We start from the raw sequence: 56,077 nt of genomic DNA on the forward strand, positions 1-56,077 counted from the left end.
TGCCCGGCAACTCAACGAACGGCCAAGGAAAACGCTCGAATACCAAACACCCGCAGAGCGCTTTCAAGCCTGTGTTGCCGCCACCCGTTGAACCCACCCTGTAAACCCGACACTCTCGACCTTCTTTATTCGCATCCTTGCAGGGGATTCGCCCCATTACGCCGCAAGCCGTTTCACGGCTTCTCCACTTCGTTTCGACCTCACGGTGCGTCACAGGCGAACGCCCTGCTTCTGTCTGCTTATGAAGGCCGCGATGGTCGCGGTTCAGACAGGGAGAAAAATCATGTCACAATTCATCGCCCCCAACGAGCTGCACGGCATGAACGAACAGGAACTGCGCGCGCTGCGTGGCCGCATCATGGCCGATCTGCGCAGCATGGGTCAGTCGGTCTTTCTCAACCCGCATATCTACGCTTCACTGCAAAATATCGACGCTGCTATCCAGCGTCTGCAACAGCAGCCCAAGCCGCGTGGGCCAAAGCCGCCGGGGTGCTAAGGGCTGCGTTCGTCATCGCAGGCTTTGCCTGCTCGTATAAGATCGACGGCGAAAAGCTAACTCACGAGCTGCCAAACTGCGCCCAGTCGATGCGCAACCTGTTGCCCCGCAGTTTACCCTTCGGAAGAGCCTTGCGGTCAATAAGCTTGCCGCGCACTTCAAAATCGGCGTTGATCTTGACGATCAGCACTTGGCTGAAATTTCGGTCAAGGTTGATTTCGACCGTATCGCAATTCTTGAACGGGGTGATGGTCTTGACCTCGACAAAGTGATTGCCAAGCCGCCCGTCCGATCCCTTGGCGTAGTTGCGGTGCAGTTTGATCCCGTGGGTGATCGCCCCGTAGAGTTCGCCGATGTCGCCATAGACCTGCAAATGGCTACCGGTAAGTTGGTGGTATTCCTCCGCAACGCCGATCAAGGATTCAAAGATCGGCACCAATGACAGGTCGGCATTGGGATAGCGCGCACGCCATTCTTTGTATTGGATTTGCTGGTTAATCTCGTCCCAGCTTATCCATTCGCCGTCATCCCATATCGCGTTGTCCGGCCCCAATCCTTCGCCGGTCACGATAACGCTCCCGCAGGAATCCGCAGCTTGGCGTCCGCCCCCTCGGCAAAAGCGTTGGTTTCATCGAGCATGGTGCGTGCGCGCTCAAAATCACTCCAGTCAATCATGCCGGTGTAGCTTTGAGCAACGTCCAACATACGGATAAGCGGCGCGGTCTGGCCGTTCTTGGAGAAGGCTTTGAGTGCGCCCAGATAGTCGGTGCGATAGGCTGTCGGGATAATGATGCGTTCCTGTCCGCCCGCGACCAGTTCGGCGTTCATCATGATGCGGGCGGTGCGCCCATTGCCATCGGCGAAGGGATGCACCTCGCTGACCAGCATCATCATGAACACGGCACGCTGGAAGGGTTCTTCAAGCGCACGGTAAAATTCAAACCCGCGCTCAAGTGTTCCGTTGACCAGTTCCGGCGCGACGAAAACGGTGCTGCCCGCCTGATTGACCTTGGTTTTGTAGCTGCCGGGGTGTTTGTCCGGCCTTGCCTGCATCAGCGTAGCGTGGCGGCGGCGCAAGAGCGCGTCCAGTTCTTCGGCGTTAGCGGGAAGGATGCTCATGTCCTGCATGTCGGAGACGATGCGGAACGTGCCAAGCACGTCATGGGCATCTTCGGGGCGCTCGGCGGGGATTGCCCCTTCAAAGACGATCTCGCGGGCTTCGCCGACGCTGAACTCGGTGCCCTCGATGAAGTTGGAGAAATAGGCTTCAAAAAAGGCTAGATTGGCAATGGCCGTGCCGGTTTGCGCCGACGCTATGCGCGGCGCGGGAATGGCCTCGCGCAGCGCGCCAAACAGGTTCTCGAACAACACAATGCGGTCGGGGTCAAAGGGCTGACCTGCGGCGCGTGCTCTGCCCACGGCGCTTTCGGTCTTAGCCTCGCGGGTCCCCAGATATGCGCCGATCAGGTCGTTCAATTCGTCAAACTCGGTCTCAAGTCCGAGCGATGGCGCGATGGCGCGCGCATCGTCGCGCAGCTTATTGAGCGCACCTTCGCCCTGGGTGCGCAACAGCGCGTCAAGGCGTTGCTCTAATTCTTCGCGGGTTAGGGTGCGGGGAACACGCCCACCCCGCGCGCGCGAAGTGCGCATATTTTCAAGGTAGGCGCGCGGGGTTGAGGCCAGCAACGCGCCGCCTGCAAATGGCTTGTCGCTGTCGATGGCGGCTGCCCCCTTGCGCGGTCTAAGGGTCAATCCGGGGAGCGCGGTTTCGGAGCCTTTTTCCGAGATGAGAAAAACCGATCCGTCTGCGGCGGGCTTGTTCTCAAGCGCGGTGCGATCTGTAATCAGCGCATCGGGGTAGTAGCTGGTGATGAGGTGATACCAGTTCCGGCGGACAAGCCGTTCGGGATCTTCGGTGAGATTGCGGGTATAGAGGCGCGAGCCGATTTTGCGCAGCTCTCCGCGCCCCACGGCGGCATAGACGGCATCGGAGATGGCGGTATGCGAGACGAATACCTCGGGACAAGTGGCGGGGGAAAATTCGGACATTAAGCGCGCCTTTCGATACCAGTTTACCGAATTTTTCCAGTTTAAGAAAGATAAATTCCGAAAAAGTTGCCATTAAGTATCAGGTGGCCGGGCAGAAGCGGTGGGATAAGCTACCCTCCAATCGCGAAAATTCCGAATTTATATGAGATAATATGGTGAATTGACGAAAATATCAGACTTAAGGGGCATTCGCCGCACATGATGCGGCGAATAAGACCGCTATTCGCCGCATGGCTCGCTCGCCCCTCAGGGGGCGGCGCAGCAACTCGCAACCAAATTATCCGGCTTTCATGTTCCAATAGAGAAAGGAACAGCTCGGTCGGGGTGTCAGCGGATGGATCAATGGGTTCCCGCTACGGACTTCATAGCTGCGGATGTCGTCCGTTGGACAGAGGGCATCTATGATCGACGCAGGCGCGGCAAGGCGCTGCGTATCGGGGAGAGGCTTATTGCCGCCGAGGTCATCGAGCGCGGCAAGGATGGCTGGGTCAAACTCTTAGTGCGCGCCTGCACCATTACCAAAGACGAATATGCCGGACGGCCTATCATCCTGCTCAAGGCAGGTGAAAGCATCAAGCGCGGAGAGAAAACAATCCTGCGGGGAAAGCCGCAGCGCCTGTTGTGGAACGATGAAACCGCACGGACTGCGGTGGCCAATGGAAGCTCACGCGGCTCGCGGTATATCAGCAAAGAAGATGATAAGAGCTGACGCATGGACATCCTTCGGATGGTGCAGCTTGCAAGTGCTGCCCTCAAGATTGCCAGCGGCAACGGGCAGGAAGAAGGCGGCACGGGGGCCGTGTCGAACTCGACACAGCTTGATTCCCCAAACCGCCAGCCGGTTCACAATCGAGAAGCGCCAGCGGCGCATTGTGAATCCGGCAGAACGCAAGGCTTGAAGCATCGGCAACCGGACCCGGTTGCTGGCTCGATGCCCGCCTAGCGTTTGGGTCGCGACGGCTTATCCGTCTGCTTGGCCTTGATGGACTCAACAGCTTTCGCCTTAGCTTCCAGCTTGTCGATCTCCTCGTTCATTTCATTGTGCATGGCGTCCCATCCGCCAATGCCCATCAACACGCGGTCGGCGTGCTTGATGGTGTTCACATGCCCATAGTGCTGTTCGATCATTTTGACTGATGTGCCCATCTGCTGGGCGAGGATATAAACATCGACACCTGCGGACAGTCGCAGGGTGGCGTAGGTATGACGGAAACAATAGGTCGTGCGGGGAATGCCGCTCGGCCCCTCTCGAAGGTCGGTATATTTTAGCAGTTCTTCGACAGTATCACGGTAGAGCCATTTGGCGGGTTTGCCGTTGATGATCGTGAATACGTGATCGTCCTGTTTGGTCGCCTTGGACAACTCCCGCACGCGATCAAGATATTTTCCGACGCTGATTGGAGCGATCAGTTTGCGGGTTTTGCCTTTACCCTGAACATAGAGGACAAGAATTTCCTGCCCGTCCTTGTCCTTGGCAGTTGTGATGTCCCGCCAGCGCAGGTTCTTCGCCTCGGGCGGGCGCATCCCTGTGTTGCACATGATGAGAATGAAATTGTAGCAAATCTGGCGATACCAGACGCCCTGCGGCGTGGTCGCCTCCTTCATCCATTTGCGCCCCTTCGTGTGCAGCTTGCGGTATTCCTCAAGCGTGAACTCGTCGCGGCGGTTGGATTTCAGCTTTGGCATACCTTCAAAGCGGTGGTGCGCGGGCACATACCGCTTGCTGATAGCGAAATTCATAATCGCAGCGAAAATGGTCATCTCAATACGGATGGTTGAATCGCTGATGACGCCTTTGCGACGGCCTTCGCCGTTTTCCCGTCGCCACAGCGGATAGTCGGCCCAGCGCTCCTGCGTCACCAGATGAATCTGTGTGCTGCCGACATAAGCCTTGAGCGGGCCGTCGATCTTGCTTCTGATATTTCGTGAGCGGGCTTTGCTGACTTCGCCTGCGTTGGCGCGGCGCTGCTGGGCGTCGGCATATTCCTCCGCCACCTGTGAAAAGGGACGGTTGAATACCGGAACGTCGTGTTTCACCCGAAAACGGATATCGGCATATTCGTCCAGCGCCCGGTCGCGCGCTGCCTGCCTGTCTGCTGTGCGGAGCGAAATTGTCTTATATCTGTCCTCGTTCTGGATTCTGACGCGGCAATAGTAGTTGTCGTGCCCGACATCGCCGCGCCGGAAGATAATGAGGCCCGGCTTGACCTGCTCTTTATCGAGGATGAAACTCATTTCCCTGCTTCCTACTGTGCAGAAACTGTGCAGAATAGCAGGGTAAGTGATTGATTCCCCGTGCCTGTGCAGGTTCTGTGTAGGCTATTATAACAAAAAATAGTGAACAATTGTAGTGGTTTATTGTAATACCTTCACCCGCTCCATCTCCCATCGCCGGACCATCCCCTCCCGCTCCGATCAGGCGCGTCTTTCCGTGAGCGTGTGCTGGGCGACGAGAATTTGGGTCTGGTCGGAATCGACTGGATGATGCCTGCTGTGTAGAGCGAGAACGCCGCAGCCGATCATGATCCACAGCGCTGCATCCAGGACGAGGATCAGTTTAAGGTTCAATCTGCGAATGTGCGCGCGAGGTTTCATTCGAAATCCAGTGTCGTGCCGCCTCGCTTGCCTTTCGGGCCAATAGGCCGGCGGCGATGAATGCGGGCTGACGCGCAAGGCACGGCGACTGGCCGAGAGGGCAATGAAAAGGGCGGGATCTTGCGACCCCGCCCTTCATTTTTCCGCACGGATGTGCGGGCTATCAGTTCGCTCCGCCGAAGAGATCGGCCAACTGAACCTTCGCACCCATGAAGAAGTAGCGACCGACCGCGCTGATCGGCGTGTTCAGGGATCCGATCGCCGGCTTCTGGTTGAACAGGTTGTTCACGCCGCCATAGATCGTGAACTGCTTGCCCACATCGTAGGAGAAGCTCACGTCATGCGAGAAGCGCTCCTTGAGCTTCAGATATTCCGGGGCAACGATGTCCGGGTTGCTGGCCACGGTCTGGCGATCGTAGCGGTACATCTTGGACATGTAGTTGATCTGCCAGTCGAGGCTGAACGGACCCTTTGCCCAGGTCAGATCGGTGGTGATCTGGAACTTGGGAGCGATGTTGGCGGCGACATAGGCGTCGTTCACCTTGTCAGCGCCCGGGATCGGCACCGAGGTGAGGCGGTGCAGGTAGTTCCCGACGACGCGCGTGCCGAAAGTGCCAAGCTGGTCGGTGGGAATGGTGTAGTTCACCTGGAAGTCCAGCCCGGCAGTGCGGATATTCGCGACGTTCAGCGGTCCGACCAGGAAGCTGATGATGTTGCCGGGATCGGCGATCCCGTTGGTACCATTCTGGCGCGTGATCGCATCGCAGTATTGGTTGTCGAGCGTGGCCTGATCGACGCACAGTTCGGCAACGGTCTGCGGATCGACAGTGCGGATCGCGTTCTTGATGCGGATGTCATACCAGTCCGCCGTGATCGTCAGGCGCGGCACGAATGAGGGCTGCAGCACGATGCCGGCGGTCCAGGTCTTGGCGGTTTCTTCCCGAAGGTTGGGGTTGCCGCCCTGGAAGCCGGAGATGTTCGAGCTGCGGGTGTCGTCGTAATTCGAGGGATTCGCGACGCCAAGCGACGACAGCAGCGTCTGACAGTTGTCGACACGATACTGCGTCCCATTCTGCAGGAAGTCGGAGCCGCAGGGATCGTCGATGAATTCGAAGGTCTGGGACTGCTGGCTGAAGAGTTCGCTGATGTTCGGCGCGCGAACTGCGGTCGAGTAGGTGCCGCGAATAGTCACGTCACGGACAGGAGCCCATTCACCACCGACCTTCCAGGCATTGGTCGAGCCGATGCTGGAGTAATCCGAATAGCGGAATGCGCCGTTGACGCCGAGGCGCTTGGCAAACGGCATGTCGGCCAGGATCGGCACGTCGACTTCGGCAAAGGCTTCCCAGACGTCGAACGAACCCTTGGTGTTGCCCAGCGAGTTGGTGAACGTCAGGCCCTGCGCTGCCAGTTCGTCGGCAACGAAGCTGCTCTTTTCCTTGCGATATTCGCCGCCGATGGCGAAGCCGATGGCGCCGCCGGGAAGTTCGAAGAGACCCTTGGTATTGCCGGTGATCGCGCCGCTGACGACGTGCTGCGTCAGCTTGGTACGGTCGACGGTGTCGGCCATGATCCAATCCAGCGCCGCCCGGTTTCCGGCCGCATTTTCACCGAACAGGTTCAGCGGGAGGCAATCGCCGGGAGCGAACGTCGTCGGCGGAATTTCGCTGCGGGTGTAGTTGGAGGGCTGGTTGGGCGTCCAGGTGGGATCGACGTTCACCCGGCAGGTCACGCCGCCATTGCCATCGCTCACCGCATCGATCGCCGCATAGTAGCGATCGGTGATCATGTTGTTGGTATAGTGCGATTTGATCTTCGACTGACCATAGACGTAGGACAGGTCGTACGACAGGTTCGAACTGATATCGCCGCGCGCACCAATCACGCCGCGCAGGGTTTCGCGGGTGATGTCCTCGCCGCGACGGCCGAAGTCGAAGTTGTCGCGGTTGACGAGAACGCCGCCGTTCTCGGGGTCCATGAACGGACGCACCGCAGCCGGGATATAGGGGTTGTCCTCGGGGATGAGGAGGTAATAGTCGAACGTCGGCTGACCGACCGAGTAGGAACGCGTGCGGGCGTACTTGCCTTCGGCATAGAGCTTGAACGCGTCGCTGAAGTCGAAGTGGGCGACTGCGCTGACGATGTCGCGCTTGATCTCGGGCAGGAGATCGTTGCCGTAGTCGGAAACGAGCGTGCCCGAACCACCCTGCTGGAAGTAGAGCGGGACATAGGAGCCAGGATCGTAGGGCAGACCCTGCGAGCCGTAGAAGTCCGGAATGCCATCGAAGTCGACGTCGATACCACCTTCGCGCGAGGTGTCGTTGTAACGGACGTTGCGCAGCGGAATATAGTCGGGAATACCGTCGTTGTTGTTGCCGCCGGTTTCGGTGTCGTCGGGGTTCAGATAGAAGCCGACACGGTTTTCACCGTCGAGATATTTGCGCGAATGGACGCTGAGGCGGTCTTCCTCGCCGTGCTCCCAGGCAACGGCGAAATTGCCGCGGCCCCCTGCGAAGTTGTGACCGGCGGTGAGGGCGATGAGGCGCTGGCCGGCGTCGCCCTTTTCCGAAAGGCCGGTCTGGACGCGGGCGTTGAAGCCTTCGAAGTCCTTCTTCTGGATGAAGTTCACGACGCCCGAGACGCCGTCGGCACCGTAGATGGCCGAGGCGCCGCCGGTTAGGACTTCGACACGTTCGATCAGGTCGGTGGGGATCGTGTTGATGTCGACCGACTGCGTGCCGTCGACCGAGGCGACTTGGCGGCGACCATCGATAAGAACGAGCGTACGCTGGGTGCCGAGATTGCGAAGGTCCAGCAGGTTGAGGCCGGTGGCGCCGATACCCGCACGATCGCCGGCATTCTGGTAAGAGCCCTGCGAGCCCTGGAGCGCGGGAATCGTTTTCAGATAATCGGTGAGGTTGGTCGTGCCGGAGTCGGTGATGTCCTTCGATGTCACCACGGTCACGGGATTGGGGGCATCGAGCTCGGGGCGAGCGATGCGCGAGCCGGTGACGATGATGGCTTCACCGGGGCCTTCATCGGCGGCTTGCGAGGAGTCCTGCGCCATGGCGTGCTGCGGCAGGAGGAGGGCCAAGGCCGGAATGGCAGCCATGCCGAGGAGCTTGTCCTTGCGATTTTTCATTTTTGCGTTCCTTCGATTTCCCTGGGCGGCTCTGCCTGCCGCTCTACGAGGGCCCGCCGGACATTGCCCGGGCGAAGGTAGGTAATCGTGGCTATACGCCGAGGAACTGCAATCGAAATGTTGCTGAAGCAGAAATATACATGTTACGCGTTGTAACATTGCAACAATTTAATGGCCGATGTGGTAGATCCTGATCGACGGAAAATACCACACCGGCCGTCACGTTCAGGCCGGGTTCCAGCCCACAACCGACTTTACTTCGAGATATTCGGCGAAGCCGTGCTCGCCCCATTCGCGGCCGTTGCCGGAGCGCTTGTAGCCGCCGAAGGGTGCGTGGAAGTCGAAACCGCCGTTGACCCAGATCGCACCCGTGCGCATCCGGCGCGAGACGGCGCGGGCGGTGTCGAGGTCTTCGCCCGAGACATAGCCGCCCAGGCCGAAGCTGGAATCGTTGGCGATCGCCACCGCATGATCCACATCGTCGTAGCCGATGATGACGAGGACGGGGCCGAAGATTTCCTCCCGCGCGATCACCATGTCATTGGTGCCGACGAACACGGTGGGCTTGACGTAGTAGCCCTTGTCGAGCCCATCCGGCTTGCCGGGGCCGCCGGCGATGAGCTTGGCGCCTTCCTCGATGCCCTTCTCGATATAGCCCTGGATGATCTCGTACTGGCTCTTCGAGACGACCGGGCCCATCGCGAAATTGCCCTTGGGATCGCCCACGGTCACGCCGTTCGCAGCCTCGGTAGCGGCGGCGATGGCGTCATCCATGCGCGCGTTGGGCACCAAAAGACGCGAGCCGGCCGAGCAGGTCTGGCCGGAATTGCCCATCATGCCGCCGGTGGCGGCGGCGACATTGGCGGCGAGCGAGGCATCGTCGAGCACGATCCAGGCGCTCTTGCCGCCCAGTTCAAGGCCGACGCGCTTGACGGTATCGGCCGCGTCCTTCTGGATCTGTACGCCCACCGGCTCGGAGCCGGTGAAGGAGATCATGTCCACGTCCTCATGGGTGGAAAGTGCGGTGCCGATCTCGCTGCCCTTGCCCTGCACCATGTTGAAAACGCCGGCCGGGACGCCCGCGTCGTGCAGGATTTCGGCAAGGATCTGGGCGGAGTACGGCGCGAGTTGCGGCGGCTTGAGGATCATCGTGCAACCGGCGGCAAGTGCCGGGAAGATCTTCACGCAGGTCTGGTTCATCGGCCAGTTCCACGGCGTGATCATGCCGCAGACGCCGATCGGCTCCTTGCGGATCAGCGTGACGCCGCGCTGTTCCTCGAACTTGAACTCGTTCAGCACCTCGATCGCTGTGGAGAGGTGGCCCTTGCCCAGCAGCGTGTGGAAACCGCAGGCGAGCGACATCGGGGCGCCCATTTCTTCGCTGACGGCCTCGCCCAGCTCGGCTTCGCGCTTCAGGTATTCGGCCAGGATTGCTTCGAGCAGGTCGAGGCGTTCCTTCGCGCTGGTCTCACCGAACGTGGCGAAGGCGCGGCGCGCGGCGGCGACGGCCTTGTCGACATCGGCGGCGGTGCCGAGCGAGATCGTGCCGGAAACTTCCTCGGTCGCCGGGTTGACGACTTGTGCGGTGCGCGGCGCGATGGGATCGACCCACCGACCGTCGATATAGAACTGGGTGTAATTGCGCATCGTTCTCTCCCGTTCCCAAGCCAAAACCGCCCCGCTCTCGGGTTGAGAGGGGGCGGTTTCGCTCAGGTCTGCATGTGTTTTCCGGCGTTTCGGAATTACTGCGTGCCCTCAGCGTACCAGGTGCGGAATTCCGAATAGTTCGGCATTTCCTCCGAGTTCGCGGCCGGGTCGATCGGTACGTGGATCACGGTGCAACCGCCACGCTCGTAAGCGCGCTGGATGGCTGGGCCGATGTCCGCCGCCTTCTCGACATATTCGCCCGCCGCGCCGAAGCCTTCGGCGATCTTGTCGAAGCGGACCTTGTCGGACCAGTGCACGCCGGTTTCCTTGGTGCCCTTGCCGAAGGTGCGCTTGTAGACGCCCACTTCGAGGCCCCACTGGAAGTCGACGCCGACCACGATCACCAGCGGCAGGTTCTTGCGCACGGCGACTTCGAGTTCGCCGACGTGGAACAGGAACGAAGAGTCCGAGGTGAGCAGCATGCCCGGGCGGACCTTGCCGGTTTCGGCCTGGTCGGCGAGCATGGCGCCGGTGGCATAGGGCAGGCCGGTGCCGATGTGGCCGTAGTTCTGGTTCCAGATCACGTCATGCGGCTTGGCCTGCGAGTAGGTCCACTGGAAGATCACCGTGGCGCCGCCGTCGCGGATCAGGATGCCGTCCTTCGGGAACGCTTTGGTCGCTTCGGTGACGAACTGGCTGGTGTGCATCTTCGCGGTCGAGCCGTCGGGCTTCGTCGCGGCTTCTTCTGCCAGTTCGACAAGCTGATCGACATCGCGCTGGATATATTCGGCCAGCGACGGTGCAGCCTTGCGCGGAGTGTCCTTCAGCGCGCGGACGAGCTGCGGCACCACGGCGCGGACGTCGCCCACCAGCGGCACGTCGATCGGGCGGTTGACGCCGATCGCGGTCGGGTCCTGCTGGACATAGATCCACTTGCGATTGGCTTCGTTGTCCACCCAGTGGCGCCAGCGGCCGTAGTGGCTCGGTTCGCCCAGTTCGGTGGCGAGCGCCACGCAGCAGTCGCTTTCGACAACGGCGTCGATCGAGGCTTCCGAGAAGCCGTAGGGGAAAGTGCGATCCTCGATCCCGTCGATGAACGAGGTGCCGCCCGAGGTCTGGATCACCGGGCACTGCATCAGTTCGGCCAGTTCCTTGACCGAAGCGCCTGCCTTGGCGGTGTAGACGCCGTGGCCGACCAGAAGCACCGGGTTCTTGGCATTGCGGATGATCTCGGCCGCTTCGGCGATGCGGTCACCATCGGCGCCCTGCATGGTCAGGCGGTAGCGATGCGGTGGCAGCACTGGCGGCAGGTCGAGTTCTTCGAGAATGACGTGCGCGGGATATTCGATATAGGCCGGCCCCGGCGTGCCCGACATGGCGACGCGGATCGCCTCGCGGATGATTTCGTCGGTCTGGTCGGCATATTCGATGGAGCTGGAGAACTTCACCGAATCCTCGATCATCGGCTCCTGACGGACGAACTGGATACGGCCGCGACGCACGCGGCGCTCGGTGATGCGGGCGCGCTGGCCGCCCATGAAGATCACCGGATCGTTCTCTACCTTGGCGCACTGCACGGCCGGCATCATGTTCGCCATGCCCGGCCCGAGCGTGCCGATGCAGAGTGCCGGCTTGCCGGTGATGCGGGCAGCGGCGGCGGCCATGTGGCCGGCAGATGCTTCGTGGTGCGGCGAAACGACGGTCCAGCCGCGCGATTCCGCTTCCAGGAACAAGTGGACGAAGTTGGGATCGGGAATGCCGAACAGGGTCTTGATGCCCTCAGCCTCGAACAGGTCGAGAATGCGCTTGTAAACCGGGGTGCCCTTGCGCGCCGAAACGGGCGCTTCAGCCTGGGGTTGGTCGTCGTACATCGTCTTGCCTTCCTCTCGATCCGTTTTCTTCGCGCTATCTCGCGAGGGAAATCAGGTTGCCGGTCACTCTCCCAAGGCACGGCCTGAACAGGTGGTTAGCCCAAGCCTCGGGACGCTGTCAGTTGAAATCAACAGTACTGTTTACTTCGAATCGACTGCTATCGCCCCGGCGACGCTGGGCGCCTCCGGGGCCAGTTCCTTGAGCACCGCTTCGTTATCCTGCCCCAGCGCGGGCGCTGGGCCGCGCACCTTGCCGGGCGTCGCGGAAAACCACGTGGGCACGCCGGGAAAGCGCACCGGGCCTTGCGGCGTCTCGACCTCTTCGAAGAAGCCGATGGCGTTCAGGTGCGCGTTGTCGAAAAGCGCGTCGGTGGAGCGCAGCGGCGCGCAGGGGATGTGGAGCGCCTCCAGCGTCTCCAGCCATTCCTGCGTGGTGCGGGTAAGGAAAGTCTCGCCCAGCAGACCGTAGACGCGTCCGATCTGTTTCGCGCGTTTGGCCAGAGTCGAGAATTCCTCGCTCGCCCAGGGCGGGTTCACGGCCGCCATGAAAGCGTCCCAGTGCTTGTCGTTATAGACGAGCGCGGCGACGTGGCCGTCCCTGGTGCGATAGGGGCGGCGGTTGGGCTCGACCGCGCGGTGATAGTGCGCGGGCGTGGTGGGCGGCGAGAACATCGCGCCGTTGGCATGCTCCACAAGCATGAACGAGGTCATCGCCTCGAACATGGTGACTTCGACTTCCTGACCCTCTCCGGCGCCTCTGCCCCCGGTGCGCTCGCGGTGGAACAGTGCCATCATCGTCGCATAAAGCGCGTGAAGGCCCGCCACCTTGTCGGCCATGATCGTGGCGACATAGCCAGGTTCGCCGTTCATCAGACCCTGCACATGGGGAATGCCGCACTCGGCCTGGATGGTGTCGTCGTAAGCGGGCCGGTCGCCTTCAGGCCCGCGCCGCGAATAGCCGTAACAATTGGTGTAGATGATGTCCGGGCGGATCGCGCGTACCGCTTCGTAATCGAAGCCGAGCTTGGCGATCGCGCTGCCGCGCATCGAGTGGATGAATACGTCCGCCGTGGCGATCAGGCGGCGCAGAGTCTCGCGATCCGTTTCGGTCCGCAAGTCGAGCATCAGGCCGCGCTTGCCGCGATTCACGTTGACGTAGATGCCGCCCATGCCGGGCACCGGGCCTTCGGTAATCCAGCGGGTGTTGTCGCCGGCGGGCGGCTCGATCTTGATGACCTCCGCGCCCATGTCCGCCATGATCTGCGTGGCATAGGGCCCGAAGACGACGCTGGTGAGATCGACCACGCGGATGCCCGCCAAGGGGCCGAGAGGCGGTTCTTCGCCCTGTATTCCCGTCTCTCCCGCCATCGTGCTCTCCTTCTCTCCTCCCTCCCGTAGCGCACCGCCGGAGCGAAAACCATTCGTATTTGCGTTTGATGGACGCATATCGGCACGATGATGGTTGTCTGGTTCGAGCGGCGCTGATAGTCCGGAAGTCAAGAAGGAAGAGGAAAGCCGATGGATTTCGCACTCACCGAAGACCAGCAGAATATCCGCGAAGCAGTGCTCAGGCACTGTTCGCAGTTCTCTGACGAGTACTGGCTGGAAAAGGATCGCAGCGGCGAATTCCCTTACGAGTTCCACAAGTCGATGGCCGATGCCGGCTGGCTGGGTGTCGCCATGCCCGAAAGCGTGGGCGGCGCGGGGCTGGGCATTACCGAAGCGGCGGTGATGATGCAGGCGGTGGCGGAAAGCGGCGGCGGCATGACCGCCGCCTCGGCGATCCACGGCCCCGTCTTCGGCCTCGAACCGGTTATACTTTTCGGCACCGAGGAACAGCAGCAGCGCATGATTCCGCCGATCCTTTCGGGCGAGGAGAAGATGTGCTTCGCGGTTACCGAGCCGAACACCGGGCTCGACACCACCAGCCTCAAGACCCGCGCCGAGCGTGTGCCGGGCGGCTACCGCGTCACCGGTGAGAAGATCTGGATCACCAACGCCCACGTCGCCGACCGCATGCTGCTGATCGCGCGCACCACGCCGCTGGAAGAGGTCAAGAAGAAGACCGACGGCCTGACCCTGTTCTATTGCAAGCTTGACCGAGAGAAGATCGAGACGCGCCTCATCCCCAAGATGGGCCGCCACGCGGTGGGCTCGAACATGATGTTCATCACCGATTTCTTCATTCCCGAGGAAGATCGCATCGGCGAGGAGGGGCAGGGCTTCCGCATCCTCCTCAAGGGCCTCAACCCTGAACGCGTGCTGCTGGGCGCCGAGGCCACCGGCCTTGGCCGTGTCGCTATCGACGCGCTTCGCGTTATGCCCGCGAGCGCGTGGTATTCGGGCGTCCCATCGGCCAGAATCAGGGGATTCAGCATCCACTGGCCAAGGCGTGGATGCAGGTGGAGGCGGCCAGCCTGATGGTGTTCAAGGCCGCGACCCTGTTCGACAAGGGGCTGGATTGCGGCGTCGAGGCGAACAGCGCCAAGTACCTCGCCGCCGAGGCCGGTTACGAGGCATGCCAGACCGCGATGATGAGCATGGGCGGCATGGGCTATGCGCAGGAATATCACGTCGAGCGCTACTTCCGCGAAGTCATGATCCCGCGCATCGCCCCGGTCAGCCCGCACCAGATCATGAACTTCATCGCCGAGAGGGTTTTGGAACTGCCCAAGAGTTATTGAGGCAAGCCCACTTGAGAACGCCCGTCATCCCAGCGAAAGCTGGGAGCGTAATCGGCAGCGCGGGGCATGGCCGCCCGCGATCCCGGCTTTCGCCGGGATGACGACTGGAGAGAACATGCCCGTAACCCACGAACCTATCGCCGCTCGCTCCTGGCTCTTCGCGCCGGGCGACAGCGAGAAGAAGATGACCAAGGCGATGGAGGGCGAGGCAGATATCGTCCTGATCGACCTGGAAGACGCTGTCGCGCCCGATGCCAAGGCCGCGCGCGGGTGATGGTGCATGACTTCATCGCCGCCAACCCCGGGCAGCGCGGCCGCCTCTGGGTGCGTGTGAACCCGCTGGACGGCACGCACACGCTGGCGGACCTCGTGGCGGTCATGCCTGCGCGTCCCGGCGGGATCATGCTGCCCAAGGTCTACGGGCGGCAGGATGTGGAGACGCTGGACCGCTATCTCGAAGCGCTGGAAGTGGCCAACGGCATCGAACAGGGATCGACCCCGGTAATCGTGCTGATCACCGAAACGGCCGAGGCGATGTTCCACACCGGCGACTACAAGGGCGCACCGCGCGTGGTGGCGCTGACCTGGGGCGCTGAAGACCTCGCCGATTCCATCGGGGCATCGTCCAACCGCAATGCGGACGGATCGTATTCCTTTACCTACGAACTGGCCCGTAGCCTGACCGTGCTGGGCGCGGCGACCGCGGGCGCACCGCGATCGAGACGATCAGCGCCGACTTCAAGGATCTGGAAGCGCTCAAGGCTCGCGCCGAGAAGGTCCGCCGCGACGGCTATCGCGGGATGATGGCGATCCACCCGGCACAGGTACCCGTGATCAACGAGGCATTCACCCCCACCGAGGCCGAGATCGCCGAGGCGCAGGAAATCGTCGATGTGTTCGCCGCCAATCCGGGTGTCGGCGCCATCGGCTGGAAGGGCGGAATGCTCGACCGCCCCTACCTCGCCCGTGCGCAGCGGCTTCTGCGGCAGGCAGGGAAGCTGTAGGATGACGCTTCGGCTTGCCGCATCCCAGCTCGACCTTTCGCGGTTCCTGAAACCGGGCGACCGTATCGTGTTCGGCCAGGCCTGCGGTGAGCCTACCACGCTGGTGCAGGCGCTGATCGAACAGGGGGAGGCCATCGGCGGCCTCCACGCCTTCATCGCCACCAGCTTCTCCGGCCTGTTCACCCCCGAAAGCGCGCGCGCCTTCCGCCTCTCCAGCATGGGCGCGATCGGCGCGCTGCGGAGCATGACCAAGGCAGGCCCCGATGGCAGGGGCGCCCTCGACGTCATCCCCGTCCACGTCAGCCAGGTCGCCTGCCTGATCGAGGCGGGAATCATGCCCTGCGACGTGGCGATGATCCAGGTCAGCCTCGCCGATGGGCAAGGCAATCACAGCTGCGGCCTGATCTCCGACTACGTGCGCGCGGCGGTGGACAAGGCGCGCCTCGTGATCGCCGAAGTCAACGAGCAGGTGCCTTACGTTCCGGGCGAGACGATCCCCGGCGCGTTGATCGACGTGGCCGTCCACGTCAGTCGTGCGCCCGTGGAAGTCGCCCCCGCGAAGATCGGCCCCACCGACGAAGCCATCGCCCGCCACTGCGCCGAATTCATCGGTGACGGCGCGGTGCTGCAGACGGGCGTGGGCGCGGTGCCGGACGCGATCCTGCGCCTGCTGCACGACCGCCGCGACCTTGGCGTTCATTCGGGCATGCTGGGAGATGGCCTTGTCGACCTTGCCGAAGCCGGCGTGCTGACCAATGCCCGCAAGGAGATCGACCGGGGCGTCTCGATCAACGGCGCACTGATCGGAACGCGGCGGCTCTATGACTGGGCTGCGCACAATCCGGCGATCCGCATGGCCCCCAGCAGCTATACCCACGGGGTGAAGCCGATCATCCAGCTTACCCGGCTGGTGACGATTAACTCCGCGCTGGAAGTGGACATCACCGGGCAGGTCAATGCCGAGCAATCGGGCGCGACCTATCTCGGTGGAACCGGCGGGCAGGTCGATTTCGTGCGCGCCGGATCGCGCGTGCCGGGCGGCGCCTCGCTGATCGTGCTGGCCTCCACCGCGAAGGGCGGCACGCTGAGCAAGATCGTCCCCGCCCTCTCTGGCCCCGTCACCACCGCACGGACCGAGGTTGACGTCATCGTCACCGAATACGGCGCGGCGCAGCTCAAGGGCCAGACCCTGGCCGAACGCGCGAAGCGGCTGGTCGCCATCGCCCATCCCGACTTCCGCGAAGACCTGTCGCGCACCGCCCACGAGATCGAGAAAAGGGGCTTCTAACATGACTCAAGCAGTCCTCTACGATGTCCATGATGACGGTATCGCGGTCATCACCATCAACCGCCCCGAACAGCGCAATTGCCTAAGCCGCGAAGTGCGCGAGGGGCTGCGAGAGGCGTGGGCGAGGTTCGAGGCCGATCCCTCCGCCCGCATCGCCGTGCTCACCGGCAGCGGCGACAAGGCTTTCTGCGCTGGCGGCGACCTGAAGGAGATGGTTGAAACCGGCATGGCGGTGCCGCCGCGCGATCTTTACGCGCTGCCTTACGACACCATCGAACTGACCAAGCCGACCATTGCCGCTGTCAATGGCCATGCCTTCGCGGGCGGCTGGATGATCGCGCAGGCCTGTGATCTGTGCGTCGCCGGCACGAACGCGAAGTTCGCGATTACCGAGGTGAAGGTCGGACGCGGCAGCCCCTGGGCCTCGCCGCTGATCCACATGATCCCCCAGCGGATCATGATGGAGATCATGCTGACCGGAAAGCCCATCACTGCCCAGCGCGCTTACGAGATCGGCCTCGTCAACCGCCTTGCCGAACCGGGCACGGTACTGGATGCCGCCATCGAACTGGCGCGGGAGGTGCTCGAAGGCGCGCCGCTGTCGGTAAAGGCTGCGCGCGAGACGGTCATGCTGGCGACCGAGATGGGCCGCTCCGCTGCCTTGCAAGCCGCCCGCGCAGCGCACGAGCAGACCTATAATTCCCGCGATGCGCAGGAAGGCCCGCGCGCCTTCGCGGAAAAGCGCAAGCCGGTCTGGCAGGGGCGCTGAATCAGGGTGCTGGGGCCGTGATGGCGCACATCCTTGCGGAGAATTCCCGCACCGGGGCGGCGCGAGCTTAGGTTATCGCCGAGGGTGCGACGATCATCGCGGTGTTGCGCAGCCAGATCGCCGGAACCCATCGATCATGCTAGCCGGCGGGAGGGCGCCTCCGGTAGCTCAGCGCCTCCGCCACATGAACACGTTGAACCTCAGTTGCACTGTCGAGGTCGGCGATGGTTCGCGCCACTCGCAGAATGCGCGTGTAGCCTCGCGCGGAAAGACGCATGGCCTCGGCGGCCTGCATCAGCAGCTTGCGGCCCGGTTCGTCCGGCGTGGCATGGGTTTCGAGAAACGCGCCGTCGAGTTCGGCATTGGTGCGGAGCCCGGTGCCTTCGAGCCGCGCGGTCTGGACGGCGCGGGCGCGGGCCACGCGCGCGGCCACTTCGGCGCTGCCTTCCTTCGGCGGAGGCAGGGCGAGATCCACCGCGCGCACCGGGTCGACTTCGACATGGAGGTCGATACGGTCCAGCAGCGGACCGGAGACCTTGCTCTGGTAGTCGGCGGCGCATTTGGGCACGCGTGAACAGGCCAGCGATGGATCGCTGAGGTAGCCGCAGCGGCAGGGGTTCATGGCGGCGATGAGCTGGACCCGGGCCGGGTAGGTTACGTGGGCGTTGGCACGCGCGACGGTAACCTCGCCGGTTTCGAGCGGCTGGCGAAGCGAATCCAGCACCGCGCGCTGAAATTCTGGTAGTTCGTCGAGGAACAGCACCCCCAGGTGTGCCATCGATACCTCGCCGGGCCGGACCTTGAGGCCGCCGCCGGTCAAGGCCGCCATCGATGCGGAGTGGTGCGGCGAGCGGAACGGGCGGGCACGGCTGATCCGCCCTTCTTCCAGCATACCGGCGACCGAGGCGATCATCGAGACTTCCAGTGCCTCGGGTGCTGTCAGTTCGGGGAGGATGCCGGGCAGACACGAGGCGAGCAGTGACTTGCCCGCGCCGGGAGGGCCGCTCATGAGCAGGTTGTGAGAGCCGGCAGCGGCGATTTCCAGTGCGCGGCGGGCGACCTCCTGCCCTTTTACCTGCCTGAGATCGGGGCCGCGCACGGGGGGCTCGGCACGCCCGGGTTCGGGCGGCGGCAGCACCTGCGTTCCCTTCAGGTGATTGAGCAGGCTGATGAGGTTCGGCGTGGCCACGACGTGCACTCCGCTTGCCCAGCTCGCCTCGCTGCCCTGCGCGGCGGGGCAGATCAGGCCGAGGTCCCGCTCGCTGGCGTGGAGCGCGGCGAGCAATACGCCGGGTGAGGGGATCACGCGGCCATCGAGTGCGAGTTCGCCGACCGCGACGAAGTCCGTCAGTTGCTCGCTGTCGACGATGCCCATGGCGGCCAGCAGGGCCAGCGCGATAGGCAGGTCGTAATGCGAGCCTTCCTTCGGCAAATCGGCGGGCGAAAGATTGATCGTTATGCGCTTGGGCGGCAATGCGAGGCCCATCGCGGTCAACGCGGCGCTTACGCGCTGGCGACTTTCGCCCACTGCCTTGTCCGGTAGTCCAACCAAGGCGAACCCGGGCATTCCCGGTGCTACCTGACATTGAACTTCGACCGCGCGAGCCTCAAGTCCGAGGTACGCGACGGTCGAAACGAGTGCGACCAATGGAAGGGGCCCTTAGCGTTATTCCTGTTCCCCCCATTCATGACCTTGCATGACTGTCCTGTCGACCATGGATCGGCCCGTAATTCATGACTTACAGCGTTTTAACCTAATTCCTCACGACTTGCGTAAGTACCTCGCCGTCATTCATTCCGGATGCGCTTGCTGGCCGTAATCCTTGCCCTGGCTTCCGTGATTCCCGCCACTCCCCTGCTGGCTCAGGAAGCGGCAACGATTTCCTACGAACAGGTTGAAACCGGAGCGGACGCATTCGTCACGGGTGGTGAGCGTCTGGTCCAGCCGGGCGGCAACGATGTGGAAATCGGCGAGTCCCAGTTCTGGCAGGTGGGCCGGCCCCGATTCCTGCCGGCATTGCGGCATATGGCCCGTTCCGTGTCATCGACGGCAGGCACGTCGCGCTTATAGATGCCACCGATTCTCGCAGCCCCCAACAGTTCGCCGCACTTCTGCGCGATTATCCGGCCATCTCCGAAATCGAGATGATCGAATGCCCCGGAACCGAGGACGATCTCGCCAACCTGAGGCTCGGAAGGATGATTCGGGAGCGGGGGATCGCCACGCATGTCCCGACGGGCGGGTCGGTCCGTTCGGGCGGAGTCGAGCTCTTCCTGGCCGGTGTACAGCGCTATGCCGATCCGGGCTCCGAGTTCGCGGTTCACTCGTGGATCGACGATTCTGGCCGGGAGGCGGGGGACTATGCCGCCGATGCGCCGGAAAACCGGCGCTACCTCGACTATTACCGGCAGATGGGCATGAGCATGGGCGAGGCTCAGGCGTTCTACGCGATGACCAATGCAGTGCCTTTCGAATCCGCCCACTGGTTCGGCGCCGAGGAGATGGGCCGCTGGATCAGGCTGGACCACGTCGAGAGCTGACGCCGCGCGCAGGCTTTCGGGCGATGCAACGATAATGGACCTGCTTCCCTTTGAGGAAGAGGCGAAGTTCACAGCATGATCGGGCCGATTTCGCGGGCGGGGAGGCGAGCGCGGTGGCCGGATCGATCTTATGAGTATTGTCGGCAGGGTTGTGCCGGGCACACGAAACCCGGTGTCCACGAACCGGCCGCAGGACACGCTGGCCGGTCTTCAGGTCGCCAGGGCGCTGGCAGCGCTTGCCGTGACGGTGCACCATGCACTGGAAATGTCCAACGGCGTGGCCGGCTCGTTCAGTCCGGACTGGCTGACGACCGGCGGCGCGGGCGGAGTCGACGTGTTCTTCGTCATCAGCGGCTTCATCATGGCTCATACGAGCTTCCAGACAGGCAAGGCGATACCTTCCCCGCTGGACTTCCTGCAAAGGCGCGCAACCCGCATCTATCCGCTTTACTGGCTGGTTTGCCTGGCGATGCTTTCGCTCATGGCCATGGGTTTCTTCCAGAAGCAATTCCTGACCGGCGGCGATATCGCCATGGCTCTGGCCCTGCTGCCCGGCGGGCGCCGATCATCGGCGTGGCCTGGACGCTTGTCTATGAAGTCTATTTCTACCTGGTCTTCGCCGCCTGCCTGTCCCTGCGTTCCCGCAGGTTGGCGTTGTTCGGAACGGGCGGCCTCATCGTGGTGTTCTGGGGCGTGGGGCATGCCCTGCCGATCGGTCCGCTGCGAGCGTTCCTAACGGACCCGATTCCCCTCGAGTTCCTGTTCGGCCTCGGGCTCGCCCGATTCCATGCGGCGATCCGGTGGCAGGGATGGGCCGCACCGGCAATCCTCGTCTGTGCGGGATTCGCGCTCATGCATTCCGCGCCGCTGTTCGTATCGCACGCGACGACGCACGGATTGCAGGGACTGCCGCGAGTCCTGGCCTGGGGCGGGGCGGGGCTGGCGATCGTCACCGGCTTTCTTGCCTTGCGGAATGTGAAAGGGGGGCTTGGTCAGGCTCTCCTGACGATGGGGAACGCATCTTATGCGCTCTACCTTACGCATACTTTCGTGCTGATGGGATATGGCCTGGCTCTCCGCCGTGAGGCGCTGGCGGCTATCCCGCAATATCTCCTCGTCCCGCCGGTGGTCCTGCTGGCATGCCTGTTCGGCGTGGCGAGTCATTTCGCCTTGGAGCGTCCGTTGTTGGAAACGGCCCGGCGGCTGCCCAGGTTCGGCACGCTGGGGAAAGCAGCCCGATGTTCCGAATCGGAAGTGGCTACCTAGTCGAACAGAGAGCCAAGCCAGCCTTTGCGCCGGGGCGGCTGAGTGCCGCTGACCTGAAGCAGGTGATTGGCGAGTACCGCGGCCTGGCTTCGCGTCATGAGGATTCGCGAATGTTCGGGGTCTTCGTGCGATTCCCAGCCGGATTTTTCGAAGGTCTGCAATTCCAGCAGGATGTTCGGGCCGAGGTTGCGTGACGACCATCCTACGAGTGCGCCGATTCGGTCTTCCTGTGCCATCGTTCTGCTCCTGCCTCTTTCGGCCTCTCCCGGGCCTTGATCCTAGCATGTCCCCCCGGCTTGTCGTGCTCGACGCGGGATTGGCGGGCATGGCCATCGGTAGTATCGTCCAAGTAGATCGCCGCAGACATCTTCCTGGCAGGGCCCGAAAGCGCCTTTGCCTTGACTCTCCTGGCACGCTCCAGTAACGGCGCCCTTCTGTTTTGTGGTCATCCATCACTGGGTGGCCTTTTGTTCAGGTCCTTCGGGACCGTAACTGGAATTTCGAGGACCGTCATGAAGCGCACTTTCCAGCCCAGCCGCCTTGTTCGCGCCCGCCGTCACGGCTTCCGCGCCCGCACGGCGACCGCCGGCGCCGCAAGGTGCTTCGTGCGCGCCGCGCTCGCGGCCGTTCGAAGCTTTCGGCCTAAGTCTTTCAGCCTCACGGCTGGATGCGGCACGCCCGTGTCGCCATCCGAGTTCCCGTACCTTTCGGGGATTCGGATGGCGGCACGGGCGCCGCCGTTTGCAAATCAGCGCTTTTTTCAGCGCGTAGTTTGTGATCGTCGATCGCCGACCCTATCTGTGACCGCGATGACCAGCGCCTACTCCACGATGACCAGGCGGGCCGACTTTGTTGCGGCCAATGCAGGCCTGCGAGTCGCTCGGCCGGGCTTCGTGCTTCTTGCCAAGCCGAATGGCGGGCAGGGTATGCGGGCGGGTATCACCGTCACCAAGAAGATCGGCAATGCCGTCGTGCGCAACCGCATGAAGCGGCGTTTCCGGGCGCTGCTTCGCGAGATGTTGCCCGAACATGGCCTTGCCGACACTGACCATGTACTGATCGGCCGCGACAACGGCGTGGAGCGCGATTTTTCGTTGCTTCGCGAGGAACTGCTTGCTGCATTGACGCGGGCCGAAGCCGGCAAGGGCGATCCGCCTCGCCGCAAGGGCGGACCTCGCAGGGGCAAGCGGTGAAGCGCACTCTGGCCTTCCTCTTTTCCCTGCCGGGACTCGTGCTGATTTTTATCGCACGCGCCTGGCAGCTCGGCCCTTCCCGCGTCATGCCGCCGACCTGCCGCTATGCGCCGTCATGCTCGCAGTATGCGATCGAGGCCGTGGGCAAGCATGGTGCGATTAAGGGTGGCTGGCTGGCGTTCAAGCGTCTATTGCGCTGCCAACCGTGGGGTGGGCACGGCTACGATCCCGTCCCCGACTGAATGAAATCGAGGCAGCCACAGGCGCTGCCGCCGACGCGAATACGACAGGAAAAGCCTTCGTGGATAAGCAGCGCAACATCATCCTGGCGGTCGTCCTGACCGCGCTCGTGCTCTTCGGCTGGCAGGCCGGGGTCGGGTATTTCTACCCGCAGGCGAACAAGCCCCAGCCGGTCGAGCAGGCCACTCCGACCGCGGGCAGCACCGGCAAGCCGACCCGCGAAGGCGGCCTCACCGATTCGGGCGAAGTCGCGCTGGAGCAGCAGGACCTCAAGACCGCGCTGACCGGCGGCAACCGCGTGCCGATCGCGGCGCCCGGCCTGTCGGGTTCGATCAATCTCAACGGCGGCGTTGTCGATGACCTGGTCATCAACCGTCACCGGGAAACGGTGAAGAAGGATTCGGGCCCCGTCCGCATCTATTCCCCCGCCGGCACTCCCGCGCAGCAGTTTGCGCGTTTCGGCTGGGTTGGGCAGGGCGTGAAGGCGCCGGGTCTCGACACTCCGATCGTGTGGACGGCGCCTGCCGGCGCACGGCTGACGCCGGCCACGCCCGTAACCCTGACCTGGGATAACGGTGCGGGCCAGCTCTTCACGCTGACGTACAGGATCGACGACAACTATCTCATCACCGTCGATCAGGCGGTGGCGAACAAAGGCCCGGCGCCTGTTACGCTTCAGGCCTTTGGCGTCGTCAACCGCACTGACCGTACGGCCAGCCTCGATACCTGGAACGTCCATTCCGGCCCGATCGGCGCGTTCGACGGCTCCGTGACGTTCGGCACCAATTACAAGGATGTCGTCAGCGCCGGCAATATCGACCAGGCGGGCAAGGCCGACTGGCTCGGCTTCACCGACGTCTACTGGATGTCGGCACTCGCCCCGGTCAACACCGCCGCAAAGGGCACTTTCCGCTCGCTCGGCAACCAGATTTTCCGCGCCGACCTCGTCTACGACCAGAAGATCGTCCAGCCCGGCCAGCGCCTGGCGGTGACGACCAAGCTCTTCGCGGGCGCCAAGGAGCACAATGTGCTCGACGCCTATGAAAAGGCGGGGATCCCCAACTTCGGCCTGTCGATCGACTGGGGCTGGTTCCGCTGGTTCGAGAAGCCGATCTTCTGGCTGCTCACCTCGCTGTTCAAGCTTGTCGGCAACTTTGGCGTCGCCATCATCCTGCTGACCGCCATCGTGCGCGGCATCATGTTCCCGGTCGCCCAGCGCGGCTTCGCCTCGATGGCCGCGATGCGCGCGATCCAGCCGAAGATGAAGGCGATCCAGGAGCGCTACAAGGACGACAAGCAGAAGCAGCAGCTTGAGATCATGGCGCTCTACAAGCAGGAGAAGGTGAACCCGCTCGCCGGCTGCCTGCCGATGTTCCTCCAGATCCCGGTGTTCTTCGCGCTCTACAAGACGCTGATCCTCGCGATCGAGATGCGCCACCAGCCCTTCGTGTTCTGGATCAAGGACCTTTCGGCGCCCGATCCGCTCCACATCCTCAACCTGTTCGGCCTGCTGCCGTTCGATCCGCCGAGCTACCTGGCGATCGGCGTGCTCGCCCTGCTGCTCGGCGTGACGATGTACCTGCAGTTCAAGCTGAACCCGGCCCAGATGGACCCGGCGCAGCAGCAGGTCTTCGCGCTCATGCCCTGGTTCATGATGTTCGTGATGGCGCCGTTCGCCTCGGGCCTGCTGGTCTACTGGATTACCTCGAACCTGCTGACCATCGCCCAGCAGAAGTTCCTTTACAGCCGCCATCCGCAGCTCAAGGCGATGGCCGAGAAGGAAGCGCAGGACAAGGCGCGCGCCTCAGAGCGCGGCAAGAGCAAGGCCTGAGACACATCATGAACGAAGAACAGGCAGAACTGATCGAACAGGCGCGCAAGCTCTTTTCAGGACCGGTGACGTTCCTGAAGAGCGCGCCTGCGCTCAAGTTCCTGCCAGACCCCGACGCTCCGGAGATCGCCTTCTGCGGTCGCTCGAACGTCGGCAAGTCGTCGCTGCTCAATGCGCTGACCGGCCGCAAGTCGATCGCGCGCACTTCGGTGACGCCGGGCCGCACGCAGGAACTCAACTTCTTCGAGGTGGGGGAGCCGATGCAGTTCCGCCTCGTCGACATGCCGGGTTACGGCTTCGCCAAGGCTCCGCCCGCCGTCGTCGAGACGTGGCGGCGCCTGGTGCGGGATTATCTGCGTGGCCGCGTCGTGCTGAAGCGCACGCTGCTGCTGGTCGATGCCCGTCACGGCGTGAAGACCGTGGATGCCGAGATGATGAAGATGCTGGACGAAGCCGCTGTCGGCTACCGCATCGTCCTGACCAAGTCGGACAAGATCAAGGCAAGCGAACTGGAAAAGGTCCACGCGGAAACCGTGGCCGAAGCGCGCAAGCATCCGGCGGCCTATCCGGAAGTGCACATCACGTCGTCGGAAAAGGGGCTTGGCATTGCCGAACTGCGCGGTGCGGTCTTCGGCGATTCGCTGACCTGATACTCCCGTCCTTCGACAGCTTTCCGGCGCGCCCCGCACCCGCGGTTGGCGCGCCGATTGCTTTTCCGGGATGCGAAACCTGTAACGCTGCGTTCGTAATTCGCGATTATCCTCGCCGCGAAGAACGTCTTGCCGGCAAAACTGCGAATGTGACGATTGCGTGACGGACGCAGTTCCCCTAGAGGCGCTCGGTCGCACCAATGAGAAGAAAGGAGTCTCGCCATGCGCCAGATCGCCGTTCTTCCCTATCGTACCGTCGGCCCTGCCGTGGATGCGCCTATCCAGATCCTGCTGATCACGTCGCGCAGCACCCGCCGCTGGGTAATTCCCAAGGGCGGGTTGATGAAGGGCCTGCTCCCTCACGCCGCTGCTGCAGCGGAGGCAGAGGAAGAGGCGGGCGTGCTCGGCGCGGCCTGTCCGGTTCCGCTGGGGTCGTATCGCTATCGCAAGCAACGCGCCTCGGGCGCGTCGGTCTGGGCGGACGTTGACGTCTTCCCGTTCTCGGTAACCGAAGAACTCGATACCTGGGACGAACAACATCAGCGCGAACGGCGCTGGTTCTCTCTGTCCGACGCCGCTAAGGCGGTCGACGAAGAGGATCTTCGCGCGCTGATCCGTTCGTTCGGCGCGCGCGAGTTCCGCGCCGCCGCCAGTCCCGCGCGCCTGCTCGGCGCGGTGGCCGACAGGATGGCCGAAAAGACAGGGGTCAATACGATGTTTGCCTGGTTCCAGAAGCTGCTTCCGCAGCAGGGCAATTTCTTCGAGCTGTTCGAGCAGCAGGCTGCCACGCTGGTTGCCGGCGCGGATGCGCTGGCGCGACTCGCGCAGGGCGGTCCGGGTCGCGGACAGCACATTCGCGAGATCGAGGAACGCGAGCATGACGCGGACAATATCACCCGCGAAGTGCTCCAGACGGTGCGCCGCACCTTCCTGACGCCGTTCGATCGTTCGTCGATCACCAGCCTCATCACGACGATGGACGATGCCATCGACGAGATGCAGCAGGTGGCGACTGCCGTGAACCTTTACGAAGTGGCCGAGTTCGAGCCGGAAATGATCGACATGGCGGCGATCATCGTCGACGCCGCGCGCCTCACGGCCGAGATCATGCCGCTGCTGCGCAAGATCGCCGACAATGGCCATCGCCTGCATGAACTGACCGAGCGCCTCGTGCGCATGGAAGGCCATGCCGACGAGATCCATGCCGCCGGCCTCAAGCGCGTGTTCAAGGCGGATAGCGGAAAAGACGCTCTGCACTTCATCGTGCGTCAGGAAATGTTCAAGCGCCTCGAACGCGTGGTCGACCGTTTCGAGGACGTCGCGAACGAGATCGACGGTCTCGTGATCGATCACGCCTGACCGGCGGATACTCGACATGGAGCATACCCTCGCCCTGCCGCTGCTGTTCGGCCTCGTCGCACTGGCGCTCGCCTTCGACTTCCTGAACGGGCTGCATGACGCTGCCAACGCCATTGCGACCGTGGTGGCCACGCGCCTGCTTTCACCGGTCGTGGCCGTGCTGTTCGCTGCATTCGGCAATTTCGCCGCCTACTGGATCATGGGCCTCCACGTCGCCGAGACGGTGGGCAAGGGCATCATCGACAAGGACGCGGTGACGCCTGCCGTGGTGTTCGGCGCGCTCGTGGGCGCGATGTTCTGGAACGTGCTGACCTGGATCAAGGGCATCCCCTCGTCCTCCAGCCATGCGCTGATCGGCGGCCTGCTGGGCGCCGGCATCGCGGCGGCCGGGCCGGGTGTCGTCGAATCGGAAGGCACCGTGAAGACGGTCATCGCCATCGTCGCCTCGCCGGTGCTGGGCTTCATCCTGGCGATGGGCATGATGCTGCTGACCTCGTGGCTGTTCAAGGGCTCCACCCCGCGTGCGTCCAACGGCGTCTTCAAGACGCTGCATCTGTTCTCCTCGGCGGCCTACTCGATCAGCCACGGCGGCAACGACGCGCAGAAGACCATGGGCATCATCGCGGTGCTGCTCTATTCCACCGGGCACCTCGAAGGTGGCTTCCATGTGCCCGAATGGGTCGTGCTCGCCTGCTACACGGCGATCTCGATCGGCACGCTCTCGGGCGGGTGGAAGATCATCAAGACGATGGGCTCGAAGCTCACCAAGCTCAACCACCACTCGGGCTTCTGCGCTTCCACGGCCGGCTCGATCGTGGTGTTCGGGGCCAGCGCCATGGGCATTCCTGTCTCGACCACGCACGCCATTACCGGCGCTGTCGTGGGCACCGGCGCCGCCCGCCGCGCCAGCGCGGTGCGCTGGTCGGTGGCGAGCCGCGTCATCGTCGCCTGGTTCGTGACCATCCCGGCGAGCGCGGTCGTGGGCGCGCTGTTCTTCTATCTCACGCGCCTTTTCTAAAGGCACGCAGCGGATCGGTGAATGCCTGACCTTGGCAGTCATGGCGGAGCAGGGGGGGCGTTTCTCTCCTGCTTTCCTCCTTCCCCTCCTGCGACACGTTGCGACGGCGTTCATCCTCGACTTTGCCAGGCTGAACCGATAGTTCCCTTGGTCAGCCTACGGGGAACTGCGCAGTGAAGCTTATTATCGGCAACAAGAACTATTCGAGCTGGTCGCTCCGCGGCTGGCTGGCCTGCAAGCAGTCGGGCCTTGCCTTCGAAGAGATCACGGTCCCGCTGTTCGGCGACGACTGGGAAGCCAAGCGCAGTTCCGACGATCTCGCACCGAGCCACGGCAAGGTGCCGATTCTCTGGGACGGCGAAGCGGTGGTGTGGGACAGTCTCGCCATCATTGATTATCTGGCGGACAAGGTGGGCCGTGACCGTTTCTGGCCGAAGCACGATGCCGCGCGCGCGATGGCCCGTTCGATGGTGGCCGAGATGCACTCCAGCTACATGGCGCTGCGCCGCGCCTGTCCGATGAACATCCGCACCCGTGTTCAGGGCGTGTCGCTGGGTGAGGATGTCCGCGCGGATGTCGTGCGCATCCTCACGCTCTGGGCGGAAGCGCGTGCCCGTTTCGGCAAGGGCGGGCCGTTCCTGTTCGGCACCTTCAGCGCGGCAGACGTGATCTACGCGCCGGTGGTCAGCCGCTTCCTCACTTACGGCGTCGGCGTTCCCGGCTTCGCGCAGGCCTATATGCAGGCCATGTGGGAGCACGAGTGGATGCAGCAGTGGATCAACGCCGCCGAGGCCGAGGACTGGGTCATCGAGCAATACGAGACCCCGGTCCAGTAGCACGCTATCGCAGGCGTCTGGCGGGGTAGGGAGTGCCGTCCTTGTGGAGGTAGCCCTGCTCGTTCCACATCATGTCGATGTCGGGATAGGAACCGCCCGCGTCCCGGCCTGCGCTGACCGCGATGAACACGCAGTCGGCATCGCTTTCGTTGCGCAGGTGATGGCCTAGCCGCACGCCCCTGGCCCAGGCGCATATGTCGCCGGGGCGCAGCACGGTGCGGCTGTCATCCTCGACCAGCACTGCCTCACCCGAGAGCATCACCAGCAATTCGTCCTCGCCCTCGTGCCAGTGGCGCTGGCTGGACCATGCTCCGGGCTTCAGCACGACATGGGTGGCGCCCATTTCGGTCAACCCGCCCACGGGTGCGAGGCGGCGCCACCAGCGACCCTCGACCGCCGTATCGAAAGGCGCCGGGTAGCCGGTGCCGTTCGAGGGTGGGATGGCTTCGATATCCAGTCTGGGCATGGTCGCTCTCCCGCGAAACGCTGTGCTTCGGCTATGGTCTTGGGCGCGCTCCTGTGCAATGGCCCGGGCCATGACCGAACCCGTACTCGCGCTCGCCGAAGCCCTGCTTGCCTGCCCCAGCGTCACGCCCGCAACCGGCGCGGTGTTCGATTGCCTGGAAAGCCAACTCGCCCCGCTCGGCTTCGCGGTCCATCGCTTCCTCGCGGGTAAGGCACCAGACGGCCCGGTCGAGAACCTTTTCGCGATCCGCAAGGGCCCCGTGGGTTCGCGCCACTTCGCCTTCGCCGGCCACCTCGACGTTGTGCCTCCGGGCGAGGGCTGGAGCAGCGCTCCCTTCGCGCCGGAAGTGCGCGGCGAGCTGCTTTACGGCCGCGGTGCGGTGGACATGAAGGGCTCCATCGCCTGCATGGTTGCCGCCGCCGCGCAGATCCCGGCGGAAGCGGGTACGATCAGCTTCGTCATCACCGGCGACGAGGAAGGCCCGGCGCGCTTCGGTACGCTCGCCCTGATCGATCACATGCGCGAAGTGGGCGAAATCCCTGACCTCTGCCTCGTCGGAGAGCCTACTTCGGTGCACCGCCTGGGCGACATGATGAAGATCGGCCGTCGCGGCTCGGTCAACATCTGGCTTGAGGTGGAAGGCGTGCAGGGCCACGTCGCCTATCCGCATCTGGCCAACAATCCGATCACCGGGCTGGTGGCGATGCTGTCCGAACTCGACGCCATCGTGCTGGACGAAGGGACCGACTGGTTCCAGGCCAGCAATCTTGAAGTGACCGACCTCACTGTCGGCAATCCGGCCACCAATGTGATTCCGGCCCGGGCCTCGGCGCGCATCTCGATCCGCTTCAACGACCTGCACACCGGCGAAAGCCTGTCGCGCCGCGTCACCGAGATTGCCGAGCGCCACGGCGGGACCGCGCGCCCGGTGATTTCGGGCGAGGCGTTCCTTACCGAGCCCGGCGCGTTCTCCGCCATGCTGGCGGAAGCGATCCGCGCCGAGACCGGGGTGGAGCCGGAGCTTTCCACCAGCGGCGGAACTTCGGACGCCCGCTTCCTCAAGGACCTTTCGCCGGTGATCGAGTTCGGCCTGTCGAACGCGACGATGCACAAGCGCGATGAAGCGGTGGCGATCCCCGATCTCGACATGCTCGTGCGCATCTATCGCCGCGTGACCGAGGCGGCGCTCGCGAGGCCCTGAACCTGACGGAAACTGTCCGGCCCGGCGTTGACCCGCCGGGTCACGCTGTTAGTGTCGCCAGCAATTTTGTTGCGAGGTGGGAATGGGCAGGCGCCTGACGCTTTATATCATTATCGGCATGGTGCTGGGCATCGCCGTGGGCTGGGTACTGCACGCGAGCCTGCCGGCGGACGATCCGCGGCTTGCGGAATGGGCCGACTATTTCAAGCTGCTGCCCGACGTCTTCCTGAAGCTCATCAAGATGATCATCGCGCCGCTGGTCTTCGCGACGATCGTCACGGGCATTTCCGGCATGGGCGACAGCGCGGCGCTCGGCCGCATCGGCGGCAAGGCGCTGGGCTGGTTCATAACCGCCAGCCTGATCTCGCTCGGTCTCGGTCTGGTGCTGGTGAACCTGTTCAAGCCGGGTGTCGGCGCGGGCCTCACCACGGCGTCCGATCTCGGCAAGCTGGAAATGGGCGAATTGACGCTCCGCCATTTCATCCTCGAAATCTTCCCCAGCAGCGCCGTCGATGCGATGGCGGAAAACAACATTCTGCAAATCCTCGTCTTCTCGCTCTTCGTCGGGGTCGGGCTCACCGCGATCGGCGAACGCGGCGCGATCATCGTCAAGGTGAGCGAGGCACTGTCCGAACTGATGCTGCAGGTTACCGACTATGTGATGCGCTTTGCGCCTTTCGCGGTGTTCGGCGCGCTTGCCAGCGTGATTGCGGTGCGCGGGCTTGGCATCATCGTTACTTACGGCGTGCTGGTCAGCGAATTCTACTTCGCGATGCTTCTGCTCTGGCTGCTGCTGTTCATCGTGGGCGGGATCTTCCTGCGCGGGCGGATCGTCACCCTGTTCCGCTACATCCGCGAGCCGCTGCTGCTCTCGTTCTCAACCGCATCGTCCGAAGCCAGCCTGCCGAAGCTGTTCGAGCAGCTCGACCGTTTCGGCGTGCCGCGCCGCATCTCGGGCTTCATCCTGCCGCTGGGCTACAGCTTCAATCTCGACGGCTCGATGATCTACATGAGCTTCGCGTCGATCTTCATCGCGCAGGCCTATGGCATCCACGTTCCCATCGGCACGCAGATCCTGATGCTGCTGACGCTGATGGTCAGTTCGAAGGGCATCGCCGGCGTGCCGCGCGCCAGCCTCGTGGTGATCGCGGCAACGCTGACGCAGTTCGGCCTGCCGGTGGAAGGCATCGCGCTGCTGCTGGGCATCGACACCTTCCTCGACATGGGCCGCTCGGCGACGAACGTCGTGGGCAATGCGGTGGCGACGGCTGTCATCACCCGCAGCGAGGGCATGCTCCAGCCTCTGGTCGATCCGGACGAGGAAATGCCTCACGCACCGACCCGGACTTCTTCGGACGGCCGCCGAGGGCTGAACGTCGATCCGGATCAGTACGAGGCCTGAAGCGATAGCGCAGGGGAGCAACGCTTCCTTGCGCCCCAATAATGCCAGGCCGCGCGGCAAGGAGCGCACGCCGTAACTGCGCGCGCTTCCATTCGAAGCGGCCGGGAATCTCCCGCTTATTGCTCCAGCTTTACGGGCGTGAACGGCGCCAGTCCGCAGCCGCCGCCGCGCTGGAAACCGTTCCCCACGCGGTTGAGCGGATAGATGATATCGTTCCGGCAGAGCTGCGAGAGCGAGGTCGCGTATGTAAAGCTGTCGGCGGATTTCAGCCCAGAGCAGCGGTTCGGCAGCGTTACCCGCCAAACCCGGTTTCCAGCGCCGCCGATGAAATCGATCGTCCAGTCGTCGCGGATGCGCGTGTTCGAGAACTGCGCCAGCGGCAGGCAGTCCTGCGCAGCGCCGATTGCCTGCGCGGCGGGGCTTGCAGGTGGCGGCGGCTTTGCCTCCTGCTGGGAGCAGGCGCTGGCGAGAAGCACGGCAGGGGCGAAGGGCACGAAGGCGATGTGACGGCGGAGCATGGACATCCTCCCGATCAGGCAGCCTTGCGAGCGGCTCCCTTCTCCAGAACCTTGTCCTTGTAGTCGCACAAGTCAATCACCGGGCAACGCCAGCACTCGGGCGTGCGCGCCTTGCAGATGTAGCGGCCGTGCAGGATCATCCAGTGGTGCGATCCCACCCGGAAAGGCTGCGGCACGCGCTTTTCGAGCTGCTTTTCGACTGCCAGCGGGGTCTTGCCCTTGGCAATCCCCGTACGGTTGCCGACGCGGAAGATATGCGTGTCGACCGCAAAGGTCTCGGCCCCGAAGGCGCAGTTCATGACCACGTTGGCGGTCTTGCGGCCTACGCCGGGCAGTTCGACCAGCGCATCGCGGTCTTCCGGCACTTCGCCGTCATAGCGATCGACGAGGATTTCGGAGAGCGCGATGACGTTTTTGGCCTTGGAATTGAACAGCCCGATCGTCTTGATATGCTGTTTCAGACCTTCCTCGCCCAACTCGACCATCTGCGCCGGGGTCTTCACCTCGCGGAACAGTGCGCGCGTCGCCTTGTTGACGCCGACGTCAGTCGACTGCGCTGAAAGCACCACGGCGACGAGAAGCTGGTAGTTGTTGCCGAATTCCAGCTCCGTCTCGGGCGAGGGATTGAGCTCGGCGAGACGGCGGAAGAATTCGAAAATCTCGGCCTTGTTCAAAGGTCCAGCACCTCGGGCATGGTATAGCGGCCTGCTTTCCTGCCGAGCAGCCACTGTGCCGCCTTGACCGCTCCACGCGCGAAGATCGTGCGGTTTTCGGCGAGGTGCGAGAACGATAGGCGCTCGCTGTCGGCCAGGAAATGTACGGTGTGGTCGCCCGCAACGGTGCCGCCGCGCAGCGCCGCGAAGCCGATGGTCCCGCTCTCGCGCTTGCCGGTTATGCCGTCGCGGCCACGCACGGCCGCCTCGGGCAGGCTGACTTCGCGGCCCTTGGCTGCCGCCTCGCCAAGCAGCAGTGCGGTGCCGGAGGGGGCGTCGACCTTCATGCGGTGGTGAGTCTCGACGATCTCGATATCCCAGTCCTCGCCAAGGCGGCTCGCGGCTTCGCGCACGAGATGAGCGAGCAGGGTGACGCCGAGCGAGGTATTGCCGGTCTGGAGCACGGGGATCGTTTCGGCGGCGGTGTCGACCAGCCAGTGATGGCGTTCCTCAAGACCGGTGGTGCCGATGACGATCGGCTTGCCGGCAGCCATGGCGGCATCGAGGTTGCCCTCAAGCGCGCCGGGGCTGGAAAAATCGATCAGCACGTCGGATTTGGCGGCCAGCGCTGCCACGTCGCCATCGCGGTCGATCCCGCCCGCAACTTCCTCGCCTGCAGCGGCGATAGCCTCCGCGATTGCGCGTCCCATGCGTCCTTCGCTGCCGATAATTCCGATTCGTGCCACTTGCCGTCTCCGTTGAAGGCTGGTCTCATGGCCGGGATGAAGGACATCCGCAACATCGTCATCCTTACCGGAGCAGGCGTTTCGGCCGAAAGCGGCATCGATACCTTTCGTGACGGAGGAGGGCTGTGGGAGCAGCACAGGGTGGAGGATGTGGCGACGCCCGAGGCATTCGCGCGTGATCCCGATCTTGTCCTGCGCTTCTACGACATGCGTCGCGAAGCGATCCAGACCAAGGCGCCCAATGCCGCTCACCTCGCTTTGGCGAAGCTGGACCGGGAGTGGGAGGGCGAACTGCTGATCGTCACGCAGAATGTCGACGATCTTCACGAGCGGGCGGGCGCCCGGCGGGTGCTGCACATGCATGGCGAGCATCTCAACGCATGGTGCACGGCCTGCGACCTGCGTTCGCCCTGGAGGGGCCCGCTGATCGATCGCCCGCAGTGCCCGGAATGCGGCGAGGCGGCGCTCCGGCCCGACATCGTCTGGTTCGGCGAGATGCCCTACCGCATGGAGGAGATATTCGAAGCGCTGGAGCGGGCGGACCTGTTCGTCTCGATCGGCACTTCCGGCGCGGTCTATCCGGCCGCCGGTTTCGTGCGCAACGCCCGCGAATTCGGCGCGGCGACCCTCGAACTGAACCTGGAGCCCTCGCAAGGGACGCTCTGGTTCGACGAGGCGCGCCATGGCCCCGCAACCGAGCTGGTAGCGGCATGGGTCGATGAGATGCTTGCGGCATGAGCCTTCATCGCGGCAGCTGTCACTGCGGCGCGGTCACTGTGGAGCTCACGGGCGATCCGCATGACGTTTGCGACTGCAACTGCTCGGTCTGCCGACGGCTGGGAGCCCTGTGGTCCTATCACAGCCTTTCGAAAGTGCGGATCGAAGGGGCGCTCACCGGCTATCGGAGGGGGGAGGAAGTGTTGACCTTCTGGCACTGCCCGCAATGCGGCTGCACCACGCACTGGAGCCCGATCGACCTTGCGAAGGACCGCATGGGCGTGAACATGCGGCTGTTTGCCCCCGAACTGCTCGCGCGGTTATCGGTCTATCATCACGACGGCGCGAGTGCCTGAACACCGCAGGCGCGCAGCCGGGATCCTTGGCGATCCTGAGCGCGCGCATCGACGGGGCCATGCCGTCGATCAGGTGGAGCGTGCCGAACTGCGGATCGCCCAGCGCGGCCTTGCCGGTGAGCAGCACGCGCATGGCATGCATCGCCGCGAAAGTGCCGACCATGCCGACCATTGCTCCCAGCACCCCGTCCGCTGCGCAAGTGTCGCAGTCCTGGGCGTCGAAGGCGTCACCCACGAAGCACCGATAGCAGGCCTGGTCGGTCCGGTGTCCGGCGAAATTGGCGACTTGTCCCTGGAAGCGGCCGACCGCCGCGCTCGTCAGCGGAATGCCCAGTTCGACACAGGTATCCGACACCAGCAGCCGAGTCGCGAAGTTGTCACACCCGTCCAGTACCACGCTCGCGCCGGCGAGAATCCCTGCAGCGTTGTCACCCCCGAGACGCGTAACGCACGGCAGGATCTCAAGGCCAAGATCAAAGCGCCGCACCCATTCGGCCGCCGCTTCCGCCTTGGGCTTGCCGATATCCGATGGCGAATAAACCGTCTGGCGTTGCAGATTGCTGACGTCCACCGTGTCGTCGTCGATCAGCGTCAGCCGTCCTATGCCGGCTGCGGCGAGATACTGAAGGGCAGGACTGCCGATCCCGCCGCAGCGACAAGCACCACATGAGCTTCGGCCAGTGCAACCTGGCCTGCACCGCCGACTTCGGGCAGCACGATATGGCGCGCGAAGCGCTGCAGTCGTTCGGGAGAAAGGATCATGGGGCGCCTGTATCTTCGGAAGTGGGGGCCTCGCGTTCGGGAATGCGTTCCTTGCGGAAGCCGTGCATTCCGAACCACCACTGCGTGGCGATGACCGCGCCCTTGGCAGGCTGGAGCATGCCGATCATCATTGTCACCGCAAGCGGGATCAGGATCGCGAACATCGCGGCCGGGCCCAGGTGAAAGTCCTTGGACAAGGCGATGATAAGCGGGGCCATCAGGTGCCCGGTCACGATCATCGCGATATATGCCGGAAAGTCGTCCGAGCGCTGGGGCGTGAGGTCCAGCGTGCACAGGGCGCAGCGATCTAGCGGTTTCAACCACTTGCGGAACAGCCGGCCCTCGCCGCAGCGCGGACAGCGGCAGCGAATGCCGCGTAGCGCGGCTTGCGAATAGCTGGCGGGGAGGGTGGGAGTCATGCCCGGGGCCTACAGCATCGAAGGCGCGCGGGGCAAGGGAGCGGAATACCGGCCGGGCGAACAGCGTTCGCTGCCGCCGGGCGTCATTCGTTTCGCGAAATCCGCACATTGTTGCGCCCGCCGTTCCTGGCGGCCATGAGCGCATTGCCCGCGATCCGGGTGGCGTCTTCGAGCTGCGCAAAGCTGCGGACCGGGGCGAGGCCGCAGGAGAGCGTGACCGGCCATTCGTCCCCCCGAAGCGTGGGGTCGAGCGCGATGCTGGCCTGAAGGCGTTCCATCACCAATCGAGCCTCGTCCAGCATGGTATCGGGAAAGAGAATGGCGAATTCGCCGCCGGTCCTGCGGCTGGGCAGATCGGATCGGCGGACGCCGTGCTCCAGCCGTCGCGCGACTTCGCGCAGCAGCGAATCGCCGGTGGCGCGGCCGAACCGGTCGTTGATGGTCGCAAAACGGTCGATATCGATCAGCGCGAGCACGGCGTTGCCACCGTCGATGAGCACGCGTTCCGCCGAATCGAGGAAGCCGAAGCGGTTGCGCAGCCCCGTCAGCGCGTCTCGTTCGGCGGTCTCCAGTCTCGGCTCGGTCCGTGCCGCCGATTGCTGGACGGCAAGGGCCACGCCGTGGAGAAGCCGGCCGGCAAGGTCGTCGCCTCCGGTCGGCACCGGGCCCACATGCTCTCCGGCCTGCGCTGCGCGCAGCATCGCGGTCGCTTCGCGGATCGGGGCGAGCAGGGCATGGATGACGGATAGCGCGATGATCGCGCCGATCGCGGTTGCCGCGGCCATGAAGCCCATAAGGTCCGTGCGCCAGATGCCGGTCACGGCCTGGAAGCCGGCGGCGGCCACCAAGGGCAGGCCTGCCGCGCCAAGGCAGGCGAGGAGGATTCGCCATTCATAGCGCCGGGGAAAAACGAATGTCGTCGCCTGATAGAAGCGCATGGAGAATGCCTCTTCTTCGCCAGCGGGCATGGGCCCGGTTTCGAGCAGGCTAGCGCATCTCGCTTATTCAATGGTTAAAATTTTACACTCTTCGGTATCCGCGATGTTGCCGGAAGGGGTTCCGAGACTTCTCGGGTGCTTCGCCCGCATAAGGAAAGAGCCCGAAAAACGCGCTCGACCGGCGCGTCTTTCGGGCTCTTTCCATGTCGTTAGCCTGCAGAGCAGGCTTGTGGACAAGTCTGTGTGAAGGCTGTGGGTTTTCGGAGGAAAAGCTCCGAAAACCTCAGGATTCGAGCTGGCGCAGAAGCGAACGCACGTCGCCGTCCATGTCGGCGTCGCGGCTGCGCAGTTCCTCGATCAGGCGCACGGCATGGATTACCGTGGAGTGATCGCGGCCGCCGAACTTGCGGCCGATTTCCGGATAGGAGCGCGGGGTCAGCACCTTGGCGAGGTACATGGCCACCTGGCGCGGGCGCACGACGGCGCGGGCGCGGCGCTTGGAGCTCATCTCGGTCCGGTCGATCCGATAGAACTGGCAGACCGTGCGCTGGATCTCGTCGATCGTGATGCGGCGGCGATTGGCCGAGAGGATGTCGGTAAGCTGTTCTTCTGCCAGCTGGAGCGAGACGGCCTGTCCGGTGAGCTGGGCATAGGCGATCAGCTTGTTAAGGCCGCCGACCAGTTCACGCACGTTGCGATTGATGGTGCGCGCCAGGAACTCGATCACGTCCGAAGGCACGTCCACAGAAGCAAAGCGGCCGAGTCGGTTTTCGAGAATCGAACGGCGCAGTTCGATGTCGGCCGGCTGGATATCGGCGACGAGGCCCATCGACAGACGCGAGAGCAGGCGGGGTTCCACGCCGTCGAGCGCCTGCGGCGCACGGTCGGCGGCGAAGACCAGGCGCTTGCCTTCCTGAAGCAGCGCATCGATCGTGTAGAGCAGTTCTTCCTGCGCCGATGCCTTGCCGATGATGAACTGGATATCGTCCACCAGCAGAAGGTCGAAGCCGCGCAGGCGCGACTTGAACTCGATCATCTGGTTCTGGCGCAGGGCCTGGACGAACTCGACCATGAAGCGCTCGGCCGAGCAGTAGAAGATCCGGGCGTGCGGATGATTCGCGAGATAGGCATGGCCGATCGCGTGAAGAAGGTGCGTCTTGCCCTGACCCGTCGCGCCCTTGAGGTAGAGCGGCGAGAACTGCGGCGTTTCGGTGGCCGACATGCGCTGTGCGGCATTGCAGGCGAGCACGTTGCTCTGGCCGGTCACGAACGAGGTGAAGGTCTGCGAGGCGTCGATCCCGGCCGGACCCTGGCCAAGCGCGGCGAAGGCTTCGCCCTGAAGCACGGCTGCCATCGAATCGGCGGTGCCCTGTGCCGAATCGTTCGCCGGGGCGCTGCTCGGGCGGCCGCCGCTGCCGAGACGCAGTTCGGGCAGCTGGCGACGGCCGGGGTGCACGAGGATGCGGACGTGGCGCACGTCGGGACGGGCGATCTTCCAGGCCAGCGAGAGACGGTCTGCGAAACGATCCGCCACCCAGTTCGCCGAGAACTCGGTCGGCAGGTACAGATCGAGGGTACCCGTTTCCTTGCAGTAGTTGCCCGGCTGGATCGGCTTGATCCACTGGCTGTGCGCCTGCTGGCCGAGATCCTTGCGCAGGCCCTGGCTGATGTCAGCCCAGTCTGCCGCCAGATTTACGGCTTCCTGATCCTCTTCCATCGCCACTCGTACCGCCTTCGATTTCTTGTTCACGCCGTTTGCGCCTTGACCTGCCGGAGACCGACCCACTGTTGAACCTGACACCTGGACCAACTCCCCTTTGTTGGCAGCTACCCCGAAATGTGGCCCCACTGTGGGCGCGAAAATTAATAACCTTGGCGGAGCTGGCTTCCATGCGTTCGCGGACAAAACGTCCCTCAACTGCAGGTGCATGCCTGCAGCAGGTGTTTCGTCGCTGTCGATGTTCCCCGGCCAGTTCCGCTACCGCCGAGGACCCTTTTAGAAACGGGTTTGGCCGCGGTGCAATACGGCACTCCCCAAATAAAAAAAATTATGGCTGTTGACTCGCCTTGAGTGCCCAATTTCCGTCATGAAATGATTTATCGTTTAAAATCATATAGATGGGACATGGGCCCGGAAGCCATCTGTGCGAATCGCAACATTTCCGCGAGTTTGCCTGAAGCCGCGTTCAAGGGGCGCGCGAACGCGCTCGCGGAACCGGAGAATGACTCTCCGGCACCGTTCCCGTTCCGTACTCAGGCGTGATGGCGAGCCTTGCCGCTGGGGGTGCGAATCGCGCGGAGCGACTCAGAATCGGTCTCGGGAGAATCGCGACGGGCGCGCGCCCTGCGACCTTTCGGCAGGCTGAAAAAGGCTCGGCCCGCGCTGCTATCTGATTTCCCGCCGTGATGACGGAAGTTCAGATGGCAGCGCGGGCCGGTGCCGCACGGTCAGGCGCGCCGTGTAGGCGTGCCTACCGGGAAAGATCAGCCGAGCGCGGCGACGCGCTTGGTGAGGCGCGAAAGCTTGCGCGAAGCGGTGTTCTTGTGAAGCACGCCGCGAGCAACGCCGCGAGCCAGTTCGGGCTGGGCTTCCTTGAGAGCTTCCGAAGCAGCACCCTTGTCGCCGCCGGCGATGGCCGATTCGACCTTCTTGATGAAGGTGCGGATGCGGCTGATGCGGTTCGTATTGATCTCCGCGCGGCGCTCATTACGGCGGATGCGCTTGCGGGCTTGCGGCGTATTGGCCATGTCGTTCCTCTGTCTGGCCGCCGGGCGGCCCAATTGCCTGATCGAATCTGATTTGGCGAGCGGACTCGCCGGAAAGCGCGCCCCTTAGCGGTGGAGCGCTGTTCCGTCAACCCGTGAGGGCCGCAGGAAACGGCCTATTTCTGGCATTTCGAGCACCAGAAGGTGCTGCGTCCGCCCTGTACGAATCGCCGGACCTGCTCGCCGCAGGCACAGTCTTGCCCCTCTCGCCCATAAACCTGCCAGGCGGTAGCAAAATATCCCAGTTCGCCGTTCGGCTGCGCATAGTCGCGGATCGTCGAGCCTCCCGCCGCGATCGATTCGGACAGCACGTCCCGGATTGCGGGGACCAGTTTGCGCAGGGCGGGAAGCGTTACCAGCCCGGCTTCCCTGTCGGGACGGATGCCGGCCCGGAACAGGGCCTCGCAGACATAGATGTTGCCGAGACCTGCCACCACCGACTGGTCGAGCAGCATCTGCTTGATCGGGGCGATTCGTCCGGCGAGTGCGGACTTCAGGTGCGCGGCGGTCAGGCCTTCGCCGAGAGGCTCCGGTCCGAGCGCCGCGAAAGGTCCCCACGAATCGAGCGCGCCGGTCTCAACGAGGTCGACCGAGCCGAATCGCCGGGCGTCGTTCAGTGCGAGCACGTGGCCCGAGCCGGTCTCGATCACGAGGTGGTCATGCTTTTCGGGCTTTTCCGGCTCGATTCGCCAGCGGCCCGACATGCCCAGGTGAAACACCATGGTCTGGTCGCGGTCGGTATGGATGAGGCCATATTTGGCCCGCCGGCCCATCGTCGTGACCCGGGCGCCGGTGAGCACCTGCACCAGCTCGGGCGGAAACGGGCGGCGCAGGTCCGGCCGGTTCAGCGTGACGCGGGCTATCCGCTCACCCTCCAGGTATCGGGCAAGGCCGCGGACGGTGGTTTCTACTTCTGGAAGTTCTGGCATCGCCGCGCAGAGATAGGTGCTGTGTCCCGGCAAGGGAAGGAACTGCAGCGAAAAGCGATCCTCCATCCGATAATCAAGAATTGGGACGCTACCCGTCTCGTCAGGCTGCGAGGCGGTGGCTAAGGCAGCGGCATGGAAAACAACGGCCGCAGATGCGTGCATTTCTCATGCTGGGGCTGGTCATGCTGTTCTGGGCCGGCAATTCGATCGTTGGACGGGCCGTGCGTGCGGATGTTCCGCCCTTCACGCTCGCGCTCGGCCGATGGCTGATCGCGGTGATGGTCCTGCTGCCTTTCTCGGCACGGCAACTCTGGAAAGAGCGGGCGCAGGCTCTGGCCGGATGGCGCTGGGTGCTGGCGCTCGGGTTCCTGGGCGTCGTGTGCTTCAACGGGTTCCTCTATAAAGGGCTGCACTACACCACCGCGGCCAATGCGCTGCTGCTGCAGGCGGCGATTCCCGCAGTCGTCATGGTGCTGGACTTCGCGATCTTCGGGGGGCGGCCGGGGCGGCTGCACGTCATGGGCGTGCTGGTTTCCACGCTGGGCGTCGTTTCGATCGTGTTTCGCGGCGATCCGGCGGCCTTGATGCAGTTGCGGCTGGGCGCCGGGGACGGCCTGATCTTCTGCGCCGTCGCGGCATGGTCGCTCTATACGGTGTTCCTCAGGAAGCGGCCGCCGATTTCGGCCGCCAGTCTTCTCCTGCTGACGTTCGGCCTCGGGGCCCTGGCGATGGCGCCGCTGGCGGCGATAGAGGCCCTGCAGGGGCAGACGGTGGCATGGAGCCCGAAAATCCTTGCCGCCTATGCCTATATCGGGGTGTTCCCCTCGGTGCTGGCCTACTTCATCTACAACCGTGCGACTCACGAACTCGGCGCGGCGCGGGCGGGGCAGGCGATCACGCTGATGCCTTTGTTCGGGGCACTGCTTTCGTCGCTTCTGCTCGGTGAGCCGCTGCATGGCTACCATCTGGCGGGGATGGCGCTGATTCTCGGCGGGATCGTGGTTTCCGCGCTTGCCATGCGGCGGGCAAAATAACCAAATCATCGGGTGGCGCAGGCGCGGCCGGGAGGCTAGAGGACAGCGCCATGAGCGAAACGGTTTCCTTCGGCTACGAAGAGGTCAGCCCCGAGGAGAAGGAAGGGCGCGTCGGCGCCGTCTTCTCCAGCGTTGCACGCAAGTACGACGTGATGAACGATGCCATGTCCGTGGGCATGCACCGGCTCTGGAAGGACAAGTTCGTGCGCCGGGTGAAGCCGCGCGAGGGCGAACAGATCCTCGACATGGCCGGCGGCACGGGCGACATCGCCTTCCGCATGGCCGCGCACGGCGCCTCGGTCACGGTTTCCGACATCAATCAGGACATGCTGGACGTCGGTATCGAGCGTGCGATCGAACGCGGCATCGATGGCCTGGTCTGGTCACGCCAGAACGCGGAGGAACTGTCGTTCGGCGATCGCTTCTTCGACGCCTACACGATCGCTTTCGGCATCCGCAACGTGACGCATATCGACAAGGCGCTGGCCGAGGCGAATCGCGTGCTCAAGTATGGCGGCCGCTTCTTCTGCCTCGAATTCTCGACCACCGAATGGCCGGGCTTCAAGGAAGTCTACGACGCCTATTCGCACCGTCTGGTGCCCAGGATCGGGCAGGCCATCGCCGGTGACGCCGAATCGTACCGCTACCTGATCGAATCGATCCGCCGCTTCCCGCCGATGCCGGAATTCGAGCGGATGATTCGCAATGCCGGTTTCAAGCACACCAAGGTCGAGCCGATCATGGGCGGCCTTGTCGCGATTCATTCGGGCTGGAAAGTTTAGTCCTTCACGTGACAAGTTCGGCGACCCATATCCTGCGGCTCCTCAAGTGGGGCCGTGTCCTCGCGCGCCACGGAGCGCTGCGCGGGATCGAGAACGACCGTAACGCGCCGGCCCAGGTCAAGCGCCTGTGCCGGATCGCGCGGCTGGGTACGCGCCAGCCTGCGGAGCCGGACTATGCCGGCGCCTTCCAGGAGATCGGCCCGGCGGCGATCAAGCTCGGCCAGGCGCTGGCGACCCGGCCCGACCTCGTCGGCGAAGGCCCCGCGCGCAACCTTCTGACCTTGCAGGACAGCCTGCCGCCGGTTCCCTTCTCCGAAATCCGTCACGCGATCGAAGGCAGTTTCGGCCGGACGCTGGACGGCATCTTCGTCTCGATCGAGGAAGAGCCGGTGGGCGCCGCGTCGATCGCGCAGGTCCACCGGGCGGTGACGCCCGATGGCCGCAATGTGGCCGTCAAGGTGCTGCGCCCGGGCATTCGCGAACAGTTCGCGCGCGATGTAGAGACTTATGAGTGGGCGGCCGCGCACCTCGAAGCGCTTGGCGGGGAAGCATCGCGCCTGCGTCCGCGCGCAGTCGTTGCCAATCTCAAGCGCTGGACCCTGCGCGAGCTGGACCTGCGGCGCGAAGCGGCTTCCGCTTCGGAGCTGTCCGATGCGATGAAGGGCATCGCCGGTTACCGCGTTCCGCATATCGACTGGGACCGTACCAATGGGCAGGTCCTCACCGTCGAGTGGATCGGCGCCACCAAGATGAGCGATATCGCCGGGCTCAAGGCGGCAGGGCACAACCTGCCCCGCCTGGCGCACAAGCTGGTGAACACCTTCCTGACGCAGGCGATCTCCTCCGGGTTCTTTCATGCCGACATGCACCAGGGCAACCTGTTCGTGGAGGCGGACGGCACCATCGTTGCCATCGATTTCGGCATCATGGGCCGGATCAACCGGCAGGCGCGGCTCTGGCTGGCGGAAATCCTCTACGGCCTTACCACCGGCAACTATCGCCGCGTCGCCGAGATTCATTTCGAGGCGCAGTACGTCCCGAGCTACCACACCGTGGAGGAGTTTGCGACGGCACTGCGTGCCGTGGGCGAGCCGATGCGCGGCAAGCCGGTGTCCGAGCTTTCTGTCGGCCAGATGCTCGACGGGCTCTTCGCGATCACCCGCGATTTCGACATGGCGGTCCAGCCGCACCTCCTGCTCCTGCAGAAGACCATGGTCATGGTCGAGGGTCTGGCGACGGCGCTCGATCCCGACATCAACATGTGGGATGTCTCGGCGCCTTTCGTGAAGAACTGGCTGCGCGACGAGCTTGGCCCCGAGGCGATCATTGCCGACCGTCTGCGCGAAGATCTCGGCACGCTGTTCCGCCTGCCCGCGCTGGTGCGGCGGATCGAGGAGAAGTTCCCGCCAAAGGGTGGTGCTCCCGAGCAGGCGCCCTTGCCCGAAGTCGACCTTATCTGGGAACGGGGCCGGGGGCGTAAACCCGAAAGTAACCAGTGGACCCGCTATGGTCTGGCCGCATTGCTTGGGGGCGCCGCGGCATGGGGGCTGACGTACTGGACATTGATGAGCTGAACGCTGCGGGCACGGCGCTTGCCGCGCCGGCTCCGGCAGGTCGTCTCGGCCACATCTCGCCTTGGGGCGCGCGTCTTGTGCTGGCCGTGCTGGCGGCGCTGATCGTGGCTTCCGCGCTGGTCACCGTGGGCAAGGCGGGCACTCGATCGCCGTGGGAAGGGCCGGTCGAAGGGCCCGCTACGTCCTTGCAGGGCCATGCTGCCGGTGTTGCCGAAGCTGAGCCCTACAACGCCGATATCGCCCTTTACGAAGCCGTGATCGCGCGCATCGCCAAGGGTGAGCATTACTACGACTTCATCGTTCCCGAGCAGCGCCGTCACCGATATCCGGTCAATCCCGGCCTTGCGGTGCGCCTGCCGACGCTGGCCTATCTGGACGCCATGCTGGGCGATGGTGGCCAGATCGCGGCTGCCATCGCGCTCATGCTCGGCATCGTCGCGGTATGGTGGCGCAAGCTGGCAGGCGAAGCGCCGCGCCTCCGGCGGATCGGTGCGGCACTGGTATTCGTCGGGGCCTCGCTGGCTCTCAACCGGCCTTACTTCGCACTTCACGAGCTTTGGGCGGGCGGGTTGATCGCACTGTCCTTCGGCCTGCACCGTATCGGCGAGGATGGGCGGGGAGGGCGCTGGATCGCTGCATTCCTTGCTGCGGCGCTCGCCCTGGCCATCCGCGAACACAGCCTGCCTTTCGTGCTGCTCATGGCGGCTACGGCGCTGTGGCAGCGTAACTGGCGCGAGGCCGGCGCATGGAGCGCGCTCATCGTTCTGTTCGCAGCGGGGCTTGCCTGGCATCTCTCGCTCGTTGCGCGCGACGTTCTGCCTGGCGACCCGCATAGCGCCCCCTGGCTGGTGTTTCGGGGCCTTTCCGGCTGGCTCGGCAATATCGTGCAGTCCAGCAACTTGCGCTGGCTGCCGCACTGGCTGGCGGGACCGGCGGTGGTGCTCATGACTTTCGGCTGGCTCGGCTGGAATAGCCGCGCCGGGCTTTTCGGCTTTCTCCTGAGTGCAGGCTATGCCGCGGCGTTCATGATGGCCGGGCGCTGGGACAACTTCTACTGGGGGGCGATGATCGCGCCGACCCTTTTCGCCGGAATCGTCTTCGCGCCGTCGGCTTTGCGCGATCTCGCCGGGGCGGCGAAAGGCATGCAATCCCCGGCTTAGACCGCAAACCGATTGCGCGCTTCCGCGCCCTGTTGCAAAAGCCCGGGGCATGAGTGGACCCCGTATCCTTCTGGTCGTCGGCGGCGGTATCGCGGCCTACAAATCCTGCGAACTCGTTCGGCACATCCGCAAGGAAGGCGGCGAAGTGACCTGCGTCCTCACTGAGGGCGGGGCGCACTTCGTCACCCCGATGGCGCTTGCCGCGCTGTCCGAGAAACCGGTTTACACGACGCTCTGGGATCTCAGGAACGAGGCCGAGATGGGCCATATCCAGCTCAGCCGCGAAGCGGACCTCGTGGTCGTCTGTCCGGCAACGGCGGACCTCATGGCAAGGATGGCGGCCGGCATTGCCGACGATCTGGCGACGACGATGCTCCTTGCCACCGACAAGCCGGTCATGGCGGTCCCGGCCATGAACGTGCGGATGTGGCAGCACGCCGCCACGACCCGCAACGTGCAAGTCCTGCGCGATGCCGGGGTGGACGTGATGGAGCCCGACGAAGGCACCATGGCCTGCGGCGAATATGGCCCCGGCCGTCTGCCCGATCCGCTTGCGATCTGGCAGCGGATCGCCTGGGCGCTCGGCCTTGGCCCCGTCGAAGTGGCACCGCTGCCCGGTGCGGATGTTCCCATGTGGCAGCCGCAATTCGGTACGCCGGAACCGGAGGATGACGCCGAAGGGAACCGCCTCGGCGGCCTCACCGGCGGGATGATCTCGCGGGGGCGTTCCGGCGCAAGGCAGGCGATCACCTTCGGCCACGAGGATCTTGGCTTCACGCCCGAAGAAGCCGCTCTGGCCGCCCGCAAGGGCGAGGCGCGCGCCGCACCCGCGACTGATCCCGATGCGCTGGACGAGCAGGCTGCCCCGTCTTCGCCGGCTCCCGGCCCGCTGACCGGAAAGCACGTTCTCATCACCGCCGGCCCCACCTGGGAGCCGATCGATCCGGTGCGCTACATTGCCAATCGCTCTTCCGGGAAGCAGGGTTTCGCCATTGCCGCCGCCGCGGCGGAGGCGGGTGCGCGCGTCACGCTCGTTGCCGGGCCGGTGCATTTGCCGACGCCTGCCGGAGTCGATCGCATCGACGTGGAAAGCGCCTTGCAGATGGCCGAGGCGGTGAAGCATGCATTGCCCGCCGATATCGCGGTGATGGTCGCAGCGGTGGCGGACTGGCGCGTCGCCCACAGTGCGGACCAGAAGCTCAAGAAGCGCGGCTCGGCGCCGCCGGCGCTGCTGCTCACCGAAAATCCCGACATCCTTGCCACTGTCGCGACCGGGCCGAACCGGCCGCCGCTGGTGATCGGCTTCGCCGCCGAAACGCAGGATGTCATTCGCTACGCCACCGAAAAGCGCAAACGCAAGGGTGCCGACTGGATCATCGCCAACGACGTGTCGGGCGATGTCATGGGCGGCGATGCCAATGCGGTCCACATCGTGCGCGCCGACGATGTGATAAGCCTTCCGGAAATGCCCAAGGAGGATGTCGCGCGCATCCTCGTCGAAAGGTTCGCCGATGCACTCCCCCAATGACGTCCCGGTTCCCGTCAAGATCCTGCCCCACGGCGAAGGGCTGGCCTTGCCCGCCTATGCCACCGACGGTGCGGCGGGCATGGATGTGGTTTCGGCCGAGGACGTGATTCTGGCTCCGGGCGGGCGCCATGCGGTTGCCACGGGCCTTGCGATGGCGATCCCGCCGGGCTTCGAGATTCAGGTCCGGCCGCGTTCCGGCCTTGCGCTCAAGCACGGGATTTCGGTGCCGAATTCGCCCGGCACGATTGATTCCGACTATCGCGGTGAACTCAAGGTCATCCTCATCAACCACGGTGCGCAGGCATTCGAGATTCGGCGGGGAGACCGCGTGGCGCAGCTCGTTCTCGCGCCGGTCACGCGGGCGGCATGGCTGACGGTGGATGAACTGGAAGCGACCGAGCGCGGCGAGGGCGGCTTCGGTTCCACCGGCGGAGTGGTTGCCCTGGGGAGCTGAGGAGGCTCAGCCGGCCCGGAAGGCGCCAAGCCACCAGAGCAGCACCAGAACGACACCTAGAGCGACCAGAGCCACGGTGAGGCAGCCCTTCCAGCCGGATCGGCGCCTTATCTCGTCGGAGGCGAGGTCTGCCGCGCCTTCGACGGCGCCGCCCGCCAGATCGGCGAGTACGTCATGGAGCATGACGGCTTCAGTCCTTGCGGTCGATGCGGGCGCGTTTCTCGCGGCGGCGCCGGAGCGAATACCAGCCCACGCCCCCGATCCCGATGAGCGCCGCGAGAGCTTTCGCGACGGCCGAGAAAGCCGCCGAGAGCGCGCCCACGGTCACGCCCCAGAAGAGCTGTGACATGATGGCCATGAAGGTGTTCATCGGGGGCAGGCATCCTTGTGGGGATTGCGCGGGTCAACCGCCTGGAGGCAATTACGAGCCGCCCCGGTATAAAGAAAGGACGCCGCCATAATTTCTAGCGGACCCGTCCCTCGGTGCCTCCCTCTTTGCAGGGGGAGCCTGTCAGTTCACTTCTTTTCGGGCGCCACGGTGATGCGCACGGTCTCGCCGGAGTTGCCGGGGAAATCGGTAAACATCGATTCGACCAGGTTCGGGACGAGATACTGCAGGCGGTTGGACGTCGACACGGCTTCGGCCTTGCCTTCGAAGAGGCGCTGGTTGTCTAACGCGCGGTCGATCTTGAGGGTGATGCCGCTGGTGTAGATGGTGTAGGAATCCACGCCGCCGTCGAAGAACGGATCATACCAGCCATAGCGCCACGGCCCGCCCCAGCCCATTCCACGGCCGTAGAAGCCGCGGCCATAGAAGCCGCCGCCGTACCACGGACCCCATGCGCCGCCGGCACCCATGGTCGAGCGCACGCGTTCGCGGCCGTTGTCCACGCCGTAATCGAAGCGCACGATAAGGGTTGCCGAAGCAGGATCGGAAGCCGGAGCATAGCCCAGCTTCTGCATGCGGTCCGCCACGAGGCGGGAATAGGTCGCGAATTCAAGCCCGCCCGCGAGCTTGGGATCGTCGGCCACGACCACGAACGATTGTCCGGCAGGCGCCGGAAGCTGGGTCTGGAAGCGCGAAACGTCCGCCTTGAAGGGCGTTGCGCAGGCGGCGAGGGCCATCAGCAGGACGGCTACGGCAGCGAGCCTCAGCCTTCCGAGATGGGTTCCGGGATTATCTGTCATCGGTTTCACTCCACGAACCTGACAGGCCCGAAACGCCCTTCCCAAGCGTGGCCTGTGATTCCTTGCGACTCTGCCTTAATATCAATGCCCTGAATAGCGGTTGAATGGAGGCAGGGCGGCGATGAAGTGTTTGCCGCGGGGCTGCGCCATTCAGTCGTGAGTCATGGCCTGAGATCAGATTCGTCATGTAGGAAGTCCCCAGGATGTTGACCAGTTCCCTCGCAGCAGAATCCTTTGCGATTCTATCGGTTCAGCGCGGAAAAGTGCAGCCGTTTCGCGGACCTGAAGAGCCCAGTGCGATCGGCAAGGTGCCTGCGGACGGCGCGGTGAAAGTCCACCGGCTCGGGCTGGAGGGTGACGAGCAGGCCGATCTTTCCGTTCACGGCGGGCCGGACAAGGCGATTCATCACTATCCTCACGATCACTATGCCTTCTGGCGCGACTCGATCGGGGCGCATCCGCTGCTGTCGGATTTCGGCGCGTTCGGCGAGAATATCGCGACCGAGGGGCTGACCGAGGACATGATCTGCGTGGGCGACCGCTGGCGGCTGGGCACGGCGCTCGTCGAAGTCAGCCAGGGCCGCCAGCCGTGCTGGAAGCTGGACCATCGGTTTGACGGCGCGCCGGTCAACGCCGGGGTGGTGAGGTCGCGCCGGGCCGGGTGGTACTATCGGGTGCTGGAAGAGGGCGAGGTTGCCGCCGGGGACCGGATGGTGCTGGAAGAGCGGCCATGGCCCGAATGGACGGTGCGCCGCGTGTTCGGGCTGCTGATCGCGGGCGATCACAAGAAGGATCGCGAAAGCCTGGAAGCGCTGGGCGAGGTTGCCACGCTTGCCACGCCGTGGATCCGGCGGCGGGCGAAGTTGCTGGGACTGGACGCGTGAACATGCCTCGTCCGCGATGCGGGACGACGGCATGATGTTCGCCGCTCAGCGCACCAGGCCGAGCGCCTCGTAAGCCTTCTCCAGCGTCGGCACCGCCAGGGCGCGGGCCTTTTCCGAACCCTTGCGCAGGATCGCGTCCAGCGAGTCCCGGTCGCCGCGCAGTTCGACGAAGCGGGCGTTGATCGGCGCCAGCTTCTCGACCAGCAGTTCGCCCAGCGCCGGCTTGAACTTGCCGAAGCCCTCGCCGCCGAAGTCCGAGAGAACCGCCTCGACCGTGGTGCCGGCCATCACCGCATAGATGCCCACGAGGTTGCGGGCCTCGGCGCGGCCTTCGAGGCCTTCCTTCTCCGAAGGCAGCGGCTCGGGGTCGGTCTTGGCCTTCTTGACCTTCTGCATGATCGTGTCGGCATCGTCGGTAAGGTTGATGCGCGCCATGTCCGAAGGGTCCGACTTGCTCATCTTCGACGAACCGTCGCGCAGGCTCATGATGCGCGCCGCTTCGGGCGGGATGATCGGTTCGGGCAGGGTGAACACCGGCGCGTCCTCGGCCGCGAAGTCGTTGTTGAACTTCTGCGCGATGTCGCGGGCGAGTTCGAGGTGCTGCTTCTGGTCTTCGCCCACGGGAACGTGAGTGGCCTGGTAGAGCAGCACGTCGGCGGCCTGGAGCACCGGGTAGGTGAACAGGGCGACCGAGGCGCCTTCGCGGTTCTTGCCGGCCTTGTCCTTCCACTGCGTCATGCGGTTCAGCCAGCCCATGCGGGCGGTGCCGTTGAGCAACCATTGCAGTTCGGCGTGCTGGGGCACCTGGGTCTGGTTGAACAGGATAGAGCGATCGGGATCGACGCCGCAGGCGACCAGCGCGGCCACCATCTCGCGCGTGTTGGCCGAAAGCGTGGCCGGATCGTGCGGCATCGAGATGGCGTGGAGGTCGGCCAGGAAATAGAGGCTGTCACCGCCCTGCGCGGCGACATCGTCCTGCATCTTCACCCAATTGCGGATCGCACCGAGATAGTTGCCGAGATGCAGGTTGCCGGTTGGCTGGATGCCGGAGACGATACGCATGGACGCGTCCTTCGCGATTGTGAGTTTTCAGGGATGTCGTGGGTGCGCCGGGTAAGGCGCGGATGCAGGTGGGGTCAGCGCGCGGTGCGCGTGGTCGCCCGCCATCGCCACGAACGGCGACGGGTTTCGGCAGACTTCGGGTGCGAAAGGTCCTGCATGGGCCGGGCTCATAGCATAGTCGCACACGGATGGAAGCCTCAGGAAGCGGGGCGGCGGCGGCGCAGGAGCGCGAGATCGTCGCGGGTGAAGGCGCCGGTCACCACGGTTGCGAGCGCATAGACCACGCCGCCGGCCGAAACGAGCGCGGCAAGGGCGAGACCCCGCACCAGCCATGTCCCGTGGAGGTATGGGGTCAGCAGGTCCTGTCCGAACCACAGCACCACGCCCATCGCCACGGCGGCCAGCGCAAGGCGCGGGGCGCGGCGCTTGAGGCGGGCGTCGGACTGGAAATGGCCGCGCTTCACCAGGGTCCAGTAAAGCATGGCGACATTGGCGGTGGAGGCGATGGCGGTCGCCAGCGGCGGGCCCATGTGCTGGAGCGGCACGATCAGCGCGAGGTTGAGGACGAGGTTCACCACCATCGACATCATCGCGTAGCGCACCGGGGTCCGCGTGTCCTGCCGGGCGTAGAAGCCGGGGGTCAGCACTTTGACGAGGATGTAGCTGGGCAGGCCGACCGAGAAGGCGGCAAGCGCCTCGGCGGTGCGGGCGACGTCGTTCGCATCGAACTTGCCGTAGCCGAACAGGGCGGCGGCGATCGGTTGGCCGCAGACGATCAGCGCGACTGCGGCAGGCAGGGTGAGCAGCAGGGCGAGTTCCATGCCGCGGTTCTGCGTGTCCATCGCCGCGGCATGCTCGCCGCCGCCGAGCTGGCGCGAGATCGTGGGCAGCAGCACGGTGCCAAGGCCGATGCCGATCAGGCCGAGCGGAAGCTGGTTCAGCCGGTCCGCCATGTAGATGTAGGTGACCGAGCCGTGCGCCAGCAGCGAGGCGGCCAGCGCGGTCGAGATCACGAGGTTGATCTGCACCGCGCCTGCTCCGGCGGCGGCCGGCAGGATCAGCTTCATCAGCTGCTTCACGTCGGCATTCCACACCGGCATCCGCAGGCGCATCGACACGCCGTTGGCGCGGCAGGCCCAGACCAGCCACAGCAGCTGCAAGGCGCCCGAAACCGAGACGCCGATCGCCTGGTTGCGCGCGGTCACCAGCGCATCTGCGGAGTGGAAGCCGAGCAGCGCGACGATCAGCGTCAGGTTCAGCAGGATCGGCGCGGCGGCGTTGACCCAGAACTTGTTCAGCGAATTGAGGATGCCGCCCAGCAGCGAGACGAGGCTGATGAGCGCGAGATAGGGGATCGTGAGCCGGCTCAGTTGCACGGCGAAGGCGAACTGGTCGTGACTGACGCCGTTGAACTTGCCCGAAAGCAGGAAAGTCACCGGCCAGGCGAAGACTTCCAGCACCAGCGTCATCGCCAGCAGCACCGGCAGCAGCACGGACAGCGCCTGCTCGGCAAAAGTGATCCCGGCGGGCAGGCCCGGCCCTTCCTTGTCGGCGACCTTCTGGTTGAACATCGGGATGAAGGCCGATGCGAAGGCGCCTTCGGCGAACAGCGCGCGGAACATGTTGGGCAGGCGGAAGGCGATCAGGAAGGCATCGGAGGCGAAGCCCGCACCGACGAAGCGGGCGAACAGGCTGTCGCGCACCAGTCCGAGTATGCGGCTGGCCAGAGTGAGACCGCCGACACTGGCCAGCGCCTTTGTGAGGTTCATGCCCTCGAACCCTTCATGAAGGTGCCGCCGGACCCGTCGATCGGGAATGAAGCGGCCGTCAGATACGCCAACGCCACGTCCCCCTTGGGGGGCGCGGGCCGATGTCGCAGGAATGCGCGCCATGCGCATTTCAGGTTGCCGGTGTTCAGGCCGGCTGTCAGGCGTGGCCGACAGGCTCGCCCTGGGTGGCATCGGCCTGCTGCTGGGCCTGGAGCTGCTGGATGTAGAGGCCGTTGAAGTCGATCGGCTCAAGCATCAGCGGCGGGAAGCCGGCATCGCGCACGGCGTCGGCGATGACGCGGCGGGCGAAGGGGAACAGGATGCGCGGGGCTTCGGCGTAGAGGAACGCGTGCGCCTGGCCCTCGTCGAGGTTGCGCATGCCAAGCAGCGCGCAGTAGCTCAGCTCGACGGCGAATGCGGTGCCCTGCGGGCCCTTCGAGGCGCAGGTGATCTTCAGTTCGACTTCGTGCACTTCGGCGTCGATCGGGCGTGCGCCGATGTTGAACTGCACGTCGATCTGCGGCTGGTCCTGCCAGGTGAAGCTCTGCGGCGCGTTCGGATTCTCGACCGAGAGATCCTTGACGTACTGCGAGATGATACCGGCGGCGGGCGCGGAATCCTCGCCGTTGCCGAGGTTGATGTCGGAGATGACGTTGCCTTCGTCGGCCATTTGGTTCGTTCCCGTGCAAAGAATACGGATGAAAGTCTTGCCGCGCGCCTAAAGCATTTTGGCGGCCGGTGGAACACCCGAGCCGCCGTAAATTGTTCGAAATAACGGCGAGCGAAACGGCCCGGCGAAGGAACGGAACCGATTCGCCATGCGGGCGTTGATCGGTGACGGCGAACATATCGGCGAAAAAAGCCCAGATCCGCGTGCTCACGCGTTGTTCATTTGTAAACTGTACCTATCTGGGTCTATGATGACGCTCCTGGGCGGAAGAGGCAGCCAGCCTCCAGCCGCACTCCCCGAAGCGTCCAACACAAGGATGGACAAAGGAACGTGACACCGGAAATCGTGATCCTGGCCATGATCGCAGCCTTTCTTGGCCTGCGGCTCTATTCGGTACTCGGCCGCCGCGCCGAGCATGAGGAAGAGCCGATCCAGGGGCGCTTCGAAGGCCGCCAGGGCCAGCCCGGTGCGCCGCGCGTTTCCGCCCCCAAGGCAGACGGCAAGCCCGATGCCAAGGCGGACGAACGCGGTCGGGCCGGTCAGCCCCAGCGCCTGCGCGAAATGCCGCTGGCTCCGCCTTCGGTGGAACGCGGCCTCGCCGAGATTTCGAACGTGGACCGCCGCTTCGATGCCTATGCCTTCCTCGAAGGCGCGCGCGGTGCCTATCGCCTGATTCTCGAATCGTTCTGGAAGGGCGACAAGGCCGAGCTTCGTGCACTTTGCGACGGTGACGTCTATGACAGCTTCGCAGCCGCGATCGACGCACGCCTCGCCGCCGGCGAAACCATGGACAATCGCCTGATCCGCATCGAGGACGTGGCGATCATCTCGGCAGGTGTCGATAACGGCTATGCCCGGATCGCCCTGCGGTTCCGTTCGGATATCGCCGCCGTGACGCGGGACGCCGAAGGCCATGTCATCGCCGGTTCGCTTGACGATGCGATCGAGGCGGTGGACGTCTGGACGTTCAGCCGCGCACTCAACTCGTCCGGTCCGGACTGGCTGCTCGACGAAACCGACGCGGGTTGATCGACCCACCCGGTTGATTTCCAACGCATGATCTCTCAAGGATCGGAAGGCCGGGCCGAAAGGTCCGGCCTTGTTTTTGGCGGTGCTGTTGGCGGTCGTTATTGGCGGGGCCGCAAAGATTTTCGGGAGGTCGATCTTGCAGGAAGGGAGCATGTCGCGGCGGGAGCCGCGTTTTCGGGTGCGCCGTTTTTCTGCACTTGTCCTGCCGGCACTGCTGGCGGCCTGCGTGCAGGTGATCCCCGGTGAAGGCCCCAAGGGCGCTTCGCGTCCGCCGGTAAAGCCGCCGGTCCATCGCCCGGCTCCGAAGCCTCCCGCGCCGCCGCAACCTGGCAGTGCGATCCTGGCCGGGGTGAAGGCAGGCCCTTCGGTCTCCTCGCTGCCGCTCGGCGCTGCCGATGCCGCCGCCGCGCTTGCCTCGTTCCGTGAAAGCTGCCCGCGCGTCACCGTGCGTCAGGATGCCAGCGGGCTGACCCGCCCGGCCGATTGGCGGCAGGCCTGCGCCGCCGCCGCAAGCTGGGGCGCGAAGCCCGCCGCGCAGTTCTTCGCGAGCTATTTCGAAACCGCGCGCATCGGAGACGGCAAAAGCTTCGCCACCGGTTATTACGAACCCGAAATCGCCGGATCGCGGCTGCCGGTTCCGGGATATGCGGTGCCTGTCTATGCGATGCCGGGCGATCTCGTGCGGGCCAAGGCGGGTGACGCGGCGCCGACGTCAAACGGGCGAATGCCGCTGGGGCGCTACGACGGGAACGGACAGTTCGTGCCCTATTACGAACGCGCGGCGATCGAGCAGGGCGTGCTGGCGGGCAAGGGGCTGGAGATTGCCTGGGTTGCCGATCCGGTCGAATTCTTCTTCCTCCAGGTTCAGGGTTCCGGCCGGTTGCGCGCGCCTGACGGCAGCGTGATGCGCATCGGCTATGCGGGGCAGAACGGCCTCCCCTACACCGGGATCGGCGGCGTCATGCGTGACCGGGGGCTGGTCGGCTCGGCGCCGGGGCAGTATTCCGGTTCGATGCAGGGCATCATCCAGTACATCCATGACAACCCGCGCGACGGTCAGGCGCTGATGCGCGAGAACAAGTCCTGGGTGTTCTTCAAGGAGCTCAAGGGCGATGGACCGCTCGGCGCGCTGGGCGTGCCGGTTCGGGCCCATGCCTCGGTGGCCACCGATCCGCGATTCGTGCCGCTGGGAGCGCTGTGTGGCTGCGGCTTGACCGGCGCGAGGCGACGGGATTGTGGGTCGCGCAGGATACCGGCGGCGCAATCAAGGGCGCCAATCGCTTCGATACCTTCTGGGGATCGGGTGAGCAGGCGCGCCTGACCGCCGGCGGCATGAGCGGACGCGGTGAGGCCCTGATCCTCGTTCCCAATGGCACGCTGGCGAGGCTCGGCGCGCGGTGACACCGGCATGAGACGGCCGGGACGGCGCCTCACGGCGGAAGAAGCGGAAATCTGGGCGCAAGTCGCGCGGACGGTGACGCCGCTCGAAAAGCGCAGGCCCGTGCCCGTGGCGCCCGTTTCCGTGCCCAAGCCGGTCGTCGCGGTAACGGCGGCGCCTGCGAAGAAGGTGAAGGGCCGTATTCCCGCGCCCTTGCCGCCGCGCCCCGCGCCGGTGAAGGCGAAACCCGATGTCCCGGTCAATCTGGACGGTTCGTGGGAAAAGCGCATTTCCAAGGGCACGCTCGCGCCTGATTTCAGCCTCGACCTTCACGGCTCGAACCTCGATCAGGCCTATCTGCGGCTGATGCACGGCCTCATCCAGGCCAAGGCGATGGGCGCGCGGGTGGTGCTGATCGTCACCGGCAAGCCGCGCCCGGTGGATGCGGCGGATCGCGGCACCGCGCGGGGTGCCATCCGTGCCAAGATCACCGACTGGCTGGCCGCAAGCGAACACGCGCACGACATCGTGGCGATCCGGGGCGCGCATCGCCGGCACGGCGGGCAGGGTGCGATCTACGTGGTGCTGAAGAAGCGCAAGTAGCGGCGATCCCTCGATTCGCGGGTTCATCTCCGCGCCGATGCCGACTGCTCGGGACGCCGGGCACATGAAAACGGGCGGAAGTCCTGCGACTTTCCGCCCGTTTCATTTTTCGCGCTCGGGAAAGCTCAGGCAGCCTGGGCGATCTCTGCGGGAGCCTCGTTGCGGATCAGGTAGTCGAACGCGGAAAGCGCCGCCTTCGAACCTTCGCCCATGGCGATGATGATCTGCTTGTAAGGCACCGTGGTCACGTCACCCGCCGCGAAGATACCGGGCAGGGTGGTGGCCGCCTTGTCGTCGATCACGATCTCGCCGCGGCTCGTGAGTTCGACACCGGAGTCCTTGAGCCATTCGGTGTTGGGCACCAGTCCGATCTGGACGAACACGCCTTCCAGCTCGACCTTGTGCTCCTCGCCGGTTTCGCGATCCTTGTAGACCAGCGCATTGACCTTCTCCCCGTCGCCTTCGACCTCGATGGTCTGGGCGCTGGTGAGGATCACCACGTTCTTCATCGACCTGAGCTTGTCGACCAGGACCTGGTCGGCGCGCAGCTTGCTGTCGAATTCAATCAGGGTGACGTGGCCGACGATGTTGGCAAGGTCGATCGCCGCCT

Annotated in this window: 53 protein-coding genes and 5 pseudogenes (1 of these 58 cut by a window edge); 31 read left to right on the forward strand and 27 right to left on the reverse strand. The window is 64.4% G+C overall.

The features are described 5' to 3' along the window. Window positions 1-283: 283 nt before the first annotated feature. Window positions 284-496 (forward strand): hypothetical protein, encoded by a 213-nt coding sequence (locus ADT71_RS19110; RefSeq protein WP_054439376.1) that lies wholly within the window; start codon window positions 284-286, stop codon window positions 494-496. A gap of 61 nt (window positions 497-557) precedes the next feature. On the opposite strand, the gene ADT71_RS19115 is transcribed toward ADT71_RS19110, so the two are convergent. Both ADT71_RS19115 and ADT71_RS19120 read right to left on the reverse strand, forming a co-directional pair. Beyond that, the gene (locus ADT71_RS19115; RefSeq protein ID WP_231636043.1) at window positions 558-1,064 is read right to left on the reverse strand and encodes a hypothetical protein; all 507 of its coding nucleotides are present in this window, start codon (window positions 1,062-1,064) and stop codon (window positions 558-560) included. Further along, a complete protein-coding gene (locus ADT71_RS19120) occupies window positions 1,061-2,545 on the reverse strand; it encodes a Fic family protein (RefSeq protein WP_054439378.1) in 1,485 nt (494 codons plus the stop codon). The genes ADT71_RS19115 and ADT71_RS19120 overlap by 4 nt, the downstream gene beginning before the upstream one ends. Before the next feature lie 334 nt (window positions 2,546-2,879). On the opposite strand from ADT71_RS19120, the gene ADT71_RS19125 reads away from it, so the two are divergent. Beyond that, window positions 2,880-3,254 (forward strand): hypothetical protein, encoded by a 375-nt coding sequence (locus tag ADT71_RS19125; RefSeq protein WP_054439381.1) that lies wholly within the window; start codon window positions 2,880-2,882, stop codon window positions 3,252-3,254. A gap of 230 nt (window positions 3,255-3,484) precedes the next feature. Here the strand turns inward: ADT71_RS19125 and ADT71_RS19130 are convergent, their stop codons facing one another. The 6 genes from ADT71_RS19130 to ADT71_RS19155 all read right to left on the reverse strand — a co-directional run bounded on the left by ADT71_RS19130 (window position 3,485) and on the right by ADT71_RS19155 (window position 13,168). Next, window positions 3,485-4,780 carry a site-specific integrase gene (locus ADT71_RS19130; RefSeq protein WP_054439382.1) on the reverse strand — a complete coding sequence of 432 codons (1,296 nt, stop codon included), beginning with the start codon at window positions 4,778-4,780 and terminating at the stop codon, window positions 3,485-3,487. A gap of 180 nt (window positions 4,781-4,960) precedes the next feature. Then, a complete protein-coding gene (locus ADT71_RS34125; protein ID WP_054439384.1) occupies window positions 4,961-5,140 on the reverse strand; it encodes a hypothetical protein in 180 nt (59 codons plus the stop codon). Window positions 5,141-5,303: 163 nt separating this feature from the next. Then, a complete protein-coding gene (locus ADT71_RS19140; RefSeq protein ID WP_054439386.1) occupies window positions 5,304-8,282 on the reverse strand; it encodes a TonB-dependent siderophore receptor in 2,979 nt (992 codons plus the stop codon). 225 nt (window positions 8,283-8,507) lie between these two features. Continuing rightward, window positions 8,508-9,929 (reverse strand): aldehyde dehydrogenase family protein, encoded by a 1,422-nt coding sequence (locus tag ADT71_RS19145; RefSeq protein WP_054439389.1) that lies wholly within the window; start codon window positions 9,927-9,929, stop codon window positions 8,508-8,510. 95 nt (window positions 9,930-10,024) lie between these two features. Continuing rightward, window positions 10,025-11,800: a thiamine pyrophosphate-binding protein gene (locus ADT71_RS19150; RefSeq protein ID WP_054439390.1), complete on the reverse strand. Its 1,776-nt coding sequence runs from the start codon at window positions 11,798-11,800 to the stop codon at window positions 10,025-10,027. 141 nt (window positions 11,801-11,941) lie between these two features. After that, window positions 11,942-13,168 carry a CaiB/BaiF CoA-transferase family protein gene (locus tag ADT71_RS19155; RefSeq protein WP_054439392.1) on the reverse strand — a complete coding sequence of 409 codons (1,227 nt, stop codon included), beginning with the start codon at window positions 13,166-13,168 and terminating at the stop codon, window positions 11,942-11,944. 150 nt (window positions 13,169-13,318) lie between these two features. Between ADT71_RS19155 and ADT71_RS19160 the strand changes: the two genes are divergently transcribed. The 5 genes and pseudogenes from ADT71_RS19160 (at window position 13,319) to ADT71_RS19175 (ending at window position 17,545) form a co-directional block, all read left to right on the forward strand. Next, entirely contained in the window at window positions 13,319-14,221 is a 903-nt protein-coding gene (locus ADT71_RS19160; protein WP_231636044.1) for an acyl-CoA dehydrogenase family protein, read from the forward strand. After that, window positions 14,134-14,484, forward strand: coding sequence for an acyl-CoA dehydrogenase family protein (locus ADT71_RS34130; protein ID WP_231636045.1), 351 nt, complete (start codon window positions 14,134-14,136; stop codon window positions 14,482-14,484). Before ADT71_RS19160 ends, ADT71_RS34130 begins: the two co-directional genes overlap by 88 nt. 115 nt (window positions 14,485-14,599) lie before the next feature. Then, window positions 14,600-15,488, forward strand: a pseudogene (locus ADT71_RS19165) (CoA ester lyase). A 1-nt stretch (window position 15,489) separates the two neighbouring features. After that, the gene (locus tag ADT71_RS19170) at window positions 15,490-16,776 is read left to right on the forward strand and encodes an acetyl-CoA hydrolase/transferase family protein (RefSeq protein ID WP_054439393.1); all 1,287 of its coding nucleotides are present in this window, start codon (window positions 15,490-15,492) and stop codon (window positions 16,774-16,776) included. A 1-nt stretch (window position 16,777) separates the two neighbouring features. Further along, window positions 16,778-17,545, forward strand: coding sequence for an enoyl-CoA hydratase/isomerase family protein (locus ADT71_RS19175; protein WP_054439395.1), 768 nt, complete (start codon window positions 16,778-16,780; stop codon window positions 17,543-17,545). Window positions 17,546-17,684: 139 nt separating this feature from the next. Here the strand turns inward: ADT71_RS19175 and ADT71_RS19180 are convergent, their stop codons facing one another. After that, entirely contained in the window at window positions 17,685-19,193 is a 1,509-nt protein-coding gene (locus tag ADT71_RS19180) for a YifB family Mg chelatase-like AAA ATPase (protein ID WP_054439397.1), read from the reverse strand. 159 nt (window positions 19,194-19,352) lie between these two features. On the opposite strand from ADT71_RS19180, the gene ADT71_RS32305 reads away from it, so the two are divergent. The 3 genes and pseudogenes from ADT71_RS32305 to ADT71_RS35900 all read left to right on the forward strand — a co-directional run bounded on the left by ADT71_RS32305 (window position 19,353) and on the right by ADT71_RS35900 (window position 21,352). Further along, window positions 19,353-19,616, forward strand: a complete 264-nt coding sequence (locus ADT71_RS32305) for a hypothetical protein (RefSeq protein WP_197283082.1) — start codon at window positions 19,353-19,355, stop codon at window positions 19,614-19,616. 74 nt (window positions 19,617-19,690) lie between these two features. Continuing rightward, window positions 19,691-20,086, forward strand: coding sequence for a hypothetical protein (locus tag ADT71_RS32310; protein WP_197283083.1), 396 nt, complete (start codon window positions 19,691-19,693; stop codon window positions 20,084-20,086). A gap of 130 nt (window positions 20,087-20,216) precedes the next feature. Further along, window positions 20,217-21,352, forward strand: a pseudogene (locus ADT71_RS35900) (acyltransferase family protein). Here the strand turns inward: ADT71_RS35900 and ADT71_RS19195 are convergent. After that, window positions 21,349-21,588, reverse strand: a complete 240-nt coding sequence (locus ADT71_RS19195) for a hypothetical protein (protein WP_054439401.1) — start codon at window positions 21,586-21,588, stop codon at window positions 21,349-21,351. The pseudogene ADT71_RS35900 and the gene ADT71_RS19195 overlap by 4 nt on opposite strands. Window positions 21,589-21,864: 276 nt before the next feature. Between ADT71_RS19195 and rpmH the strand changes: the two are divergent. From rpmH to ADT71_RS19230, 8 genes and pseudogenes are all read left to right on the forward strand, one after another. Beyond that, window positions 21,865-21,998, forward strand: a pseudogene (gene rpmH / locus ADT71_RS32315) (50S ribosomal protein L34). A gap of 163 nt (window positions 21,999-22,161) precedes the next feature. After that, window positions 22,162-22,545: a ribonuclease P protein component gene (gene rnpA / locus ADT71_RS32320; RefSeq protein ID WP_054439403.1), complete on the forward strand. Its 384-nt coding sequence runs from the start codon at window positions 22,162-22,164 to the stop codon at window positions 22,543-22,545. Further along, window positions 22,542-22,787 (forward strand): membrane protein insertion efficiency factor YidD, encoded by a 246-nt coding sequence (yidD, locus tag ADT71_RS19205; protein WP_054439405.1) that lies wholly within the window; start codon window positions 22,542-22,544, stop codon window positions 22,785-22,787. Before rnpA ends, yidD begins: the two co-directional genes overlap by 4 nt. 59 nt (window positions 22,788-22,846) lie before the next feature. Then, window positions 22,847-24,616: a membrane protein insertase YidC gene (gene yidC / locus ADT71_RS19210; protein WP_054439407.1), complete on the forward strand. Its 1,770-nt coding sequence runs from the start codon at window positions 22,847-22,849 to the stop codon at window positions 24,614-24,616. 8 nt (window positions 24,617-24,624) lie between these two features. Continuing rightward, a complete protein-coding gene (gene yihA / locus ADT71_RS19215; protein ID WP_054439408.1) occupies window positions 24,625-25,266 on the forward strand; it encodes a ribosome biogenesis GTP-binding protein YihA/YsxC in 642 nt (213 codons plus the stop codon). 222 nt (window positions 25,267-25,488) lie between these two features. After that, window positions 25,489-26,625, forward strand: a complete 1,137-nt coding sequence (locus tag ADT71_RS19220; RefSeq protein WP_082370457.1) for a DUF47 family protein — start codon at window positions 25,489-25,491, stop codon at window positions 26,623-26,625. A gap of 16 nt (window positions 26,626-26,641) precedes the next feature. Next, a complete protein-coding gene (locus ADT71_RS19225; protein ID WP_054439411.1) occupies window positions 26,642-27,643 on the forward strand; it encodes an inorganic phosphate transporter in 1,002 nt (333 codons plus the stop codon). Between the two features lie 173 nt (window positions 27,644-27,816). Further along, window positions 27,817-28,479 carry a glutathione S-transferase family protein gene (locus ADT71_RS19230; RefSeq protein WP_054439413.1) on the forward strand — a complete coding sequence of 221 codons (663 nt, stop codon included), beginning with the start codon at window positions 27,817-27,819 and terminating at the stop codon, window positions 28,477-28,479. Between the two features lie 4 nt (window positions 28,480-28,483). Here the strand turns inward: ADT71_RS19230 and ADT71_RS19235 are convergent, their stop codons facing one another. Continuing rightward, window positions 28,484-28,945: a cupin domain-containing protein gene (locus tag ADT71_RS19235; protein ID WP_054439415.1), complete on the reverse strand. Its 462-nt coding sequence runs from the start codon at window positions 28,943-28,945 to the stop codon at window positions 28,484-28,486. 70 nt (window positions 28,946-29,015) lie between these two features. Between ADT71_RS19235 and dapE the strand changes: the two genes are divergently transcribed. Further along, the gene (gene dapE / locus ADT71_RS19240; RefSeq protein WP_054439572.1) at window positions 29,016-30,146 is read left to right on the forward strand and encodes a succinyl-diaminopimelate desuccinylase; all 1,131 of its coding nucleotides are present in this window, start codon (window positions 29,016-29,018) and stop codon (window positions 30,144-30,146) included. An 82-nt stretch (window positions 30,147-30,228) separates the two neighbouring features. Then, a complete protein-coding gene (locus tag ADT71_RS19245) occupies window positions 30,229-31,548 on the forward strand; it encodes a dicarboxylate/amino acid:cation symporter (protein WP_054439417.1) in 1,320 nt (439 codons plus the stop codon). A 116-nt stretch (window positions 31,549-31,664) separates the two neighbouring features. Here ADT71_RS19245 and ADT71_RS19250 read toward each other — a convergent pair whose 3' ends face one another. From ADT71_RS19250 to dapB, 3 genes are read right to left on the reverse strand one after another with little or no spacing between them, the layout of a single operon-like run. After that, window positions 31,665-32,066, reverse strand: coding sequence for a hypothetical protein (locus tag ADT71_RS19250; RefSeq protein ID WP_054439574.1), 402 nt, complete (start codon window positions 32,064-32,066; stop codon window positions 31,665-31,667). A 14-nt stretch (window positions 32,067-32,080) separates the two neighbouring features. Beyond that, window positions 32,081-32,740, reverse strand: a complete 660-nt coding sequence (nth, locus tag ADT71_RS19255) for an endonuclease III (RefSeq protein WP_054439419.1) — start codon at window positions 32,738-32,740, stop codon at window positions 32,081-32,083. Further along, window positions 32,737-33,465, reverse strand: a complete 729-nt coding sequence (dapB, locus tag ADT71_RS19260) for a 4-hydroxy-tetrahydrodipicolinate reductase (protein ID WP_054439421.1) — start codon at window positions 33,463-33,465, stop codon at window positions 32,737-32,739. The genes nth and dapB overlap by 4 nt, the downstream gene beginning before the upstream one ends. Window positions 33,466-33,501: 36 nt before the next feature. Between dapB and ADT71_RS19265 the strand changes: the two genes are divergently transcribed. Beyond that, entirely contained in the window at window positions 33,502-34,203 is a 702-nt protein-coding gene (locus ADT71_RS19265; RefSeq protein WP_054439576.1) for an NAD-dependent deacylase, read from the forward strand. A 348-nt stretch (window positions 34,204-34,551) separates the two neighbouring features. Here ADT71_RS19265 and ADT71_RS19270 read toward each other — a convergent pair. The 6 genes and pseudogenes from ADT71_RS19270 to mutM all read right to left on the reverse strand — a co-directional run. Further along, window positions 34,552-35,300: pseudogene (locus tag ADT71_RS19270) on the reverse strand (ThiF family adenylyltransferase); the annotation flags it as partial. Next, window positions 35,297-35,719, reverse strand: coding sequence for a DUF983 domain-containing protein (locus tag ADT71_RS19275; RefSeq protein WP_054439424.1), 423 nt, complete (start codon window positions 35,717-35,719; stop codon window positions 35,297-35,299). The pseudogene ADT71_RS19270 and the gene ADT71_RS19275, both read right to left, overlap by 4 nt. Window positions 35,720-35,802: 83 nt before the next feature. Further along, window positions 35,803-36,687 carry a GGDEF domain-containing protein gene (locus ADT71_RS19280; protein WP_231636046.1) on the reverse strand — a complete coding sequence of 295 codons (885 nt, stop codon included), beginning with the start codon at window positions 36,685-36,687 and terminating at the stop codon, window positions 35,803-35,805. A 253-nt stretch (window positions 36,688-36,940) separates the two neighbouring features. Then, window positions 36,941-38,374: a chromosomal replication initiator protein DnaA gene (gene dnaA / locus ADT71_RS19285; RefSeq protein ID WP_054439426.1), complete on the reverse strand. Its 1,434-nt coding sequence runs from the start codon at window positions 38,372-38,374 to the stop codon at window positions 36,941-36,943. Between the two features lie 767 nt (window positions 38,375-39,141). Next, window positions 39,142-39,405: a 30S ribosomal protein S20 gene (gene rpsT, locus ADT71_RS19290; protein WP_054439428.1), complete on the reverse strand. Its 264-nt coding sequence runs from the start codon at window positions 39,403-39,405 to the stop codon at window positions 39,142-39,144. A 134-nt stretch (window positions 39,406-39,539) separates the two neighbouring features. Then, window positions 39,540-40,352, reverse strand: coding sequence for a bifunctional DNA-formamidopyrimidine glycosylase/DNA-(apurinic or apyrimidinic site) lyase (gene mutM / locus ADT71_RS19295; protein WP_054439579.1), 813 nt, complete (start codon window positions 40,350-40,352; stop codon window positions 39,540-39,542). 152 nt (window positions 40,353-40,504) lie between these two features. Between mutM and ADT71_RS19300 the strand changes: the two genes are divergently transcribed. Genes ADT71_RS19300 through dut form a run of 6 tightly spaced genes read left to right on the forward strand, consistent with a single transcriptional unit; the run spans window position 40,505 to window position 46,884 of the window. Beyond that, on the forward strand, window positions 40,505-41,386 hold the full coding sequence (locus ADT71_RS19300) for a DMT family transporter (RefSeq protein ID WP_054439430.1): 882 nt from the start codon (window positions 40,505-40,507) through the stop codon (window positions 41,384-41,386). Window positions 41,387-41,436: 50 nt separating this feature from the next. Next, the gene (locus ADT71_RS19305) at window positions 41,437-42,168 is read left to right on the forward strand and encodes a class I SAM-dependent methyltransferase (protein ID WP_054439431.1); all 732 of its coding nucleotides are present in this window, start codon (window positions 41,437-41,439) and stop codon (window positions 42,166-42,168) included. Window positions 42,169-42,176: 8 nt separating this feature from the next. Next, window positions 42,177-43,742 carry a 2-polyprenylphenol 6-hydroxylase gene (ubiB, locus tag ADT71_RS19310; RefSeq protein ID WP_054439433.1) on the forward strand — a complete coding sequence of 522 codons (1,566 nt, stop codon included), beginning with the start codon at window positions 42,177-42,179 and terminating at the stop codon, window positions 43,740-43,742. After that, window positions 43,709-44,902, forward strand: a complete 1,194-nt coding sequence (locus ADT71_RS19315) for a hypothetical protein (RefSeq protein WP_231636047.1) — start codon at window positions 43,709-43,711, stop codon at window positions 44,900-44,902. The genes ubiB and ADT71_RS19315 overlap by 34 nt, the downstream gene beginning before the upstream one ends. A gap of 49 nt (window positions 44,903-44,951) precedes the next feature. Further along, window positions 44,952-46,430, forward strand: a complete 1,479-nt coding sequence (locus ADT71_RS19320; RefSeq protein WP_054439435.1) for a phosphopantothenate--cysteine ligase family flavoprotein — start codon at window positions 44,952-44,954, stop codon at window positions 46,428-46,430. Continuing rightward, the gene (dut, locus tag ADT71_RS19325; protein WP_054439437.1) at window positions 46,414-46,884 is read left to right on the forward strand and encodes a dUTP diphosphatase; all 471 of its coding nucleotides are present in this window, start codon (window positions 46,414-46,416) and stop codon (window positions 46,882-46,884) included. Before ADT71_RS19320 ends, dut begins: the two co-directional genes overlap by 17 nt. A gap of 6 nt (window positions 46,885-46,890) precedes the next feature. Here the strand turns inward: dut and ADT71_RS31540 are convergent, their stop codons facing one another. The 3 genes from ADT71_RS31540 to ADT71_RS19335 all read right to left on the reverse strand — a co-directional run bounded on the left by ADT71_RS31540 (window position 46,891) and on the right by ADT71_RS19335 (window position 48,072). Continuing rightward, complete coding sequence (locus ADT71_RS31540) at window positions 46,891-47,067, reverse strand: hypothetical protein (protein WP_156336694.1); 177 nt, start codon at window positions 47,065-47,067, stop codon at window positions 46,891-46,893. 7 nt (window positions 47,068-47,074) lie between these two features. Further along, window positions 47,075-47,254: a hypothetical protein gene (locus ADT71_RS19330; RefSeq protein ID WP_054439438.1), complete on the reverse strand. Its 180-nt coding sequence runs from the start codon at window positions 47,252-47,254 to the stop codon at window positions 47,075-47,077. A 146-nt stretch (window positions 47,255-47,400) separates the two neighbouring features. Continuing rightward, window positions 47,401-48,072 (reverse strand): DUF4136 domain-containing protein, encoded by a 672-nt coding sequence (locus ADT71_RS19335; RefSeq protein ID WP_054439440.1) that lies wholly within the window; start codon window positions 48,070-48,072, stop codon window positions 47,401-47,403. Window positions 48,073-48,275: 203 nt separating this feature from the next. On the opposite strand from ADT71_RS19335, the gene ADT71_RS19340 reads away from it, so the two are divergent. Further along, window positions 48,276-48,956 carry an MOSC domain-containing protein gene (locus ADT71_RS19340; protein ID WP_054439441.1) on the forward strand — a complete coding sequence of 227 codons (681 nt, stop codon included), beginning with the start codon at window positions 48,276-48,278 and terminating at the stop codon, window positions 48,954-48,956. Between the two features lie 45 nt (window positions 48,957-49,001). On the opposite strand, the gene trpS is transcribed toward ADT71_RS19340, so the two are convergent. The 3 genes from trpS to secB form a co-directional block, all read right to left on the reverse strand. After that, window positions 49,002-50,018, reverse strand: coding sequence for a tryptophan--tRNA ligase (trpS, locus tag ADT71_RS19345; RefSeq protein WP_054439443.1), 1,017 nt, complete (start codon window positions 50,016-50,018; stop codon window positions 49,002-49,004). 197 nt (window positions 50,019-50,215) lie between these two features. Beyond that, a complete protein-coding gene (murJ, locus tag ADT71_RS19350) occupies window positions 50,216-51,787 on the reverse strand; it encodes a murein biosynthesis integral membrane protein MurJ (protein WP_054439445.1) in 1,572 nt (523 codons plus the stop codon). Window positions 51,788-51,944: 157 nt separating this feature from the next. Next, on the reverse strand, window positions 51,945-52,457 hold the full coding sequence (gene secB / locus ADT71_RS19355) for a protein-export chaperone SecB (protein ID WP_054439447.1): 513 nt from the start codon (window positions 52,455-52,457) through the stop codon (window positions 51,945-51,947). A 330-nt stretch (window positions 52,458-52,787) separates the two neighbouring features. On the opposite strand from secB, the gene ADT71_RS19360 reads away from it, so the two are divergent. The 3 genes and pseudogenes from ADT71_RS19360 to ADT71_RS19370 all read left to right on the forward strand — a co-directional run bounded on the left by ADT71_RS19360 (window position 52,788) and on the right by ADT71_RS19370 (window position 55,467). Continuing rightward, complete coding sequence (locus ADT71_RS19360) at window positions 52,788-53,486, forward strand: Tim44/TimA family putative adaptor protein (protein ID WP_054439449.1); 699 nt, start codon at window positions 52,788-52,790, stop codon at window positions 53,484-53,486. Between the two features lie 151 nt (window positions 53,487-53,637). Continuing rightward, window positions 53,638-54,887 (forward strand): annotated as a pseudogene (locus ADT71_RS19365) (murein transglycosylase A). Window positions 54,888-54,894: 7 nt separating this feature from the next. Further along, the gene (locus tag ADT71_RS19370; RefSeq protein WP_054439583.1) at window positions 54,895-55,467 is read left to right on the forward strand and encodes a Smr/MutS family protein; all 573 of its coding nucleotides are present in this window, start codon (window positions 54,895-54,897) and stop codon (window positions 55,465-55,467) included. 125 nt (window positions 55,468-55,592) lie between these two features. Here ADT71_RS19370 and ahpF read toward each other — a convergent pair whose 3' ends face one another. Beyond that, window positions 55,593-56,077 carry the final stretch of an alkyl hydroperoxide reductase subunit F gene (gene ahpF, locus ADT71_RS19375; protein WP_054439451.1) on the reverse strand. 1,105 nt of this gene lie beyond the right edge of the window, so only the last 485 of its 1,590 coding nucleotides appear in the window; its start codon lies beyond the right edge, outside the window; it ends in the stop codon at window positions 55,593-55,595.

It is taken from the genome of Novosphingobium sp. ST904, from assembly GCF_001298105.1.
Lineage (GTDB): Bacteria > Pseudomonadota > Alphaproteobacteria > Sphingomonadales > Sphingomonadaceae > Novosphingobium.

Coding starts and splice junctions, on each gene's coding strand:
- rnpA (WP_054439403.1), top strand. CDS start 22,162: ATGACCAGCGCCTACTCCACGATGACCAGGCGGGCCGACTTTGTTGCG.
- ADT71_RS19250 (WP_054439574.1), bottom strand. CDS start 32,066: ATGCTCCGCCGTCACATCGCCTTCGTGCCCTTCGCCCCTGCCGTGCTT.
- dnaA (WP_054439426.1), bottom strand. CDS start 38,374: ATGGAAGAGGATCAGGAAGCCGTAAATCTGGCGGCAGACTGGGCTGAC.
- ADT71_RS19300 (WP_054439430.1), top strand. CDS start 40,505: ATGCGTGCATTTCTCATGCTGGGGCTGGTCATGCTGTTCTGGGCCGGC.
- ADT71_RS19305 (WP_054439431.1), top strand. CDS start 41,437: ATGAGCGAAACGGTTTCCTTCGGCTACGAAGAGGTCAGCCCCGAGGAG.
- ADT71_RS19265 (WP_054439576.1), top strand. CDS start 33,502: ATGAAGGACATCCGCAACATCGTCATCCTTACCGGAGCAGGCGTTTCG.
- dapE (WP_054439572.1), top strand. CDS start 29,016: ATGACCGAACCCGTACTCGCGCTCGCCGAAGCCCTGCTTGCCTGCCCC.
- ADT71_RS19170 (WP_054439393.1), top strand. CDS start 15,490: ATGACGCTTCGGCTTGCCGCATCCCAGCTCGACCTTTCGCGGTTCCTG.
- ADT71_RS19370 (WP_054439583.1), top strand. CDS start 54,895: ATGAGACGGCCGGGACGGCGCCTCACGGCGGAAGAAGCGGAAATCTGG.
- ADT71_RS19150 (WP_054439390.1), bottom strand. CDS start 11,800: ATGTACGACGACCAACCCCAGGCTGAAGCGCCCGTTTCGGCGCGCAAG.
- murJ (WP_054439445.1), bottom strand. CDS start 51,787: ATGAACCTCACAAAGGCGCTGGCCAGTGTCGGCGGTCTCACTCTGGCC.
- ADT71_RS19175 (WP_054439395.1), top strand. CDS start 16,778: ATGACTCAAGCAGTCCTCTACGATGTCCATGATGACGGTATCGCGGTC.
- secB (WP_054439447.1), bottom strand. CDS start 52,457: ATGGCCGACGAAGGCAACGTCATCTCCGACATCAACCTCGGCAACGGC.
- ADT71_RS19220 (WP_082370457.1), top strand. CDS start 25,489: ATGCGCCAGATCGCCGTTCTTCCCTATCGTACCGTCGGCCCTGCCGTG.
- ADT71_RS19160 (WP_231636044.1), top strand. CDS start 13,319: ATGGATTTCGCACTCACCGAAGACCAGCAGAATATCCGCGAAGCAGTG.
- ADT71_RS34125 (WP_054439384.1), bottom strand. CDS start 5,140: ATGAAACCTCGCGCGCACATTCGCAGATTGAACCTTAAACTGATCCTC.
- ADT71_RS19225 (WP_054439411.1), top strand. CDS start 26,642: ATGGAGCATACCCTCGCCCTGCCGCTGCTGTTCGGCCTCGTCGCACTG.
- ADT71_RS31540 (WP_156336694.1), bottom strand. CDS start 47,067: ATGCTCCATGACGTACTCGCCGATCTGGCGGGCGGCGCCGTCGAAGGC.
- ADT71_RS19110 (WP_054439376.1), top strand. CDS start 284: ATGTCACAATTCATCGCCCCCAACGAGCTGCACGGCATGAACGAACAG.
- ADT71_RS19275 (WP_054439424.1), bottom strand. CDS start 35,719: ATGACTCCCACCCTCCCCGCCAGCTATTCGCAAGCCGCGCTACGCGGC.
- ADT71_RS19195 (WP_054439401.1), bottom strand. CDS start 21,588: ATGGCACAGGAAGACCGAATCGGCGCACTCGTAGGATGGTCGTCACGC.
- ADT71_RS19145 (WP_054439389.1), bottom strand. CDS start 9,929: ATGCGCAATTACACCCAGTTCTATATCGACGGTCGGTGGGTCGATCCC.
- ADT71_RS19330 (WP_054439438.1), bottom strand. CDS start 47,254: ATGAACACCTTCATGGCCATCATGTCACAGCTCTTCTGGGGCGTGACC.
- trpS (WP_054439443.1), bottom strand. CDS start 50,018: ATGCGTATCGTCTCCGGCATCCAGCCAACCGGCAACCTGCATCTCGGC.
- ADT71_RS19140 (WP_054439386.1), bottom strand. CDS start 8,282: ATGAAAAATCGCAAGGACAAGCTCCTCGGCATGGCTGCCATTCCGGCC.
- mutM (WP_054439579.1), bottom strand. CDS start 40,352: ATGCCAGAACTTCCAGAAGTAGAAACCACCGTCCGCGGCCTTGCCCGA.
- ADT71_RS19120 (WP_054439378.1), bottom strand. CDS start 2,545: ATGTCCGAATTTTCCCCCGCCACTTGTCCCGAGGTATTCGTCTCGCAT.
- ADT71_RS19125 (WP_054439381.1), top strand. CDS start 2,880: ATGGATCAATGGGTTCCCGCTACGGACTTCATAGCTGCGGATGTCGTC.
- yihA (WP_054439408.1), top strand. CDS start 24,625: ATGAACGAAGAACAGGCAGAACTGATCGAACAGGCGCGCAAGCTCTTT.
- ADT71_RS32310 (WP_197283083.1), top strand. CDS start 19,691: ATGATCGAATGCCCCGGAACCGAGGACGATCTCGCCAACCTGAGGCTC.
- ADT71_RS19320 (WP_054439435.1), top strand. CDS start 44,952: ATGAGTGGACCCCGTATCCTTCTGGTCGTCGGCGGCGGTATCGCGGCC.
- dut (WP_054439437.1), top strand. CDS start 46,414: ATGCACTCCCCCAATGACGTCCCGGTTCCCGTCAAGATCCTGCCCCAC.
- ADT71_RS19340 (WP_054439441.1), top strand. CDS start 48,276: ATGTTGACCAGTTCCCTCGCAGCAGAATCCTTTGCGATTCTATCGGTT.
- ADT71_RS19235 (WP_054439415.1), bottom strand. CDS start 28,945: ATGCCCAGACTGGATATCGAAGCCATCCCACCCTCGAACGGCACCGGC.
- ADT71_RS19315 (WP_231636047.1), top strand. CDS start 43,709: ATGGGGGCTGACGTACTGGACATTGATGAGCTGAACGCTGCGGGCACG.
- ADT71_RS19335 (WP_054439440.1), bottom strand. CDS start 48,072: ATGACAGATAATCCCGGAACCCATCTCGGAAGGCTGAGGCTCGCTGCC.
- ADT71_RS19280 (WP_231636046.1), bottom strand. CDS start 36,687: ATGCCCGCTGGCGAAGAAGAGGCATTCTCCATGCGCTTCTATCAGGCG.
- ADT71_RS19130 (WP_054439382.1), bottom strand. CDS start 4,780: ATGAGTTTCATCCTCGATAAAGAGCAGGTCAAGCCGGGCCTCATTATC.
- rpsT (WP_054439428.1), bottom strand. CDS start 39,405: ATGGCCAATACGCCGCAAGCCCGCAAGCGCATCCGCCGTAATGAGCGC.
- ADT71_RS19245 (WP_054439417.1), top strand. CDS start 30,229: ATGGGCAGGCGCCTGACGCTTTATATCATTATCGGCATGGTGCTGGGC.
- ADT71_RS19155 (WP_054439392.1), bottom strand. CDS start 13,168: ATGGCGGGAGAGACGGGAATACAGGGCGAAGAACCGCCTCTCGGCCCC.